The sequence below is a fragment of the Streptomyces sp. NBC_01717 genome, from assembly GCF_036248255.1.
Lineage (GTDB): Bacteria > Actinomycetota > Actinomycetes > Streptomycetales > Streptomycetaceae > Streptomyces.
The window spans coordinates 7,250,343-7,307,493 of the sequence record NZ_CP109178.1; the positions used below are offsets into that span (position 1 = coordinate 7,250,343).

The following is a 57,151-nucleotide window of genomic DNA, read 5'->3' on the forward strand; positions in this document are numbered from 1 at the left end:
AAACACGTCTCCAGCGGACTGCTCTTCGGCGACCCGAACGCCATCCCGGTGCCGGACATCGACCGCACCGACCATCTGCTGCTCCTCGGCGCCAACCCGCTCGAATCCAACGGCAGTCTCTGCACGGCCCCCGACTTCCCCGGCAGGCTCAAGGCGCTGCGTCGTCGCGGCGGCACCCTCACCGTCGTCGACCCCCGCCGCACCCGGACCGCCCGCCTCGCCGACCGGCATGTCGCCATCCGCCCCGGCGCCGACGCACTCCTGCTCGCCGCGCTCACCCACGTACTCCTCGAGGAGAAGCTCACCGATCCCGGTACGCTCGCCGACCATCTCGAAGGACTCGACGAAGTAGCCGACGCCGTACGGGAGTTCACCCCAGAGGCGGTCGCCGAGGCGTGCGACGTGGACGCCTCGACCATCCGTACGATCGCCCGGGAGCTGGCCGCCGCCCCCACCGCCGCCGTCTACGGGCGCATCGGCAGCTGCACCGTGGCGCACGGCACCCTCGCCAGCTGGCTCGTCGACGTCCTCAACATCCTCACCGGCAACCTCGACCGCCCCGGTGGTGCCCTCTTCCCGCTCTCCGCCACCGCCCGCGCCCCCCGGCCCGCCGCCCCCGGCAAGGGCTTCGCCCTGGGACGCTGGGCGAGCCGGGTCTCCGGGCACCCCGAGGCCAAGGGCGAACTGCCCGTCGCCGCACTAGCCGAGGAGATCGAGACCCCCGGGGACGACCGGATCCGCGCCCTGATCGTCCTCGCCGCCAACCCCGTGCTCTCCGCACCCGACGGCGACCGCCTGGACCGGGCGCTGGCCGGGCTGGACTTCATGGTCAGTGTCGACCCGTACCTCAACGAGACCTCGCGCCACGCCCATGTGGTGCTGCCCCCGCCGCCGCCGTCGCAGAGCGCCCACTTCGACTTCGCGTTCAACGCACTCGCCGTACGCAACCAGGTCCGCTACACCCGACCCGCCGTCCCGCTCGACGACGGCCTCCTCGACGAGAGCGAGATCCTCGCCCGGCTCGTCCTCGCCGTCTCAGGGATGCGCGGAGCCGACCGGTCCGCCGTGGCCGCCGTGGACGCCATGATCATCGACCGGGTGCTGACCAAGGCCGTCGCCGATCCTCTCTCGCCCGTGCACGGCCGCACCCCCGCCGAACTGGCCGCCGCGCTCACCGGCCGCACCGGGCCGGAACGCCGCCTCGACCTGATGCTCCGCCTCGGCCCGTACGGCGAAGGCTTCGGCGCCGACCCCGACGGCCTCACCCTGGACCGGCTCCTCGCCCATCCGCACGGCATCGATCTCGGCCCGCTCCGGCCCCGCGTCCCGCAGGTCCTGACCACCCGCAGCGGACGCATCGAGCTCCTCCCCGCGGCGATCGCCGCCGACCTGCCGAGGCTCCGCAGCGCACTCGCCGACCGGCCGGGAGCCGACTCGCTCGTCCTCGTCGGCCGACGCCATCTGCGCTCCAACAACAGCTGGATGCACAACGTCGCCTCGCTCGGTGGCGGCTCGAATGTCTGCACCCTCCAGATGCACCCGGCCGACGCGGCCCGGCTCGGACTGGCGGACGGCACCCCCGCCACGATCACCGCGGCCGGCGGCGCACTGACCGCACCCGTGGAGATCACCGAGGGCATCCGGGCCGGAGTGGTGAGCCTCCCGCACGGATGGGGACACGACCGGCCCGGCACCCGGACGTCCGTCGCGTCCGTCGCCCCCGGAGTCAACGTCAACCAGCTCCTCGACGGCACCCTGCTCGACCCGCTGTCCGGCACCGCCGTCCTCAACGGCATCCCCGTCGCGGTGGCGCCCAGCACCTCACCTGGCCATTGACCTGGGGTTTTGCTCGTATTGCTCACATGTCAACGTCTTGTTAACGCACCAAGACGCGCCCTAACGTCATCCGGACCGCCGACTCCGGTGGGAGTTCAAGGGTGAACGATAGGTATCCCACATGCTGACAATCCTCGGCTTTGCCATGATTGCGACCTTCTTGGTCCTGATCATGATGAAGAAGATGTCGCCGATCGCGGCGCTGGTCCTGATCCCCGCACTGTTCTGTGTCGCCGTCGGGCAGGGCGCCAAGCTCGGTGACTACGTGATCGACGGCGTGGGCAACCTGGCCCCGACCGCCGCGATGCTGATGTTCGCCATCGTCTACTTCGGTGTGATGATCGATGTCGGCCTCTTCGACCCGATCGTCCGGGGCATCCTGCGCTTCTGCAAGGCCGACCCGATGCGGATCGTCGTCGGTACGGCGGTGCTCGCCGCGATCGTGTCGCTGGACGGCGACGGCTCCACCACCTTCATGATCACCGTCTCGGCGATGTATCCGCTCTACAAGCGCCTCAAGATGAGCCTCGTCGTGATGACCGGTGTCGCCGCGACGGCCAACGGTGTCATGAACACCCTGCCCTGGGGCGGCCCCACCGCCCGCGCCGCCACCGCGCTCAAGCTGGACGCGGGCGACATCTTCGTCCCGATGATCCCGGCGCTCGGCGTCGGACTGCTCGCGGTCATCGTTCTGGCGGTCGTCCTCGGCCGGCGCGAGCGCAAGCGGCTGGGCTTCCTCACCCTCGACGAGGCCGTGGTCCAGGAGCCCGAGACGGTCCTCGTCGGTGCGGGCGGCGGCAGCGACCGTACCCGCAAGACGTCCGGCGGAGCCGGTACGGGCACGGACGCCGAGCCCGAGGAGGCGGCCCACCCCGACGCGGACGACGACGAGGGCTTCAAGGGTCTCGACCCGAACCGGGCCACCCTGCGGCCCAAGCTCTACTGGTTCAACGCCGGGCTCACCGTCGCCCTCCTCACCGCGATGATCATGGAACTGATGCCGATCCCGGTGCTCTTCCTGCTCGGCGCGGCCCTCGCCCTCACCGTCAACTTCCCCCACATGCCCGACCAGCGGGCCCGCATCGCGGCCCACGCGGACAACGTCCTCAACGTGTCCGGCATGGTCTTCGCCGCCGCCGTGTTCACCGGCGTGCTCTCCGGCACCGGCATGGTCGAGCACATGGCGGACTGGCTCGTCGGCGCGATCCCGGACGGCATGGGCCCGCACATGGCGATCATCACCGGCATCCTGAGCGTCCCGCTCACCTACTTCATGTCCAACGACGGCTTCTACTTCGGCGTCGTCCCCGTGCTCGCCGAGGCCGGCGCCGCCCACGGTGTCTCCCCGCTGGAGATCGCCCGCGCCTCCCTGGTCGGCCAGCCGCTCCACATGTCGTCCCCGCTGGTCCCCGCCGTCTATGTCCTCGTCGGCATGGCGAAGGTCGAATTCGGCGACCACACCAGGTTTACCGTCAAATGGGCCGCGCTCACCTCACTGGTGGTGCTCTGCGCCGGCCTCCTCTTCGGCATCATCTGATCCATGGCCGACACGGAAGAGCCCGGCAGGAGCTGGCTGCTGCGCCTCGTCATCACCTTCGCCTTCGCGCAGGGGGCGGTGTCGATGGCGCGGCCCGCCGTCTCCTACCGGGCTCTCTCGCTCGGTGCGGACGAGCGCGCCATCGGTGTGATCACCGGGGTGTACGCACTCCTCCCGCTCTTCGCCGCCGTCCCGCTCGGCCGTCGGACGGACCACGGCCGGTGCGCACCCCTGCTGCCTCTCGGTGTCGTCCTGATCGCCGGCGGCTGCGCCCTCAGCGGTACGGCGGGCTCCCTCCCGGCGATGGCGGCGTGGAGCGGTGTGATGGGGCTCGGCCATCTCTGCTTCGTGATCGGCGCCCAGTCGATCGTCGCCCGTCAGTCCGCCCCCGCCGAACAGGACCGAAATTTCGGCCACTTCACCATCGGCGCCTCGCTCGGCCAGCTCATCGGGCCGATCGCCGCGGGGTACGTGATCTCCGAGCGGGACGGCGCCCTGGCCCGTACGAGCGCACTCGCCCTGGTCGTCTCGGCGGCCGTCGCCGCCGCGTCCTTCGTCTCGCTCTGGCGCATCGAACACCGCACGGCGCCGGACGCCCGCGCGGCTGCCCGGGCCGACAAGGTGCCCGTCGGCCGCATCCTGCGTACCCGCGGTGTTCCGGCCGGCATCTTCATCAGCCTCGCCGTGCTCTCCGCGACCGACATCCTCACCGCCTATCTGCCCGTCGTCGGCGAGCACCGCTCCATCGCCCCCGCCACCATCGGGCTGCTGCTCAGCCTGCGGGCCGCCGCCACCATCGCCTGCCGCCTGGTGATGACGCCGATGCTGCGTCTCCTGGGCCGTACGGCGCTGCTCACCACGACCTGTCTGCTGGCCGGCCTGCTCTGCGCGGGCATCGCCCTGCCGGTCCCCGTCTGGGCGCTGGCCGTAATGCTCGCCGTGCTCGGCTTCTGTCTCGGGGTCGGCCAGCCTCTGTCGATGACCACCGTCGTCCAGGCGGCCCCGGCGGAGGCCCGCTCCACCGCGCTCGCACTCCGGCTGACCGGCAACCGGCTCGGCCAGGTCGCGGCCCCCGCGTCCGCCGGCGTGATCGCCGGAGTGGCGGGCACCGCCGCGCCGTTCGTGATGCTGGGTGCGCTTCTGCTCGCCGGGGCGGGGCTGGGGATGCGCGGAGGGCGATCCCGGACCGCCGAGGCGACCCCGGCCGTTCCGGCACCCGCACCCGTTCCCAGGTCCGAACTGCCCGCCGTGAACCGGAATCGCACCTGACGTCTCCGGCTCACCCGTCCCAGTACTGCGCAACCTTTGCACGAGTCATTCCCAGCACCCCGGGTAGTGGGCTAACTTCAGCGCGTTGCAGCCGCTCCCCACCGCTCCACCTCACCATCCTCCCGGGCGGACCCACACATGACTCGCGCCATCTCCCTGCACAACGTCAGCAAGGCGTACGGACGGACCCAGCGTGCCGTCGACCGCTTCTCGCTCTCCATCGACCCGGGCGAGTTCGTAGTCCTGCTCGGACCCTCGGGATGCGGCAAGTCGACCGTGCTCCGCATGATCGCCGGCCTGGAGGAGATCACCGAGGGCGAGCTGCTGCTCGACGGCGAACCGGCCAACTACCTGGCGCCCCGCGAACGCGGCATGGCCATGGTGTTCCAGAACTTCGCGCTCTACCCGACCATGACCAACCGGGCGAACATCGGCTTCCCGCTGAAGCTGGAGAACCCTGGCCGGGACCACACCGCTCGCGTCGAGAACACGGCCAGGATGCTCGGCATCGAAAGCGTCCTCGACCGCTACCCGGGTCAGCTCTCCGGCGGTGAGCGCCAGCGCGTCGCCATGGGCCGGGCCATCTCGCGTCGGCCCTCCGTGTTCCTGATGGACGAGCCGCTCTCCAACCTCGACGCGAAGCTGCGCAACCATCTGCGGGCCGAAATATCGCAGCTGACCCGGGAGCTGGGCGTCACCACCGTCTATGTGACGCATGATCAGGCCGAGGCGATGTCTCTCGGCGACCGGGTCGCCGTGATGCGCGGCGGACGGCTCCAGCAGGTCAGCCCGCCGCGCGAGGTCTACGCCCTGCCGGAGAACGTCTTCGTCGCCGCGTTCATCGGCACCCCGCGCATCAACCTTCTCCAGGCCGTCGTCCACGCACCCCTCGAAGGGCGCATGTCGATCGACCTCGGCCGCCAGCGGCTGCCCCTGCCCGAACCGCTCAGCCCCGACCACCAGTTGCTCCGTATCCAGCAGGGCCGCCAGATCATTGTCGGACTGCGCTCGGAAGCGGCCAGGATCGCCGCGCCCAGCCAGGCCCGCCCCGGCGAGGTCGCGCTGAGCGGCATCGTCGAACACGTCGAGTACCAGGGGCACGAGGCACTGGTCCACCTCAACACGGGGTCGCAGCCCGCCGTGGTGCCCGACCTCGAATCGGCCCGTCCCGACAGGGCGGCCCAGCGCCGCCGCCGCGCCGCCGGCAGCGGAATCGGCGGTGCTTCCGGTGGTGGGGTGGGCGTACTGGAACGGCTGAGGGAGCGCGCCACCGGTCACATCAGCGGCCCCGTCGTCGCCCTCGACGAACCGGAACCCGACCGTGGGCAGCCCGCCACCCGCACCCCCGACCGCCCCGCGATCACGGCCGGCGACCTGGTCGTCCGTACCGGCCCCGACATGCGGCTGCGCACCGGTGGACAGGTCCCGCTCCTGGTCGACCTCGCGCATCTGTACGTCTTCGACCACTACGGCCGCCGGATCTGCCCCCTGCCGAAGGACATCCCCGGACTCGACGTCTAGGGCCTCTCATGTGGAACATGCCGGCAGAGTCCTGCCGTGCGACCGGAAGTGTGGCGGGCCGGACGGGACCGTGCGGGCACCCTCCAGGGGTGCCGGGCGGCGGTCGAGCTCGGTCGTTGACCTCAAGTCCGGTGGAGGTCGTACGGTCTTTCCATGAGCATGGAAGCCACCGCGTGGACGCAGCTCCACAACGTCATGAACGCGCAGCAGGACCGACGCCCCTTCGACCGGAACACCCTGCGGCGCATCGCCGCGTTCGCCCGCCCGCACCGGCGCCGGGTCGCCCTGTTCCTGGTACTGAGTGTGGCGACGGCGCTGCTCGCCGTCGCCACCCCCGTGCTCGCCGGCCGCGTCGTGAACGCGATCGTGACCGGCAAGGAGGCGGGCACCGTCACGCGGCTGGCCGTACTCATCGCCGTGATCGCCGTCGCGGAGGCCGGACTCGGGCTGGTCGGCCGCTGGCTCTCGGCCAACCTCGGTGAGGGGCTCATCCTCGATCTGCGGACCGCGGTCTTCGACCATGTGCAGCGCATGCCGATCGCGTTCTTCACCCGCACCCGCACCGGCGCGCTCGTCAGCCGCCTCAACAACGACGTCATCGGCGCCCAGCGCGCCTTCAGCAACACCCTGTCGGGCGTCGTCAGCAACGTCGTCACCCTCCTTCTCACCCTCGGCGTGATGCTCAGCATCTCCTGGCAGATCACCGCACTCGCGCTGGTCCTGCTGCCGGTGTTCGTGCTGCCCGCACGCCGGATGGGTACGCGGATGGCGAGACTCCAGCGGGAGGCCGCCGCCCACAACGCGGCGATGGGAACCCGGATGACCGAGCGCTTCTCGGCGCCCGGCGCCACCTTGATCAAACTCTTCGGCAGGCCCGCCGACGAATCCGCGGAATTCGCCGCCAGGGCGGGCCGAGTGCGTGACATCGGCGTCCGGACGGCCATGGCCCAGTCCGCGTTCATCACGGCGCTCACCCTCGTATCGGCGCTGGCGCTCGCCCTCGTCTACGGGCTCGGCGGGTACTACACACTGCGCGGCCAACTGGATGCCGGAGCGGTGGTCGCTCTCGCCCTGCTGCTGACCCGGCTGTACGCGCCGCTGACCGCCCTCGCCGGGGCGCGCGTCGAGGTGATGAGCGCGCTCGTCAGCTTCGAGCGGGTCTTCGAGGTCCTCGACCTCAAGCCGCTCATCGAGGAGAAGCCGGACGCACGGGCGGTCCCGGAGGGGCCGGTGTCCGTGGAATTCGACGACGTACGCTTCGGCTACCCGTCCGCCGACAAGGTCTCCCTCGCCTCGCTCGAAGACGTAGCCACCCTGGACACCCGCGGTGGCGCCGAAGTGCTGCGCGGCGTCTCCTTCCGCGCCGAACCCGGCCGGACCGTGGCACTCGTCGGATCGTCCGGCGCGGGCAAATCGACCATCGCGCAGCTGCTGCCCCGGCTGTACGACACGGACGAGGGTTCCGTACGCATCGGGGGCATCGACGTACGCGACCTGTCCGCCGACACCCTGCGCGACACGCTCGGCATGGTCACCCAGGACGGCCACCTCTTCCACGAGTCGGTCCGCGCCAACCTCCTGCTCGCCCGGCCCGACGCCACCGAGGAAGACCTCTGGGACGCTCTGCGCCGCTCACGCCTGGACGGCCTGGTCGCCTCACTCCCCGACGGGCTCGACACCGTCGTCGGCGAACGCGGATACCGGCTCTCCGGCGGCGAACGCCAGCGGCTGACCATCGCCCGGCTGCTGCTTGCCCGCCAGCGCGTCGTCATCCTCGACGAGGCCACCGCCCATCTGGACAACACCTCGGAAGCGGCCGTCCAGGAGGCACTGGCCGAAGCCCTCCAGGGACGCACCGCGGTGGTGATCGCCCACCGGCTCTCCACCGTACGGACGGCGGATCTCATCCTCGTCGTGGAGAACGGGCAGATCGTGGAGCGGGGCACCCACGAGGAACTCCTCGCGGCCGGCGGCCGGTACGAGGAGCTGTACCGCACCCAGTTCGAGCGTCCGGGCGCCGAGCCCGCGGAACTCGGCTGACCGGCGAAGCCGCCGGTGCCGCAGGTCAGCCGGGGAATCCCGGACGGGTGGCCCAGTCCGCCCCGGCGGCCTGCTCCACCGCGAACGCCCCGGCCGGATACGGGAGTTCAGCCGCGAGGGCGGCGGCGCGGCCGAACTCCTCGTGCGCTTCCTGTGCCCGGCCCAGCGCCGCGAGCGCCGCCGCGTGAACCGTACGCGCGTCGGTCAACGACAGCTGTTCGCCGACGTTTTCGGCGCGTACGGCCTCATCCACCGCCCGTCGCACCGCGCGCTCCGGGCGTCCTGACAGCAGCTCCGACCACGCCAGCAATGCGGCCGAATCGGGACCGCTGTCGTCGGCCGGCAGTGCAAGGGCCTCCCGCGGGCGTCCGGTGCGCACCAGGAGCTCGGCCTGCGCCGTCCGCACCTCGTACACCGCCTGCCGGTCGCCCTGCGCCTCGGCCACCTCCGCGGCGCGGGTCAGGAGCTCCGCGGCGCCCGGTTCATCCGTCCTCATCCGGAACCGGGCCAGTGCGGCCAGCGCGTACGGGGTGCACCATGCGGGCTGCCCGTCGGTCTCCCGTGCCGCGGCCTCCGCGTGCTCCCGCGCCTCCTCGAACTCCCGTAGGAGCAAGTGGAGTTCGGCGAGGTTGGCCCGCTCGAAGGCGACCGCGGTCGGGTCGCCGGTGTGCTCGGCGAGCCGCTGGGCCCGCCGGCCGAAGGAGACCGCCTCGGCGAGCCGGCCCGATCGCCTGGCATGCTCGCGCAGTACGGAGACGACGGTGGCCAGCAACTCCTGGTCGCCGTACGCCTCGGCATGCGGCAGCGCCAGATCGGCTGCCTCGCGGGCCTGCGCGAACCGGCCCGCGAGGCCGAGCGAGGTCGCCTGCATCCCCAGGGCGCGGGCCAGCAGCCCCCGGCGTTCGCTGCCAGGTATTGCGTCCGCGGCGTCCTGTGCGGTACGGGCCGCGGTGTGCGCCGACTCGTACCGGCCGGTCACGAACCGCAGGACCGCCGCCGCCAGATGGTGGGTCGCGGCGGCCAGCGGCAGGGTGGGCGGACCGGGTGGGTAGGTGCGCAGCAGCTTCTCGCCCTCGTCGGTACCGCGGTACTTCACCAGCACCTCGGTCAGCCGGGCGGCGGCCAGCACCTGACCGTCCTCGTCGCCGCGCCGGACCATGTCGTCCAGCGCCTCGCGCAGCACTGCCGCCGCCTCCTGGTAGCGGGCCATCCGGCGCAGCACGACAGCGCGGTCGATCCGGGCCTGCGCCGCGTCGGAGGCCAACGCGTCCAGCCGGGCGGTCAGTTCGGCGTAGTAGCGGTCCGCGGTGTCATTGGCGCACAGGGCTGCCGCACGTTCGGCCGCCTGGCGCAGATAGTGGGTGGCCCGGGGGTCATCGGCGCGGGCGAGATGTGAGGCCAGGGTGTCCACGGCGTCCGGCCTGCGCCGCAGCACCGCCTCCGCGTACGCCGAGTGCAGCTGCCGGCGACGGGCCGTGGACAGCCCGTCGTAGCAGGTCAGCCGGACCAGCGGATGCCGGAACGCGAGACCGGGCAGTGGCCGCCCGCCGACCACCACGGTCCGCTCAGCCACCACCGAAGCCGCGATCGCCGCGTCCACGGCATCCGTCGCTTCGGCGGACGACAGCGGCGGATGCAGCCCGTGCTCGGTCATGTCTAGCACCTCGGACAGCGCGGCGCCGCCGCCTGCGACGGAGACGGCCTCCACGACCCGTCGCGCCGCCGGCCCCAGCCGTGCCAGGCGCGCCGCCACCAGCTGTCGTACGCCCTCCGGCGCACTGAGCGCGGCGGGATTCGTGCCCTCGTGGACGGTCCGGGCCAGTTCCAGGGCGAAGAGGGGGTTGCCCAGCGACAGTTCCCAGACCCGGTCGAGCCCGGTCCTGGCGCCCGCGTCCGCCGCGATCGCCAGACACTCCGCACGGTCGAGCCGCCCCAGCTCCAGGGTGCGGGCCAGCCCTTGACGCATCAGACCGTCCAACGCGGTGCGCCTGGGGTCCGCCGCCGCGAACTCCTCGGCCCGGTACGTCACGGCGAACCGCCAGTCGGCGCCGGTGGCCACCGCCCGCCGGGCCAGATGGCTGAGCAGCTGGTACGTCCCCGAGTCGGCGGCGTGCAGATCGTCCAGCACGAGCAGCACCGGCGCGGTGGCCGCCAGGTCGCCCAGCAACCCGGCCGTCGCCCGGAACAGCCGGTCGCGCTGTTCCTCCGGGCTGCGTTCCGCGCCCGCGTCGATCTGGCCCAACGAGGGCAGCAGCGAGGCGAGTTCGGGGTACTCGCCACCGATTCCGGCCCGTTCGGCGGACGGCCTGTCGGCCATCCAGGCGTCCAGTGCCTCGACGAAGGCGCCGTACGGCGTGTGGCCCTCGGCGTCGTGGCCCGCGCCCCACAGCACGGTCGTCCCGGCCTCGGCCGCCCGCCGGGCCGCCTCCGCCGTCAGCCGGGTCTTGCCCACCCCGGCCTCGCCCTCGATGAGCCGTACCGGCGGACCGTCGTCGGACAGCAGCACATCGAGCTCGTCGGTGCGGCCGCGCAGCGGCGGACCGGGCGGGGTGCGTATCGCGGCCGGAAGCACGGGAGCGGAGACGGCGGGCAGCACCGCCGTGGCCGCGTCCAGGGCAAGCAGATGCAGCTGCTCGGTGGCGGGCCCCGGGCGCACGCCCAGCTCCGCGTCGAGCGCTTCGCGGCACAGGTGGTACTGGCGCACGGCCTGGCGGCGCAGGCCCTGGCGCAGATAGGCGTCGATCAGCACCCGGTGGGCGCGCTCCTCGGCGGGCGCGGCGGCCACGGCACGCAGCGCCACCTCGGTGGCCAGTTCGGTTTCGCCGTCCGCGAGGTGGGCTTCGGCGAGGGCGATTCGTACCCGGTCGCACAGTGCGGACAGCTGCTCGCGCCGGGCCTCGGCCCAGAGGGCGTAACGGTCCTCGGGCAGCAGCTCGCCGGTGAACGCGGCGAGTGCGGTGGCCAGCGACTCGGCCGAACCCTCGGCCAGGGCCTCTTCGGCCAGGGTCTCGGCCTGATCGGCGTCGATCACCACGGTCTGTGGATCGAGCCGCAGCAGGGTGCCCTCGCCGGTCAGATAGGACGACGAGGCGCGGGCGGCCAGCTCCGGCTCGATGGCGCGGCGGGCGGCGTGCAGGGCGACCCGCAGACTGCCGAGTGCGGCCTGCGCGTCGGAGTCCGGCCAGCAGATCTCCATGGCCTGCTCGCGGTGGAGGCTGTGTCCGGGGGAGACGGCGAGGAGTTTCACGAGGGCGCGGGCGCTGGGGCGGGGCCACTTGTCGGCGAGCGGGGGCCCGCCGTCGCGAGTCACCCGGAACCCACCGAAAAGGTGCAGCCGCAGGAGCGGGGGGCCGGCCTGTGTGCCGTGTCCTGTGTGCTCCGCGTTCATGAGGGCGCCACTGTAACGCGCCTCGTCGCGCAGACCGCGGGCCCCCCGGACCGGAGTCCGGGGGGCCCGCGGCAGGACGAGGCCCGTCAGGAGAGCGTGGACACCGTCATCTGGGAGAGGGCGGTGAACTGGTTCAGATATCGACCGCCGAGCAGCTCGGTCATGCGGTCGAAGCCGGTCTCGTCGAAGCCGAGGTTCACGACCTCGTCGACACCGTCACCGTCGAGGTCGCCGGAGAAGTACTCCCGGGCTCCGATGAAGGTGGTGCCGCCCACGGCGGCGGGGTAGTCGTCGCCCGTCGTCAGCACGGACGGATCCCACAGCGTGAGTCCGCCCTGGATGCCGCCCACGAGGAGGCGTCGTCCGCCGGGACCGGTGAGGAACCCGCCGGTCTCCGTCGACGGCAGCGTGTAGATCCGGTGGTCCTGGCCGTCGGCCGCGTAGGTGCGGAAGGACGCCGTCCCCGCGAGGACGAGCCCCTCGGGTCCGGTGAAGTAGCTGCCTACGTTCCAGGGGCCTCCGGCGATGCCGTGGTGGAGGACCTCACCGGTGCGGCTGTCGCGGATCTCGACCACCGCGCGCAGGCCGGAACCGTCCGGCGTGCCCTCCGCCGTCGTCGAGGTCGCGGCGAGCCAGGTGTAGACGACCGCGTGACCGCCGGCGTACGGGATCTCCGGTGAGGTGAAGACGCCGTGGTTCAGGACGGCTCCGTACAGTTTGCCGTCCACGCTCTCGGCCGGGGCCTTGGGGCTCGCCGTCCAGCGCACGGTGCCCGTCCTGGCGTCGAGCGCGGCGCCGTCGGCCGCGGGTGACTCCTTCTCGAAGGCGTCGGTGCTCGTGTACTGCGCGTACACCCGCCCCTCGCCCACCGCGAGGTCACCGAAGACGACGCTGCCGGCACTGTCGGGCGCCGCGTACGTCCACAGCTTCGAGCCGTCACCGCGGTAGGCCCGCAGCTTGTCGGTCGGCACGACGATGTCGGCTCGCTTGTCGCCGTTGAGGTCGGCGACCGTGACCGAGCGGACGAACTGCCCGTTCCCGTCGATGCGCTCGATGACCTTGCCGGTGCGCCCGTCGAGAACCGCGACGGCCGTGTCCGCGGCCACCACGAAGTCGTCGTGGCCGTCGCCGTTGACGTCGCCCTTCTCGATCCGGTGCACCTGCCCGGGAACCGTGGCCTTCCACAGCAGCTCGGGCTTGCCCGCGGTCAGGGACGGACCCGAGTAGGCCCAGACACCGTTGGACGTGCCGCCGACGACCAGGTCCTTCTTCTTGTCGCCGTCGATGTCGGCCGACCGCGCGGACGACAGGTCGCCCTGGAGCGGCAGGACGCTCTGCTGCTTGCCGTTGCCGAACCCGTAGGTCCGGACGTTCTGGTCCTGGTCGACGGTGCGCACGTGCTGGCCGTCGGCGTCGCGGTAGACCTGGTTGAACATCGGCGAGGCGCCGACGCCCTTGACCTGCCATCGCACGTCGCCGCTGCCGGAGAACACGGTGAGCGAGGCGTACTGCCCGCCCCCGGGGTTCTCGGCGGTGTCCATGCCGGTGTCGTCCTGGGCGGCCGTCACGAGGCTCCCGTCGACGACGTCGAGGCTCCAGGCGCTCGGCCCGTCGTGGCCGTTGTCGGCGGCGCGCTTGACGGTGGAGGACCATAGGACGCTGCCGGGGTCTGTGCCGTCCACGACCCGCACGGTGTTGGCGTTGAGCCACAGCGTCGGGCTGAGGGTGGACTCGCTGACCACGTACTCGGTCTTCCGGTCGCCCCGCAGGTCGCCCGTCGTCATGTCGATGGGCACCGCGTTGATCCGGGTGTCGAGCGTGGTGCGCCTGCCGTCGGCCAGAGCGTAGGAGTCGATCTCGTACTTCACGCCGTCGGTGGGGTCGGACTGCTCCAGTGCGACGAGCCGTCCGCGCGCGGTGTCCAGGTGCAGCTGGCGCGAGTAGAGGGCGGTGTCCGTCTGCCACTTGACGGAGCCGTCCCCGGTGTCGAGCACCAGGGTGTGGCCGCGGCCTGCGGCGGTCGTGGTCTTGCGCTGGTTGTACGACGCGGCGACAAGGCCGCCACCGAGGTCCTCCAGGGCTCCCCACGCCGTACCGGCGCGCACGCCGGTGTCGTACGTCCAGGTGTCGGAGGGGGTCAGCGCCCCGTCGGCGTACGAGAAGCGGATGCCGGACACGGTGGCGGTCGCGGCGGCGGGGGAGTTGAGGTTGTAGTACGGCGCGTCCGTGACGACCAGCGTCTTGCCGACGAGCTTCACGTTGTAGGCGTACGCGTACAGCTTCGACCACAGCGTCTTGCCGGTCCTGCCGTCGAGAACTGTGACGAAGGTGCCGTTGGGCAGCGTGGAGCCGGGAGAGGTGAAGGGGCGGTACGGGGACACGCCCACGCTCGCCGAGAACACCACGTCGTCCACGCCGTCGCCGGTCAGGTCGCCGGTCACGTACCCCTGGTCGGACGCGGGCGTGAACGGGCTCACCGCGTTGTAGCCCATGACGATGCGCGCCGGGTAGGGCTCGGTCTGCCAGGGCCGGGAGTTCTTGACCCCCCAGTCCGCGTACAGCGAGGCGTTGTCGCGCCGCCACAGGGCGGTGCCGTCGGCCTTGCTGCGCTGGACGCTGCCGAGGCTGTGCAGGGTGAAGTAGTCGCCGCCCTTGCCGGCCGGGAGGGTGGCGGCCAGGCCGCGTACGCCTTCCAGCGTGGACTTGGGGGAGACGGTCACGGCGGCGCCGGCGTCCGTGCCGGTGCCTTCGTCGAGGTGGGAGCCCGAGCCCTGGTCCGTGCCCTGGTCCGCGCCGGAGGTGCCGGATCCGGTGGTCGCGCCCTGCGGGTCGACGCTCTCGCGATCGGCTTCCGCGTAGGCGTTCAGCTGGGCGTGGTCCGCCAGCTTCTCGGCCTGGCTGTCCGTGAGGGTGAGCAGGCTGCTGCCGTCGTCGGCGGCCAGCGCGGGCGGCGCGGCGCTCAGCGCCAGACCGGCCGCGACCAGCGCGGAGGCGAGCCGCAGCGCCCGCCGGGAGTTGGTTCTCATCACTTGGTCCCCTGCGCGATGCGGATGGCGGACCGGTCCTTGAGGACCGGCTCGTTGAAGGAGTACTGGAGGGCGTCGGTGCCGGCCTGGTTCTCGATGCCGACGGTGGCGCTCGCGCCGTTCTCGGGCGAGGCGGTGGACAGGCCCTGGTACTGGAGGGTGACGGAGCCGGTGGCCTCCTCGAAGACGGCCTCGAAGGAGACGCGGGCCGAGGTGTTGCCGACGAAGGCGGCGTCGTTCCAGACGACCGCGAACTTGCGGCTGCCGGCTGTACCCGTGGTCGCCGTCTGCACGGTGGACTTCTTGTCGAGGACCAGGTCGTCCCAGAAGGCGGCGACGGTGCCGTTGGGCTTCTCGGCCGACGGCAGCGCGACGTTGTCGTAGTCGCCGAGCCGCGGCTCGAGGAAGTTGATCAGGCCGTTGGTGGTGACGCTCGCGCTGGAGTAGGAGACGCCGTACAGCTTCACCGGGAAGGGCAGTGTGATCGTCTTTGCGTCCTCGTCACCGCTGAGCGCGACCTTGCCGCTGCCGCCGATCCACGAGTACGTCGCCGGGGCGCAGCTGTTGCCGGCCGCGTCGGAGCGCGCCGGAACGCGGGCGGTCAGGGTCTCGTCGCCGTCGACGGCGAGGGAGCCGCTGTAGACGCCGTTGCACAGCACCGGCGCGGTGGGCGCAGCGGTCAGCGTGTACGAACCCTCGGCGACCTTCGGCAGGCTGAAGTGGCCGGAGGCGTCCGTGGTGACGGAGGCGACCGGAGTGCCCGCGACCCGGACGGTGGCCTTGGCGAGAGGCTTGCCGGTGACGTCCAGGACGGTGCCGGACACCGCGTGGGAGGCGACCGCGCCGAGCGTGAAGTCCTTGGAGAGCTGCTCACCGGTGGCGACCGTGACACCGGACGCGGAACCGTCCGCGTATCCGTAGCCGCTGAGGGCGAAGTCGTACGTGCCCACCGGCAGCGTGAGCCGGTAGGAGCCGTCCGCCGACGTGGTCACGGTGCGGGTCGAGGCGGAGCCCGAGGCCTTCACCGTGACGCCGGCGAGCGCGGAGCCGGTCGCCTTGTCGGTGACCTTGCCGGTGACGACCGCCGCGGTGTGCGGGGCCTTGTCGACGGACGCGAAGATGTCGAGCTTACCCTCGCCCCAGACGTTGTTCATGCCGGCGGTGCCGCCGCAGTGCGTGTCGTCGACATCGCGCGCACCCTGGTTGAGCAGCGCGCGGGTCTCGTCGATGTTGCCGATGAGAGAGGGGGCGGACGACCACAGCAGGGCGACCGCGCCCGCGACATGCGGCGTCGCCATCGACGTACCGTTGATGGACTTGTAGGTGTTGCCCGGCCAGGTGGAGCGGATGTTGACGCCGGGAGCCGAGATGTTCGGCTTGGCCGAGCCGTCGACGAGGGACGGGCCGAAGCCGGAGAAGCCCGCTATCTTCCCGGCCGAGTCATAGGCGCCCACGCCGTACGCGGGAGCCTGGGAACCCGGCGCGTGCGTGGTCGAACAGGTTGTGCCGTTTCCGTCGTTGCCCGCGGCGAACGCCTCGAAGATCCCGGCCGCGTTCCACGCCTCGACGATGTCCTGGTAGAAGGTCGTGTCACCGCCGCCCCAGGAGTTGTTGACGATGTCGGGGGCGAGGTCGGGACGCGGGTTCTGACCGGTGTGGTCGGTCGGCGCGAGGATCCACTGGCCTGCCGCGAGCAGTGAGGAGTCCGAACAGGAGCTGGACTCGCAGCCCTTGGCGGCGATCCACTTGGCGCCGGGCGCGACACCGACGCCGCCGGCGCCGACCATGGTGCCCATGGTGTGCGTGCCGTGGCCGTTGTTGTCGCAGGGCGCCGACGTCGTGCACTGACCGGTCGGGTCGTACCAGTTGTAGTCGTGCGTGAAGGAGCCGTCGCCGTTGTTGCCGCGGTAGTTGCCCTTCAGCGCCGGGTGGTCGTACTGGACGCCCGAGTCGACGTTGGCGATGACGATGCCCTCGCCGCGGTCGTCGTACTGGTCCCAGACCTGGTCGGCCTTGATGTCCTGGACGCCCCACTCGGCAGCGGTGGGGTCCGCGTCGGTGGCGGCGTCGGTCGACTTCGACTCGGTCCGGTCGAGCTTGTAGGTGTGCTCCTTGACGATGCTCGCCACATCAGGGCGCTTCGCCAGGGCGTCGACGAGGTTCTCGCCGCCGGTCACCTCGACCGCGTTGGCGATCCAGAAGGACCGGTAGCCGACCTTCTCCTTGTCCAGGAAGGCCTGGAGAGGCTGCTGACTGCTCTTCGCTTCGGCGCGCAGTGCCGAGAACGCCGACTTCGCCTTCGCGGCGTGGCTGCGCTTGCCCTTGGCAGCGGACAGGTCCGCCTGCTTCTTGAGGACGACGAAGAAGGTCGACTCCTTGCCCTTCGCGACGGTGTCGAGAACGGCGGAGTCGACCTTCGCGGTGACGGGGCTCGGGTCCGCCGCAGACTGCGCGAACGCGGGTGCGGGGCCGGACAGTGCGGCTGTGGCCGTGATCGCGGCCGCAGCCCACACGGCGGTTCTGCGCCGCGGGGATCGGGGCAGATGCATCGGAGTGCTCCTCCATGGCTGGTACGGGGAGCCCGCCGCGGTTCCGGGACCAGGGGGTGGGTACGGGAGGAGGCGGGCTGATCCGGGACGCTAGGAGGAGGCCGTTACTGGTGAATTACTGAGCCGCGCGGCGAAGTCCGGGTGAACGGCCCGGCCGCACGTGACGGGCGTCTCTGGCGCCCAAAAACTAACGCCGCTAGTTTGGGGTGCTGACGACATCGGCCGTATCCATGTCCGGGAGGAAATGCCATGAAGGCCCACGACGGTATGTACATCGGCGGGGAGTGGCGCCCCTCATCGGGCGCGGACACGATCGCGGTCGTGAACCCGGCGGACGAGCAGGTCATCGCCCATGTCCCGGCCGGAACCGCCGAGGACATCGACGCCGCGGTACGGGCCGCCCGAGCCGCGTTCCCCGGCTGGTCCGCCACCCCGCCCGCCGAACGGGCCGCGCGGATCGCCGCCCTGCGCGATGTCCTGGTGGCCCGCAAGGACGAGATCGCCGCCACCGTCACCGCCGAACTCGGCGCGCCGCTCGCGCTGTCGCAGGCGGTGCACGCGGGTGTGCCGGTCCTGGTCGCCGGTTCGTACGCGGAACTTGCCGCGTCGTACCCCTTCGAGGAGAAGCACGGCAACTCCACCGTCCTGCTGGAGCCCGTCGGTGTCGTCGGGGCGATCACCCCGTGGAACTACCCGCTGCACCAGATCGTCGCCAAGGTGGCTCCGGCACTTGCGGCAGGCTGCACGATCGTCCTCAAGCCCGCCGAGGACACCCCGCTGACCGCACAGCTCTTCGCCGAGGCGACCGAGGAGGCCGGCCTGCCCGCCGGTGTCTTCAACCTGGTCACCGGCCTCGGCCCGGTCGCCGGACAGGCCCTCGCCGCGCACGAGGACGTCGACCTGGTCTCGTTCACCGGCTCCACCGCCGTCGGGAAGCAGATCGGCGCCACCGCGGGCGGCGCGGTCAAGCGCGTCGCGCTGGAGCTCGGCGGCAAGTCCGCCAACGTCATCCTGCCCTCGGCCGATCTGGCCAAGGCCGTCAACGTCGGCGTCGCCAACGTGATGTCCAACTCCGGCCAGACGTGCAGCGCCTGGACCCGGATGCTCGTCGACGGCGAGCGGTACGAGGAAGCCGTCGCTCTCGCTGCTGCGGCCGTCGCCAAGTACGTACCGGGGGAGCGGGTCGGCCCCGTCGTCAACGCCAAGCAGCAGGCCCGGGTACGCGGTTACATCGAGAAGGGCATCGAGGAGGGCGCCCGGCTCGTCGCCGGTGGCCCAGCGGCCCCGCACCCGACCGGTTACTACGTCAGCCCCACCGTGTTCGCCGATGTCACCCCGGAGATGACGATCGCCCAGGAGGAGATCTTCGGCCCGGTCATTTCGATCCTGAAGTACGAGGACGAGGACGACGCGCTCCGGATCGCCAACGGCACGGTGTACGGGCTCGCGGGCGCCGTCTGGGCCGCCGACGATGCTGAAGCCGTCGCCTTCGCCCGCCGGATGGACACCGGGCAGGTCGACATCAACGGCGGCCGGTTCAACCCGATCGCCCCGTTCGGCGGCTACAAGCAGTCCGGCGTCGGCCGTGAGCTCGGTCAGCACGGCCTCGGTGAATATCTCCAGACCAAGTCCCTCCAGTTCTGAACCGTCCCCGCACACCCCGATCAGCAAGGAGCCGGTCCGTGGTCCGCGCCGCCGTACTGCCCGCCGTCGGAGCTCCCCTGGAGGTCACCGACATCGAACTCCCGGAGCCCGGACCCGGCCAGGTGAGGATCCGTCTCGCTGCCGCCGGGGTCTGCCACTCCGACCTGTCCCTGTCCGACGGCACCATGCGGGTGCCCGTCCCCGCCGTCCTCGGCCATGAGGGAGCAGGCACCGTCCTCTCCGTCGGCGAGGGCGTCACCCACGTGGCGCCGGGCGACGGCGTCGTACTCAACTGGGCGCCTTCCTGCGGCAGCTGCCACCACTGCGGGATCGGTGAGGTCTGGCTGTGCGCCGACGCGCTGACGGGTGCGGGCAACGTCCACGCCCGTACGGCCGACGGCACGGAACTCCACCCCGGCCTGAACGTCGCGGCGTTCGCCCAGGAGACGGTCGTCGCGGCGAACTGCGCACTGCCCGCCCCGGCCGGCATCCCGCTGACCGACGCCGCCCTGCTCGGCTGCGCGGTCCTCACCGGATACGGCGCCGTCCACCACAGCGCCCGGGTCCGGTCCGGCGAGACGGTCGTCGTCTTCGGCATCGGCGGCGTCGGCCTGGCCGTGCTCCAGTCCGCCCGCATCGCCGGAGCCTCGAAGATCATCGCCGTCGATGTCTCCCCGGAGAAGGAGGAACTCGCCCGCCGGGCCGGCGCCACCGACTACGTCATCGCCTCCGACGCCACGCCGCGCGCGATCCGCAGGCTCACCGGTGGACAGGGCGCGGACGTCGCCGTCGAGTGCGTCGGCCGGCCCGCGACCATCCGCGGTGCGTGGGACTCCACCCGGCGCGGCGGCCGCACCACCGTCGTCGGCATCGGCGGCAAGGACCAGCAGGTGACCTTCAATGCCCTGGAGATCTTCCACTGGGGCCGTTCGCTGTCCGGCTGCGTCTACGGGAACAGCGACCCCGCCCGCGATCTGCCCGTGCTCGCCGAGCACATCCGGGCCGGCAGGTTCGACCTCTCCATGATGGTCACCGAACGGATCGCGCTGGACGGGATCCCGGCAGCCTTCGACAACATGATCGCGGGCAAGGGCGGACGGGCCCTGGTGGTCTTCTAGCCGTTGCCCGGAAGGGACCCCGGCCGCCCTCGGTGGCGGCCGGGGATTTCGCCGTGTCCGGCCCTTCCTCGTCGCGGCCGTCTGAGTGTCATGTGAAGGTAAAAACTGCTGCTGCACGACCCGTTGACCGGCATACCGTCCGGTCAGTACGGTCCCGGGACCGACGGATCAGCCCCGTCGGGACCCCGTCCCCCGCACCCACCGGAGTGTGCACGCATGGACACGTCACCATCCGCCAGCCCGGGCACCACCGAGACCGTCCCGACCCCCACCGAGACGCGGGCCCGCCGCAAGGTGGCCACCGCCGCAGCGCTCGCATCCGCGGTGGAGTGGTACGACTACTTCGTTTTCGGCATCGCCGCCGCCCTGGTCCTCGGAGACCTCTACTTCCCCGCGGGCAGTGGCTCCGCCGGTGTCCTCGCCGCGTTCGCGACCTTCGCCGTGGGCTTCCTGGCCCGTCCGCTCGGCGGCATCATCGCGGGCCAGCTCGGCGACAAGCGCGGTCGCAAACCCATGCTGGTCCTCGCGCTCACCCTGATGGGCGTGGCCACCACGGGCATCGGCCTGCTTCCCACGTACGAGACGATCGGCATCGCCGCTCCGGTGCTGCTCGTCACCCTGCGCGTCGTCCAGGGCATCGCAGTCGGCGCCCAGTGGGGCGGCGCCATGCTGATGGCCACCGAATACGCCCCCGAGGGCAAGCGCGGCGTCTACGGAAGCCTCGTCCAACTCGGCGTCCCCATCGGTGTGGTGACCGCCAACACCGTCTTCCTCGCCGCAGGAGCCCTCACCAGTGACAGCGAGTTCGCCGCCTGGGGCTGGCGGGTGCCGTTCCTGGTCGGCCTGCTGGTCCTGGTCCTCGCCTGGTACATCCACACGCGCGTCGAGGAGACCCCCGAGTTCCGCGAGGCCGAGAAGGAACTGGCCGAGCAGGAGGCGAGCCGCTCCGCGCGCTCCCCGCTGCGCACCATCGTGCGGGAGCACCTCGGCACGGTCTTCCTCGCGGGCGGCTCGTTCGCCGTGAACACCGCGACCTTCTACATCATCATCACCGGCGTCCTGGACTACACGACCCGTGAGCTCGGCATGAAGCGCGAGGCCGTCCTCACGGTCTCGCTCTGCATCAGCCTCACCCAGCTCGTCCTGATACCGGCGTCGGCGGCGTTGTCCGACCGCATCGGGCGGCTTCGGATCTACGCGCTCGGGGCGGCCGGGCTCGCCGTGTGGGCGGTGCCGATGTTCCTGCTCATCGACACCAAGTCGCTGCTCTGGATGGCCGTCGGCACCTTTGTCACCAGCTGTTTCCTCAGCATCATGTACGGGCCGCAGGCGGCGTTGTTCGCCGAGCTGTTCACGGCCGAGATGCGCTACACCGGCGCCTCGCTCGGCTACCAGATCGCGGCGGTGTTCGGCGGCGGCCTGGCCCCGTTCGTGATGGTGCTGCTGCTGGAGGCGACGGGCACGTCGATGGCGGTGGCTGCCTACATCATAGGCTTGGCGGTCATCGCACTGGTCTCCATCAAGGTCCTTGCGGGGCGGGCGAGTTCACGCTGATCACGGCTCCCGGACCCGGTCCGGCTCCGGCACCGGTGGCTCCCCGCACCGGTCCCGGAGCCGCCGCGAGCCGGACGGGAGGTGATCGCTGTGGACCCCCGCAGCACCTTGCGGCGACGGGACGCCGACCGGCGCAACGGGTCGCGGACAGGGGCTGCCGGGCCCTCGTGGTGTTCCGACCCGGGCTCACATCGTCGGCCCGGCCACCGACCGGTGCGTGGTGAGCAGCCGGGCATCCATCTCGCCCTGCTCGAAGAGCCGGGAGGCCGGACCCACGATCAGCGGGTCCGGCTCGCGGACCACCGTCGTGTCCTTGTCCGGGTAGTCGAAGCGGTGCAGCACGTGCCGGATCGCCTCCAGCCTGGCCCGCTTCTTGTCGTTGCTCTTCACCACGGTCCAGGGCGCGTCCGCCGTGTCCGTGTGGAACAGCATCAGTTCCTTGGCCTCCGTGTACGCGTCCCACTTGTCCAGCGAGGCGAGGTCGACCGGGCTCAGTTTCCACTGCCGTACCGGGTCTATCTGGCGGATCATGAACCGGTTGCGCTGCTCGTTGCGGGAGACGGAGAACCAGAACTTCACCAGCTGGATGCCGTCCCGGGCGAGCATCCGCTCGAAGCCCGGTGCCTGGTGCATGAATTCGAGGTACTCGCGGGTCGTGCAGAACCCCATCACCCGCTCCACGCCTGCCCGGTTGTACCAGGAACGGTCGAAGAGCACGATCTCCCCGGCGCTCGGCAGATGTGCCGTGTACCGCTGGAAGTACCACTGGGTGCGTTCGCGTTCGGTGGGCTTCTCCAGCGCCACGACCCGCGCGCCACGGGGGTTGAGGTGCTCGGTGAACCGGTTGATCGTGCCGCCCTTGCCGGCCGCGTCGCGCCCCTCGAAGAGAATGACGAGCCGCTCGTTGCGCTCCTTCACCCAGTGCTGGAACTTGAGCAGCTCGATCTGCAGCGCGCGCTTGTCCTTCTCGTATGCCTTCCGGCCGAGCTTGTAGTTGTACGGATAGTCCTCGCGCCAGGCGTCGCGCGCCCGCCCGTCGGGCATCACCAGGACCGGATCGTCGTCCCCGCTGTCGGTCACGCCGAAGGCTTCGAGCTCGGCGCCACCGTGCCGGGCCGCCCAGGCGAGGGCGGCCTCCCTGTGGTCAGCGTCGTCGGCAGCCTTGTTCCTCTTCTTCCGTTTCCTGCGGCTGCTCGGATCCTTGGCGCTCCGGGTCATGACGGCGTCCCTCCACCGGCTGTGCCCGACCATTTCGGGTGCGTCCAGTCTGCGGACGCTTCCGGGAGACCGCCACCCCGGCCAGACAGAGCAGGCCACCGCCGACCGTGAGCAGCGCGGGCACCTCGCCGAGCAGCAGCCACGACATCAGCACCACCAGCGCGGGGACCGCATATGTGGTGGCGCCCATCCGTCCCGCAGTGGTGCGGGCGAGCGCATAGGCCCAGGTGGTGAAGGCCAGGGCGGTCGGGAAGACGCCCAGATAGACCATGTTCAGCGTCGCGGACACCGGGGCGTCGGCCGCCTCGGAGATCAGCACACCGGAGAACGGCAGACAGGCGACGGTACCGACCACACAGCCGAACGCGGTGATCTGCAGCGCCGAGCCGTGCCGCAGCGCCGGCTTCTGGGCGACCACCCCGCCCGCGTACGCCGCCGCCGCCAGCAGGCAGAGCGCCACCCCGAGCACCGACGAACTCCCGTCTCCCGACATGGAGAGACCGACCACCGCGGCGCCCGCGAACGACACGGCCATGCCCGTCAGCAGCCTGCGCGGCAGCCCCTCGCCCAGCAGCCGGGCGCCGAGCAGTGCGATCAGGATCGGGCCGATGTTCACGACCATGGCGGCCGTGCCCGCGTCGACCTGCTGCTCGCCCCAGTTCAGTACCACCATGTAGAGCCCGAACCAGAGCAGCCCGGACGTGACGATGCCCGGCCACGCCGCCCTGGACGGCAGCCCCTCGCGGCGTACGAGAAGGATCGCGCCGAGCGTCAGCGAACCCGCGAGCAGCCGGCCGAGCGCGAGTGCACCGGGCGAGTAGGACTCACCGGCACTGCGGATGGAGACGAAGGCGGAGGCCCACAGCACCACGGTGGTGCCGGCCGCGGCGATCGCCCGCCGGTCGCGGACCGCGGGTCCGGTGGCGGGCGCGGCGGAGGCGGGTATGGGTGTCGTCATGAGCCCGACTCTAAACGGGGAACGGTTCGGCCCTCACCGAATGTTTTCCGGCTCGATTCCGAGCAGCTCGTGCAGCACCCGCTCCCCGTCCCCGGTCGCCTTCACCGCCCGCCCGGACCCGATCCTGACGCACCAGCCGGCATCCAGGGCGTGCCTGCACAACGCGGCGCCCGCCGCCCCTGCCAGATGAGGCCTGCGCTCCGTCCAGTCCAGACAGCTGCGTACGAGAGGACGCCGCGTCCCCGTGTCCAGACCGATGCCCAGCTCCGCGAACCAGCCGAGACCCATGTCGGTGAGCGCGAAGCCGGTGTCCTGCCGCAGCAGTCCCCGAGCGGTCATCGCGTCCGCGATCGCGATGCCGATCCGGCCCGCGAGGTGGTCGTAACAGGTGCGTCCGCGGGCCAGTGCGCTGCTCGTGCTTGCCGCCCGCAGGGTCTGTGGCCGCTCCCCGTCACCGGGTGCGGCCCGGGCGGCGAGGTCCTCGACGAGATGGGCGGTCCGTTCGTCGGCGAGCCGCACATAGCGGTGGCGGCCCTGCCGCTCCTCGGTCAGCAGCCCCCCGGCGATCAGCTTCCCCAGATGTTCGCTGGCGGTCGACGGCGCCACCGACGCGTACCGCGCCAGCTCCCCAGCCGTCCAGGCGCGGCCGTCGAGCAGGGCCAGACAGAAGGAGGCGCGGGTCTCGTCGGCGAGGAGTGCGGCCAGGGCGGCGAGGCGGGGCGCGGCCGGGTCGTGGGGTGCCATGCGTGCCATGCACCCAGGATGCGTCAGGAACGCTTCGGCGCCGGCCGAACCGTGTGCGCGGCAGAGCCCTGCTCGTACTGCAGGGCGAGGCCGTCGAGCAACGCCCGCAGCCCGGTCTCGAACGCGCCTTCGTCGACCTGCTGACGGCGGTCGGCCAGCAGATGGGCCTGGCCGAGGTGCGGATAGTCGGCGGGGTCGTACGCAGTCTCGTCGTCGACGAAGCCGCGCGCGAACGAGCCCAGCGCCGAGCCGGTGATGAAGTACCGCATCAGTGCGCCGATGTACGTGGCCTGGGCGGGCGGCCAGCCCGCGCGGACCATCGCACCGAACGCCGCGTCGGCGACCCGCAGCCCGGCCGGACGGCGGCCGGGGCCCTGGGCCAGCACCGGGACGATGTGCGGGTGCTCGGCGAGCGCCGCCCGATAGGAGACCGCCCAGTCGTGCAGGGCCGCTTGCCAGTCGCGGCCGTCGGACTCGTCGAACATCGACAGATCGACCTGCGCGGACACGGCGTCCGCGACCGCGTCCAGGATCTCGTCCTTGTTGCGGAAGTGGTTGTAGAGCGAGGGTCCGCTGACCCCGAGTTCGGCCGCGAGCCGGCGGGTGGAGACGGCGTCGAGCCCCTCGGCGTCCACGAGCGCGCTCGCCGTCTCGACGATGCGGTCTCTGCTGAGGAGGGGCTTGCGCGGTCGGGCCATGCGGCACATAGTAGGGCCTGCGAACGTAAAACTAGCAGTGCTAATTAAAAGTGGGAGAACCGAAGGATGAACCTGGAGCTCAGCGAGGAGCAGGATGCCGTCCGGCAGCTCGCCAAGGACTTCGTCGCCCGCGAGATCACCCCGCATGTCGTCGAGTGGGACCGCGCCGAGAATGTCGACAGGCCGATCGTCAAGAAGCTGGGTTCCCTCGGCTTCCTCGGGCTGACCGTCCCGGAGGAGTACGGCGGCTCGGGCGGTGATCACCTGGCGTACTGCCTGGTCACCGAGGAACTCGGCCGCGGCGACTCCTCGGTCCGCGGTATCGTCTCGGTCTCCCTGGGGCTGGTCGCCAAGACCATCGCCACCTGGGGCGACGAGGAGCAGAAGCGGCAGTGGCTGCCCCCGCTCACCGCGGGCGAGGCGATCGGCTGCTTCGGCCTCACCGAGCCCGGCACCGGCTCGGACGCCGGCAACCTGACGACGAAGGCCGTCCGCGACGGCGACTCGTACGTCATCAACGGCACCAAGATGTTCATCACCAACGGCACCTGGGCCGACGTCGTACTGCTCTTCGCCCGCACCGGCGACGCCCCCGGCCACAAGGGCATATCCGCATTCCTGGTGCCCACCGACACTCCCGGTCTCACCCGCCGCACCATCCACGGCAAGCTCGGTCTGCGCGGCCAGGCCACTGCCGAAGTGGTCCTGGAGGACGTCCGCGTCCCCGCCACCACGCTCCTGGGCCCCGAGGGCAAGGGCTTCTCCATCGCCATGTCCGCCCTCGCCAAGGGCCGGATGTCGGTCGCGGCCGGCTGTGTCGGCATCGCACAGGCCGCCCTCGACGCCGCCGTCGGCTACGCGGGCGAACGTGAGCAGTTCGGCAAGTCCATCGCGAGCTACCAGCTCGTCCAGGAACTGATCAGCGATATCGCGGTGGACGTGGACGCCGCCCGGCTGCTGACCTGGCGGGTCGCCGACCTGATCGACCGCGGCGAGGACTTCGCCACCGCGGCGTCCAAGGCGAAGCTCTTCGCCTCCGAGGCCGCCGTCCGTGCAGCCAACAACGCCCTCCAGGTCTTCGGCGGTTACGGCTACATCGACGAGTACCCGGTCGGCAAGCTGCTGCGCGACGCCCGGGTGATGACGCTCTACGAAGGCACCAGCCAGATCCAGAAGCTGATCATCGGCCGTGCCCTGACGGGGGTCTCCGCCTTCTGAGCCGTCGCACCCGAACGGGCGTCTGAGTACGGGGCTGAGTACGGGGGCGGATGTGCCGGGCACCGCAGCGGTCGATGCTGTCCACCATGAGTGAGACGACATCGGTCAAGCAGCAGAGCACCGCGGCCTTCTACGGACAGGCCGTCGCATCCTTCGGGGTGGCGATGGGTGCGGTGACCCTCGGCATCTACTTCCTCGACGCGAACGCCTGGGTGCGGGGCTTCCTCGCCATCGGCGTCCTCTACCTTGTCACGTCCTGCTTCACCCTCGCCAAGGTCATCCGGGACCGCCAGGAGGCGGGGCAGCTCATCAGCCGGGTCGACCAGGCCCGGCTGGAGAAGATCCTCGCCGAGCACGACCCCTTCCAGAAGCTCTGACGACCTCCACCCCCCGACCCCTAAGCGCTTGCTCAGGTTCGGGGTATGGTGTGCGTCCTGGTGAACGGAAGGGGTCTGTGACGATGAGCACGGCGGATGATACCGGCGGCGACGGTACGCCGTGGGGCGAGGTGACGCCCGAGGCGGCCAGACGGCTCCTCGTCGCGGCCGTCGACGCCTTCGCCGAGCGCGGGTACCACGCGACCACCACCCGGGACATCGCGGGCCGCGCCGGGATGAGCCCTGCCGCGCTCTACATCCACTACAAGACGAAGGAAGAGCTGCTCCACCGGATCAGCAGGATCGGTCACGACCGGGCCCTGCTCCTCCTGGAGACGGCCGCGGACAGCGAAGGCACGGCGTCCGAGCGGCTCGCCCACGCCGTGCGGTCCTTCGTCCGCTGGCACGCGGAAGGGCACACCACCGCCCGCGTGGTCCAGTACGAACTCGACGCCCTCGGCCCGGAGCACCGCACCGAGATCGTCGCGCTGCGGCGCAGGAGCGACGCGGTGATCCGACGGATCATCAGTGAAGGCGTGGAGGCGGGGGAGTTCGACGTCCCCGACATCCCGGGCACCACGCTGGCCGTGCTCTCGCTCTGCATCGATGTGGCGCGCTGGTTCAGCGCGCAGGGGAGCCGGACGCCCGACGAGGTCGGCGCGCTCTACGCCGACCTCGTCCTGCGGATGGTCGCGGCCCAGCGGTAGGGCGACTCGGCGCCGTTCCGCTGGGCTCAGAAGTAGTAGCGCGACACCGACTCGGCGACGCAGACCGGCTTGTCGCCGCCCTCGCGCTCGACCGTGACGACGGCGGTGACCTGGACGCCGCCGCCCGCCTCCTCGACGCTCTTGAGGGCGGCTGTCGCCCGCAGTCGCGAGCCCACCGGCACGGTGGCCGGGAAACGGACCTTGTTGGTGCCGTAGTTGATGCCCATCTTCATGCCTTCGACCCGCATGATCTGCGGGACCAGCGCCGGAAGCAGCGAGAGCGTGAGATAGCCGTGCGCGATCGTCGTGCCGAACGGGCCGGCCGCGGCACGCTCCGGGTCCACATGGATCCACTGGTGGTCCCCGGTGGCATCGGCGAAGAGATCGACCCGCTTCTGGTCGATCTCCAACCAGTCGCTGTGCCCCAGCTGCTCGCCCACCCCGTCGCGCAGCTCCTGCGCGGACGTGAAGATCCTCGGCTCTGCCATGTCCCTGGTCCTGCCTTCCCGCTCTCGACCGTGCATCGTCGTGCATGCGTCGTTCATCGCTACTGTCTAAGCGCTTGCTCAGCATGGTTGGGTGTGGCGTTCCTGTCAACGACGGACCGGCCGGGGGGAGTGCACGTAGGGTTCGAGGGGTGCCCCAGATCCCACAGACACTCCATGAACTCTCGGTCGGCCAGCTCTCCGCGCGCAGCGGTGCCGCCGTTTCGGCCCTGCACTTCTACGAGGCCAAGGGCCTGATCAGCAGCCGCCGCACCAGCGGCAACCAGCGCCGCTACAGCAGGGACGCGCTGCGCCGGGTCGCCTTCGTCCGTGCGGCGCAGCGGGTCGGCATACCGCTGGCCACGATCCGCGAGGCGCTGGCCGAGCTCCCGGAGGAGCGCACCCCGAACCGCGACGACTGGGCGCGGCTGTCCGAGGCGTGGCGCTCCGAACTCGACGAGCGGATCAAGCAGCTGGGCCGGCTGCGCGACCACCTCACCGACTGCATCGGCTGCGGCTGCCTGTCACTGGAGACATGCGTGCTCTCCAACCCGAACGACATCTCCGGGGACTCGATCAGCGGCTCCCGGCTGATGCCGGAGCGCCGGTCGGCGGACTGCCGGTAAGCGAGTCGCGGGCCGGGGCGGAGCGGGCACTCCTCATGCCGCGGACGTCAGGTCCCTGGTCCGTATGCGCCGCGCCCTCGCCAGCGCCCTCGGCGTGAGCACCGGCTGCGGCACCACGATCCCGCAGTCGGTGCAGACCGGCCCCGACCACGGCTCGTGGTCGAGGTCCTGGCGCCAGACGATCCCGGTCCTCGCGCACACCGGGCAGGTCGTGCCCGGCTCCGACTCCAGCGCGGCGATCAGCCGGCCCAGCACCTCGCCCAGCGGTGCGGACGGATGGACCGCCGGATCGTCGCAGCGCGCCACCCCGTTCCCGCCCCACGTGCGCCGGTGCCAGTCGTCGAACGCGCCCGGCCGGCGCAGCCCTTCGTGCTTCTCCCGCCTGCGGCGCTGGGCGAACCCCGCCTCGTACCCCAGCCAGACGGCCCGGGCCTCCTCCAGCTCCTCCAGCGCGCGCACCAGCCGCACCGGATCGGGGGCCCGGTCCTCGGGCTCGATCCGGTGCCGGGCACACAGATGGTGCCAGGTCGCCCGGTGACCGTAGGGGGCGAACCTCTCCAGGCACTTGCGCAGCGAGTACCGCCGTAGCGCCAGGTCACACCGCGGATCGCGGACCTGTCTCGCAAGACTGCGGAAACCGGCCATCGAACTGCCACCTCCGTCGCTCGTACTTCGGCGTCAAGGGATGGACGTACGACTGCCCGATTCGGCTCCATCGAAAGGTGATTCGCGTCCATTGGCCGAGACAGTGCTCGTCGGACGCAGCTCAAACGGGTCGGACCCGGATCGAATCCGGCTCGGACGCGGCGGCATGTGGCGATTCGGAAAAGGTGACCGATGCTCACCTTACCGACGGGTCATACCGCCAGTAACCTCCGGCGCATCGGCCTCCCGGAGGAGCACGCATGCCCCCACGCACCGTCAAGTTCAGAGCCGCCACCGTTGCGGCGGTTCTCACCCTCGGTACCACCCTCCTCGCAGCCTCGCCGCAGTCCGGCGCCGCGGCGCCGGAACCCGTCCCCGTCGCCGACTACTGCCAGGGGCAGTGCGACGACATCCTGCCGCCCGGCGAGAACGGCAACGCCACCCTCGTCGAGATCCTCGGCAACCAGGCGTTCGGCACGCACCCCGCGCACAGCGACGACCAACTCGACCGCTACAACGGCCTGGTGGCCGGGTACACCGGACTCACCGACCAGAAGCTGACCGACTTCTTCAACGACGCTTCGTTCGGCGTACCGAAGGACCAGGTCGAGTCCGTCACCTCGCCGCGCGACGACGTCACCATCACCCGTGACAGGGCGTCAGGCGTCCCGCACATCAAGGGCACCACCCGTTACGGCACCGAGTTCGGCGCCGGGTACGCGGCCGGGCAGGACCGGCTCTGGCTGATGGACCTCTTCCGGCACATCGGGCGCGGCGAACTGACCTCGTTCGCCGGCGGCGCACTCGCCAACCAGGGTCTCGAGCAGCAGTTCTGGCCGCAGGCCCCGTACACCGAGGCCGATCTCGAAGCCCAGGTCGCGTACATCAGGACCCATGAGGGCGCGCGCGGTGAGCAGGCCATGGCCGACGCGCAGGCGTATGTCGACGGCATCAACGCGTACCGCGACAAGTCCAAGAAGGGCCGCTACTTCCCCGGCGAGTACGTCCTCACCGGCAAGATCGACGCGATCACCAACATCGGTGAGATCCAGCCGTTCAAGCTGACCGACCTGATCTCCATCGCCTCGGTCGTCGGCGGTCAGTTCGGTGGCGGCGGTGGCGGCGAAGTGCAGGCGGCACTCTCGCTGCTGTCCGCCCAGCAGAAGTACGGGGTCGCCGAAGGCACCAAGGTCTGGGAGTCGTTCCGGCAGCGGAACGACCCCGAGGCCGTGCTGACCGTCCACGACGGCACGTCCTTCCCCTACGCCGGCAAGCCCGCCCAGGCGCGCGGTACCGCCCTTCCCGACCCGGGCTCGGTCACCCCCGAGCCGCTCGTCCACGACCGCACCGGCTCCGCGGGCACCGACCGGAAGGCCCCGGTCAAGGCCCCGGCCGCGCTCAGGAAGGCCCAGGGCATCTACGACGACGGCGTCATCCCGGAAGGCTCGCTGCCCGGCTCCGGCTCCGGCGCCCAGAAGCGCGGCATGTCCAACGCCCTGCTGGTCTCCGGCAAGCACACCGCGAGCGGAAACCCGATCGCCGTCTTCGGGCCGCAGACCGGCTACTTCGCGCCGCAGCTGATGATGCTCCAGGAGCTCCAGGGCCCCGGCATCAGCGCCCGCGGGGTCGCCTTCGCCGGTGTCGGCATGTACGTCCAGATGGGCCGCGGTCAGGACTACGCGTGGAGCGCAACCTCGGCCGGCCAGGACATCACCGACACGTACGCCATCGAACTGTGCGAGCCGGACGGTTCCGCGCCCACCAAGGACTCCACGCACTACCTCCACCACGGCACCTGCACCGCGATGGAGAAGCTGGAGCGCACCAACTCCTGGACACCGACCGTCGCCGACTCCACGGCGAAGGGCTCCTACCGGATGCAGGTGTGGCGGACCGCGTACGGCATCGTCACCCACCGCGCCACAGTGGGCGGCAAGCCCGTCGCGTACACGTCGCTGCGCACCACCTACCGCCACGAGGCCGACTCGATCATCGGCTTCCAGATGCTCAACGACCCGGCGTACGTGAAGGACGCCGCCTCCTTCCAGCAGGCGGCGAGCAACATCGACTACGCCTTCAACTGGTTCTACGCCGACTCCCGCACCGCCGCCTACTACAACAGCGGCATGAACCCGGTGCGTGCGGCCGGCGTCGACCCGGCCCTGCCCGTCAAGGCCGAGAAGGCGTACGAATGGCAGGGCTACGACCCGGTCGCCAACACCGCCGCCTACACCCCGTTCGCCGAGCACCCGCACTCCAGCGGCCAGGACTACTACGTCTCCTGGAACAACAAGCAGGCCGAGGGGTACGCCTCCGCGGGCTTCGGCCTCAGCGCGGTGCACCGGGCGGATCTGCTCGACGACCGGGTGGCGAAGCTGGTGGAGCAGGGCGGTGTCACCCGCGCCTCGCTCACCCGGGCGATGGCGGAAGCCGCACTCACCGACCTGCGCGGCGAGCAGCTGCTGCCCGAACTGCTGCAGGTACTCCGGTCCCGGCCGGTCGCCGACCCGGAACTGAACGCGGTCATCCAGCAGTTGGAGTCCTGGCGGGCTTCGGGGTCGCAGCGCCGGGAGAGCAGCCCCGGCTCGCACACGTACACCGACGCGGACGCGGTACGGATCATGGACGCGTGGTGGCCGAAGCTGGTCGAGGCCGAGTTCGAGCCGGGTCTCGGCGACAGCCTGTACGGGGCGCTGACCGCCGCTCTCGCCACCGACGAGTCACCGGCGGCCAGCCACGGCCCGAGCGGGGCACACAGCGGATCGGCGTTCCAGTACGGCTGGTGGGGTTTCGTGGACAAGGACCTGCGCCAGGTCCTCGGCCGGCCGGTCAAGGGGCCGCTCGCCAGGACGTACTGCGGAAACGGAGACCTGAGCAGCTGCCGGGACACCCTCCTCGCCTCGCTGAAACAGGCGGCGTCCGAACCGGCCGGCGAGGTCTACCCCGGTGACGACAACTGCGGCGCCGGCGAGCAGTGGTGCACGGACTCGATCATCCACCGCGCGCTGGGCGGGATCAGCCAGAAGGCGATCCACTGGCAGAACCGCCCGACGTACCAGCAGGTGGTGGAGTTCCCCACCCACCGGTAGGCATTCGTTCCACTCCGTCCGGTGCCCGGGGACGGAACCGGTCCGCCGGGCGGGTCCGAACCCTCGGACCCGCCCGGTCCGCCTCACCGGTACTGCAAGTACCTCTTGCGTACCGCCCGGAACGCGGTGAGATCCGCCGCCCAGGCCCCCACCACCTCATCCGTGTCCGCGCCCGCGTCGATCATCGTGCGGACCCGCGTGTTGCCGGTGAGCTTGTCGATCCAGTTGTCCGAGCGCCACGCGAACCCGCTCCACGTCTGCTTCGCCGTCACCAGGAGAGCGATCCCGGTGCGTACCGGGTCGAAGACCTCCCGGTCCTGCACATGCAGTTGCACGCCGCCGACCGTCTTCCCCTGGAACTTGGAGAACGTCGGCGCGAAGTACGCCTCGCGGAACGCGACTCCGGGCAGGTCTAGCGCGTTCGCGGCCGCCGCCCACCGGTGGTCGATGCCTTCCGCGCCGAGCAGTTCGAACGGCCGCGTGGTGCCGCGCCCCTCGGACAGGTTCGTACCCTCGAAGAGGCAGGTCCCGGAGTACACCAGCGCGGTGTCCGGCGTCGGCATGTTGGGGCTCGGCGGCACCCACGGCAGTCCGGTCTCGTCGAAGAAGTCCGAGCGCCGCCATCCCGACATCTTCACGATGTCCAGTTCGACCGGCTGCTCGGCCAGGAACTCCGCGTTGAAGAGCAGCGCGAGCTCCGTGACCGTCATGCCGTGCGCCTGCGCGATCTCCCGGCGCCCCACGAAGGTCGAGAACGCCGGGTCGAGGACCGGCCCGAGCGCCGCCCGCCCGGTCACCGGGTTCGGCCGGTCCAGCACGACGAACCGCTTGCCCGCGAGCGCCGCCGCCTCCATGCAGTCGTAGAGCGTCCAGATGTACGTGTAGAAGCGTGCGCCCGCGTCCTGGATGTCGAAGACGATCGTGTCCACGCCGGACGCGGTGAAGACATCGGCGAGTGGCTGCCCGCTCTTCAAGTACGTGTCGTAGACGGGGAGTCCGGTGGCCGGATCGTCGTAGCGCCCCTCGGAGCCGCCCGCCTGCGCGGTGCCGCGGAAGCCGTGCTCGGGTCCGAAGACCGCGACCAGGTCCACCCGCTCGTCCGGGTGCATCACGTCGACGATGTGGCGCACGTCGGACGTGATCCCGGTCGGGTTGGTGACGACCCCGACCTTCTGCCCCTTCAGCAGTGCGTAGCCGTCCGCGGCCAGCCGGTCGAAGCCGGTGAGGAGCCGGTTCCGCCCCGCGCCGTGCCCCTTCCCGGCCACGGGTCCCGCTGCGGCGGTCCCGGTTCCCGCAGTGGTCGCCGCGAGGGCTCCCACCGCACTGCCGGCGGCCAGCAAACCACGTCTGGACAGGCTCATTCGGCTACCTCCATGATCGCTCCGACTGTCATGGTCACGCACGCTAGCGCGCGCAAGCCCTCCGCGGAACGAGCCGGACGCGACTGCTGTGACAGGAGTGGCGACAACCAGGGCCAACCCCCTTCCCCGACGACATACCGACTGGTTAGTCTGCTGGGGAAGTCGGCTGAGAGAGGCGGGACCCGATGAGTACGGTGCAGGGCGCGGGCGTAGTGGTCACCGGAGCCGGAGGCGGCATCGGCGCCGCTCTGGCCCGCAGATTCGCCGCGGAAGGCGCCAGGGTCGTCGTCAACGACCTCGACGAGGCCCGGATCAAGACGCTTGCCGAGGAGATCGGCGGCACCGCCGTCGCCGGTGACGCCTCACGGATCGTGGATGCCGCCCGGGACGCTCTGGACGGCACCGTCGACATCTACTGCGCCAACGCGGGCCTTGCCTCGCCCGGCGACGTCTTCGCCGACGAGGAGGTCTGGGCGGCGGCCTGGGACGTCAATGTGATGGCCCACGTCCGCGCGGCCCGGGCGCTGCTGCCGGACTGGCTGGAGCGCGGCAGCGGCCGGTTCGTCTCCACCGCGTCCGCCGCCGGTCTGCTGACGATGATCGGCGCGGCGCCGTACAGCGTCACCAAGCACGGGGTCGTCGCCTTCGCCGAATGGCTCTCGCTCACCTACCGCCACCGCGGCGTCAAGGTCCACGCGATCTGCCCGCAGGGCGTACGTACGGACATGCTCACCGCCGCGGGTTCGGCTGGTGAGCTCGTGCTCGCCCCCAGCGCCATCGAGCCGGAGGCCGTCGCCGACGCGCTCTTCGACGCCATGGCCGAGGACCGCTTCCTCGTCCTGCCGCACCCCGAGGTCGCCGGGTACTACCGGGCGCGCACCAAGGACACCGACCACTGGCTCACCAACATGAACCACCTTCAGCAGAAGTGGGAGGAGACCGGCGCATGACCCAGTCCGACACCGACGCCGCCACCGGGTCCATCTACGCGGCAAAGCCCTGGATCTCCCTGCTCAGCGAGGCCCAGCGGGCTCCCGTCAGCCCCGCCGAGACCTTGGTGCACGCCTTTCGCGCCTCCGTCGCCCGCACCCCCGAGCACCCGGCGCTCGCCTACTTCGACGGGCGCCTCAGCTACCGCGAGACCGATGCGCTCTCCGACTCGGTGGCCGGTCATCTCGCCGCGAAGGGCCTGGAGCGCGGCGACCGGGTCGCGATCATGCTGCAGAACTCCCCGCAGTTCGTACTCGCGCTGCTCGGCGCCTGGAAGGCGGGGGCGACCGTCGTCCCGCTCAACCCGATGTACAAGTCCGGAGAGGTCGGCCATGTACTGAAGGACGCCGAGGTCACCGTGCTGATCTGCGCGGACCGGGCATGGGAGTCGTATCTGCGGGACACCGCGGCCGCCGCCCCGACCGTACGGATCGCCGTCACCGCCTGCGAGCTCGACCTCCAGAGCCAGAACGACGACCGGGTCCTGAACTTCGAGCGGCTGCCGGCCCCCGAGGACGCCGACGACCTGATGGCCGTCGCCCGCCGCGGGCTCGCCGCCCCCGAAGGCCGCGAGCTCACCGCCGCCGACGTGGCGCTGATCAGCTACACCTCCGGGACCAGCGGCACCCCCAAGGGCGCCATGAACTCCCACGGCAACATCATGGTCAACGCCGAGCGCCAGCGGACCGGACACCCGGTCGCCGAGGGCTCCTCGTACTTCGCGCTCGCCCCGCTCTTCCACATCACCGGCATGGTGTGCCAGCTGGCCGCCTGTCTCACCAACGCGGGCACCCTCGTCCTCGCGTACCGCTTCCACCCCGGTGTCGTCCTCGACGCGTTCGCCGAGCACCGCCCCGCGTACACCGTCGGCCCGTCGACCGCCTTCATGGCGCTCGCCGCCCACCCCGATGTGACCCGTGAGCACTTCGCCTCGTTCCAGGTGATCTCCTCCGGCGGTGCACCGCTGCCGCCCGCGCTCGTGGAGAAATTCCGTGCGGGCTTCGGCCCGTACATCCGCAACGGCTACGGCCTCACCGAGTGCACGGCGCCCTGCGCCGCCGTACCGCCCGAGCGGGAGGCCCCCGTCGACCCGGTCTCCGGGACGCTCTCCGTCGGCGTTCCCGGCCCGGACACAATCGTCCGGATCCTCGACGAGAACGGCGACGAGGTGCCGTTCGGCGAACAGGGCGAGATCGCCGTCCGCGGCCCCCAGGTCGTCTCCGGCTACTGGCGGCTGCCCGACGCCACCGCCGCCGCCTTCCCGGACGGTGAGCTGCGGACGGGCGACATCGGCTTCATGGACCGCGACGGCTGGCTGTACGTCGTCGACCGCAAGAAGGACATGATCAACGCCTCCGGCTTCAAGGTCTGGCCGCGCGAGGTGGAAGATGTCCTGTACACCCACCCGGCGGTACGGGAGGCGGCCGTCGTCGGCGTCCCCGACGCCTACCGCGGCGAGACCGTCCGGGCGTACGTCAGCCTGCGGCCCGGTGCGGTGGTCGAGCCCGGAGAGCTGGGCGCGTACTGCAAGGAGCGGCTCGCCGCCTACAAGTACCCGCGCGAGGTCGAGATCCTGGCTGAACTCCCGAAGACGGCAAGTGGGAAGATCCTCAGGCGGGAACTGCGTTCAGCGCAGTAGAGCAGCGGAATCATCGTACGGAAGGCAGGTGGCGGCAATGGCCAGAACGACGGACGGGAACGATGCCCCGGTCCCGCAGCGGCTGCTGGCCGCCGCCACCCGGCTCTTCGCCGAGCACGGTTACGACCGCACGTCGGTCCAGGAGATCGTCGAGGCGGCGGGCGTCACCAAGGGGGCGCTGTACCACTACTTCGGGTCCAAGGAGGACCTCCTCCAGGAGGTCTACGCCCGGGTGCTGCGGCTCCAGCAGGAGCGGCTCGACGCCTTCGCCGACGCCGAGGCGCCGGTCGAGCAGCGGCTGCGGGACGCGGCTGCGGATGTCGTCGTCACGACGATCGAGAACCTCGACGACGCGTCGATCTTCTTCCGGTCCATGCACCATCTGAGCCCGGAGAAGAACAAGCAGGTGCGGGTGGAGCGGCGCCGCTACCACGAGCGGTTCCGGGCGCTGGTCGAAGAGGGGCAGCAGAGCGGGGTGTTCTCGACGGCGACGCCGGCGGATCTGGTGGTGGACTACCACTTCGGTTCGGTGCACCACCTGTCGACGTGGTACCGACCGGACGGCCCGCTCAGCCAGCAGGAAGTCGCCGACCATCTGGCCGACCTGCTGCTGCGTGCGCTGCGACCGTAGGCACCGGGGTGCGGTAGTTGCCGCTCCGTCCTCGACCGCCGGGCGGCCTTGATCCTCCCCGCCCGTGACCAGCCCGTTCGTCCTCCATCGCCGGACGGGCTCGTGATGCCCGCACGACAGCGTCGAGCCCGTCCCGCGTTCGAGGACGGAGGCGGCGACCGGACGCACCCGGTCACCGCCCGTCCCGGCCACCGCCTACAGGTACCGCTTGATCTCGCGCCGCGCCAGCGACCTCTGGTGCACCTCGTCGGGCCCGTCCGCCAGCCGCAGCGTCCGCGCCGCCGCCCACAGCTCCGCCAGCGGGAAGTCCTGGCTGACGCCGCCCGCACCGTGCAGTTGCACCGCCTGGTCGAGGATGTCGACCACCGCGCGCGGGGTGGCGATCTTGATGGCCTGGATCTCCGTGTGGGCACCCCGGTTGCCGACCGTGTCCATCAGCCACGCCGTCTTCAGCACCAGCAGCCGCAGCTGCTCCACCGTGACCCGCGCGTCCGCGATCCAGTTCTGCACGACGCCCTGCTGGGCGAGCGGCTTGCCGAAGGCCGTACGGGACACCGCCCGCCTGCACATCAGCTCGATGGCCCGCTCGGCCATCCCGATCAGCCGCATGCAGTGGTGGATCCGGCCCGGACCGAGACGCGCCTGGGCGATGGCGAAGCCGCCGCCCTCCTCGCCGATCAGGTTCGCGGCGGGCACCCGCACATCGGTGAACACGACTTCCGCGTGACCGCCGTGGTAGTGGTCCTCGTACCCGTACACCTGCATCGCGCGCCGCACTTCGAGGCCGGGCGTGTCGCGCGGGACCAGGATCATCGACTGCTGGCGGCGGATGTCGGGTCCGTCCGGGTCGGTCTTGCCCATCACGATGAAGATCCGGCAGTCCGGGTTCATCGCCCCGGAGATGTACCACTTGCGGCCGTTGATGACGTAGTCGTCACCGTCCCGCACGATCCGGGTCTCGATGTTGGTCGCGTCCGACGACGCCACCTCGGGCTCGGTCATGGCGAACGCCGACCGGATCTCACCGGCGAGCAGCGGCTCCAGCCACTGCTTCTTCTGCTCCTCCGTGCCGAACTGGAAGAGCACCTCCATGTTGCCGGTGTCCGGCGCCGCGCAGTTCAGCGCGGTCGGCGCCAACTGCGGGGAGCGGCCGGTGATTTCGGCGAGCGGAGCGTACTGGAGGTTGGACAGCCCGGCACCGTACTCCGCGTCGGGCAGGAAAAGGTTCCACAGGCCCTGCTTGCGCGCCTCCGCCTTCAGGTCCTCGACGACCTGCGGGGTGTCCCACGGGGAGGCGAGCAGTGCGCGCTGCTCGTCCGCGATCTTCTCGGCCGGGAGGACATGCTCGTCCATGAAGGCGAGCAGCTTGGTGCGCAGCTCTTCCGTGCGGGCGTCGAATGCGAAATCCATGGGCTGATCAGCCTTCCTGAAGGGTGGTGAGGCCGTGCTCGATGAAGACGGGGACGAGATCGCCGATCCGGTCGAAGCCGGCGCCGACCGTCTGGCCGAGGGTGTAGCGGTAGTGGATGCCCTCCAGGATCACGGCGAGCTTGAACCACGCGAACGCCGTGTACCAGGAGATGGCGGAGGTGTCCCGGCCGGAGCGGGCGGCGTAGCGCTCGATCAGTTCGGCGGGGGCGGGGTGGCCGGCCGCGCCGCTGGTGGTGGAGACCGGGGACTTGGGCAGACCGAGATCGGAGCTGTACATCACCAGGAGGCCGAGGTCGGTCAGCGGGTCGCCGAGTGTCGACATCTCCCAGTCGAGGACGGCCTTGATCTCGTCGTTTGAGCCGATCAGCACGTTGTCCAGGCGGTAGTCGCCGTGGATGACGGTGGGCGCGGGGGAGACGGGCAGCTCGCGCCCGAGCGCGGCGTGGAGCTCGTCGATGCCGGGCAGCTCGCGGTTGCGGGAGGCGTCCAGCTGCTTGCCCCAGCGGCGCAGCTGCCGGTCGAGGAAGCCCTCGGGGCGTCCGAAGTCGGCGAGCCCCACCGACTCGGGGTCCACCGCGTGCAGTTCCACCAGCGTGTCGACCAGCCCGAGGACGGCGGCCCGGGTGCGCTCGGGGCCGAGCGGGGCGAGCTGCTCGGCGGTGCGGTACGGGGTCCCCTCGACGTACTCCATGAGGTAGAACTGCGACCCGATGACCGAGTCGTCCTCGCAGAGCAGCACCGGCTCGGGCACCGGCACGGCGGTCGGATGCAGTGCGCTGATCACCCGGTGCTCGCGCTTCATGTCGTGCGCGGTGGCGAGGACATGGCCGAGCGGCGGCCGGCGCACGACCCAGTGGCCGGTGCCGTCCGTGACGATGTACGTCAGGTTGGAGCGACCGCCCTCGATGAGGCGGGCTTCGAGCGGTCCGTTCACCAGACCCGGCCGCTCGCGGTCGAGATATCCGCGGAGCCGGTCCAGGTCGAGACCTGGCGGGTGGACTGAGCTCATCGTGCGCACCTCCGGGGTGAAAAAGACGTCGAAGGTCATGATGCCGACCAGTCGGTATGTCGTCCAGTGAACTCCTGGATTCCCCTTGTGCGGACTCAGGCCCCAGCGGTCCCGGACTCTGGCGCTCGGTCCTGTCTCTGAATAAGGTTCACGTATGGATACTGCGTTGCTGATCGACGAAGTCCGGCTGACCCCGATCCTCATAGCCGACCCGCCGCTGCTCAACACCCAGGGCGTCCACCAGCCGTACACCCCACGGCTCGTCGTGGAGGTCATCACGCGCGGTGGGACGACCGGCGTCGGGGAGACCTACGGGGACGGCAAGTACCTCGAACTCGCCGAGCCGCTCGCCCAGGCCCTGGTCGGCCGCTCGGTCAGCGATCTGAACGGCCTCTTCGCCCTCGCGGAGGAGGTGTGCGGTGATTCACGCGCCGCCGACGAGCGCGTGGAGGCCGGCGGGCTGCGCGGCGTCCAGACCGCCGACAAGCTCCGGCTCTCCGTCGTCTCCGGCTTCGAGGTCGCCTGCCTGGACGCCCTGGGTAAATCCCTCGGCCTGCCCGTGCACGCGCTGCTCGGCGGCAAGGTCCGCGACAGCGTCGAGTACAGCGCGTACCTCTTCTACCGCTGGGCCACCCACCCCGAGGGCGGCGAACAGGACGACTGGGGTGCCGCCGTCGACCCGGCCGGAGTCGTCGCCCAGGCACGTCGGTTCGCCGGCGAGTACGGCTTCTCCTCCTTCAAGCTCAAGGGTGGTGTCTTCGAACCCGACCAGGAGATCGCCGCGATCCGCGCTCTCGCCGAGGCGTTCCCCGGGCAGCCGCTGCGGCTGGACCCGAACGGCGCCTGGTCCGTCGAGACCTCGCTCCACGTCGCCGAGCAGCTGAAGGACGTACTCGAATATCTGGAGGACCCGGCGACCGGCACGGACCTGATGGCCGCCGTCGCCGCGGGCACCGACGTACCGCTCGCCACGAACATGTGCGTCACGACCCTCGCCGAGGTCCCGGAGGCCTTCGCCCGCGGCGCCGTCCAGGTCGTGCTCTCCGACCACCACTACTGGGGCGGCCTGCACCGCACCCGTGAGCTGGCCGGGATCTGCCGCACCTTCGGAGTCGGACTCTCCATGCACTCCAACACCCACCTGGGGATCAGCCTCGCCGCGATGACCCATGTCGCGGCCACCGTCCCCAACCTCGACTACGCCTGCGACAGCCACTACCCCTGGCAGACCGAGGACGTCATCACCACCCGTCATGTGTTCAAGGACGGCCGGCTGACCGTCTCCGACGCCCCGGGGCTCGGCGTCGAACTCGACCGGGGGCGCCTGGCCGTACTGCACCGGCGGTGGCTCGCCGACGACGGCACGATGCGCGAGCGCGACGACGCGGCGGCCATGCGCAAGGCCGAGCCGGAGTGGGTGACGCCGGCCATCCCGCGCTGGTGAGCGCGGGGCGGGCCAGGTGTCGGGAGGCGGCCACCGCGGCCTCGATCCGGGGGCGGGCGTCCGGCCCCGGCCCGCCCACGCCGTGGCCGCCGTCCGAGGCCGCCACCGTCTGAGTTGCGTCCGGCCTGAGCAGCCCGGATGGTCGGATGATGAAGGCGATCAGCTACAGCAGGTACGGCGGGGCCGAGGTCCTCGAGTACGGCGAGCGGCCCGACCCGAAGGTCGGCCCGGACAGTGTGCTGGTGAAAGTGCGGGCAGCGGCCGTCAACCCGGTCGACTGGAAGGCCAGGGAGGGCCATCTCCAGTCGGGACTGGAGGCCGTCTTTCCGGTGATCCCCGGCTGGGACGTCTCCGGAGTCGTCGTACAGCCCGGTATCGCCGTCGACGAATTCGCTGTCGGCGACGAGGTCATCGGCTATGTGCGGGAGGACTTCCTGTCCCGCGGCACCTTCGCCGAGTACGTCGCCGCCCCCGTGCGCACCCTCGCCCGCAAGCCGCTGAGCCTGAGCTTCGAGGCGGCGGCGGGCCTGCCGCTGGCCGGGCTCACCGCCTACCAGGTGCTGCACCGCTCGCTGCGGATCCGGGAGGGCGACACCGTGCTGGTCCACGCGGCCGCGGGCGGGGTGGGCTCACTGGCCGTCCAGCTCGCCCGGCACGCGGGCGCCCGCGTCATCGGCACCGCCAGCGACCACAACCACGACCATGTGCGAGGGCTCGGCGGCGAACCGGTGGCGTACGGCGAAGGGCTCGCCGACCGGATCCGGGCCCTGGCTCCCGACGGGGTCGACGCCGCCTTCGACACCGTCGGCGGCGAGGCCCTGCGCGTCTCCGCGGAGGTGCTGAAGCCCGGGGGCCGGCTGGTGTCCATCGCGGACGGCGAGGTCTTCTCGTACGGCGGCCGCTATGCCTTCGTACGGCCCGACACCGACGACCTCGCCGAGCTGAGCGCCCTGGCCGAGGAGGGCGTCATCTCGGTCCATGTCGACCGGACCTTCCCGCTGGAACAGGCCGCGGACGCCTACCGGCTGAACGAGGAGGGGCGCACCCGGGGGAAGATCGTCGTCACCGTCCCCTGGGACAGCTGACGGCCCCGGCACGGCCCCTCAGAAGATCATCGCCGCTGCGAACACCGCGAGCGCCACCGTGCACACCGCCGCTGTCAGGGCGCCGCGCGGCGACAGGGGCCGCGGCTGAGCGGTCCCCATCACCCGGACCCGCCGGTGCGCCACCTGCAGAAAGCCCAGCCAGGCCAGCACGCTCAGTGACAGGGCGACGAGCCCGGCCGGGGTCACACCGTCGTGCAGGGCCTGCTTGCCCGCCAGCAGAGCCACCACCGTGCAGGACAGGGTGGTACGCCGCCACGCCAGCCGGGTCCGCTCGGGCTGCAGCCCGGGGTCCCGGACGGCGGCCGTCAACGGGCCTCCCAGCCGAAGACGACGACCACCACCATCGCGACGGCGACGACGGCGACCGCAAGGCCGAGCAGCGCCGGGAAGCGGGAGACCGGCAGGTCCTCGCCGCGCCGCATCGCCCGCTCGCACCGCACCCAGTGGTTGACCGCCCGCAGCGCACACAGCACACCGGCCGCGAGCAGGGCGAGCGCCAGCCCCGTTCTGACCCCCCAGGCCAGGTCGGGCAGGAACTGGTCGACGGCGAAGCCGCCCCCGATGAGTGCCAGAGCCGTCCGGATCCAGGCGAGGAAGGTGCGCTCGTTGGCGAGCGAGAAGCGGTAGTCGGGGGTGTCGCCCTCGTCACGGATCCGCTCCGGCGCGAACCACAGCCTCAGACCTTGTACGAAGTCGTTCACGACCGAACCCTAACCAGCGCTCCGCCGGTCGCCTGCCGGGACCCGGCCCGCCCGGAACTCCCGCAGCCGGCGATACGTCTCCAGTCCGTCCGGCACCCACTCCCAGTCGCCGAGCCGCTCCGTCAGCTCGTCATCGGTGAGGAAGGTGTGCCAGGCGACCTCCTCCACCTGCGGGTTCACCGGCAGCTCGCACCGCACCTGGTAGACGTGCGACCACCAGGTGTGCTCCGCGCTCTGGTAGAGGAACTTGAAGAGCGGTTCGGGGCGGGGGAGCCCCGTGACACCGAGCTCCTCCTCGGCCTCGCGCAGCGCCGCGTCGTCGTACGACTCGCCCGCGCCGACCACCCCGCCGACGAACATGTCGTAGTGCGAGGGGAAGACCAGCTTGGTCGGGGTCCTGCGGTGCACGAAGAGCCGGCCGTCGGCGTCCCTGGCCTCGATGAAGACACAGCGATGGCGCAGGCCCCGCGCGGTCGCCTCACCGCGCGGGGCCTGACCGACGACCTCGTCGTTCTCGTCGACGATGTCCAGAATTTCGTCAGCAGCAGTCATGAGGCCCATCCAACCCCAGCTACCGGGCCGGGGATCGCCGACCGGGCAGCACCGGGCGGGTGGACGCATGATCCGCCCGCCCGGGCGAGCCGCCCGTCAGTGCGGCTGCAGGCTGCGCTTCCGGCGGTGGTGGTCGTGGCCCGTCGGCATCGCCGGATGCAGCCCCAGCAGCACGATCCCGACGACGATCGCCACCAGCCCGGCCGCCTGCCAGGCCAGCGCACCCGTGTCGGTGCGCACCTGGTCGCCGAGGAAACCGATCCCGCAGGCGATCCCGGCCAGCGGCTGGGCGGCGGTCAGCGCGGGCAGCGACATCCGCAGCGGCGCCGTCTCGAACGCGCTCTGCACCAGGATCAGCCCCGTCACGCCCAGCACCACCACCGCGTACGGCTGCCAGCTCGTCACCAGTGCCGTCCACCCCGCGTCCGACAGCAGCTGCCCGCTCATCCGGGTCAGTGCGTCCTGGAGGCCGTACAGCAGCCCGGCGGCCACCGCGAGCAGCGCCGCGGCCGCTCCGTGCTGCGAGCGCTTGGCGAAGGTGGTGAGCAGCAGGGCTATACCCACGACCACGCCGACCACCAGCCAGTGCCGCAGTGCGTTCGTGATCGTCTCGCCGCCCTGAGGCCGGCCCCCCAGCAGGAAGGCGGTGACGCCGCCTGCCAGCAGCCAGAGCCCGGCCCAGCCCTGCCGGCCGAGCCGCTGGCCGGTGCGATGGCGCGACAGGGCCATGGCGAAGAGCAGATTGGTCGCCAGGAGAGGCTCGACGACGGACACCTCGCCCTTGCCGAGGGCCAGCGCCCCAAGCGCCATGCCGCTGACCATCAGGCCGATCCCGGCCAGCCAGCTCCGTACCCGCATCAGGTCGAGCAGCAGCCGGGGGGAGAGATAGTCCCTCCTCGGGGCGTGCCGGGCGGCAGCCTGCTGCAGGACGAAGCCGAATCCCAGACAGCAGGCGGCGCTCACGGCGAGTACGAGCACCAGCACCGACACGCTTCTCTACCTCAAGTCCGGCCAGGAGAGGGTGATTTGTTTCGACGATAGCGCCTTCGAGGTGACAGTGCGGCCGGAGCGCGTCCGACCGGGCGGTTGACGCCGCAGCGGCCGGTGCCGAAGATCTGACGCACGAGTAACTTCCGGTGCTCCCTCCGGACCCCGTCCCACCCCGCTCGCCCCGACTCGCCCGACAAGGATGGAACCCATGGCGTACGACGCTGATGTGATCGTGATCGGGGCAGGGCTCGCGGGTCTGGTGGCCACCGCCGAGCTCGTCGACGCGGGCCGCACGGTGATCCTGCTCGACCAGGAGCCCGAGCAGTCGATCGGCGGCCAGGCACACTGGTCCTTCGGCGGCCTCTTCCTCGTCGACTCACCCGAGCAGCGCCGCATGCGGATCAAGGACAGCCACGAGCTGGCCCTCCAGGACTGGCTCGGTACGGCCGGTTTCGACCGCAAGGAGGACCACTGGCCACGGAAGTGGGCCGAGGCGTACGTCGACTTCGCGGCCGGTGAGAAGCGGTCCTGGCTGCACGCCCAGGGGCTGCGGATCTTCCCCGTCGTCGGCTGGGCCGAACGTGGCGGCTACGACGCGAACGGCCACGGCAACTCCGTACCCCGCTTCCACATCACCTGGGGCACCGGCCCCGGTGTCGTGGCCCCCTTCGAGCGCCGGGTCCGCGAGGGCGTCGCCAAGGGGCTCGTCCAGCTGAGGTTCCGCCACCGGGTCACCGGCCTCGGCCGCACCGCGGGCGCGATCGACACCGTGACCGGTGAACTCCTCGAACCGAGCGGCGCCCAGCGCGGCACCGCGAGCAGCCGCGAGGCGACCGGCGCCTTCGAGCTGAAGGCCCAGGCGGTGATCGTCACCTCCGGCGGCATCGGCGGCAACCACGACCTCGTACGCAAGCAGTGGCCCGAACGGCTCGGCACCCCGCCCGCGAAGATGCTCTCCGGGGTCCCCGCCCACGTCGACGGGCTGATGCTCGGCATCACCGAGGAAGCGGGCGCCCACCACATCAACCGCGACCGGATGTGGCACTACACCGAGGGCATCGAGAACTGGAACCCGATCTGGGCCAAGCACGGCATCCGGATCCTGCCGGGACCGTCCTCGCTCTGGCTGGACGCCCGGGGCAAGCGGCTGCCGGTCCCGCTCTTCCCCGGCTTCGACACGCTCGGCACTCTCGAGCACATCACGAAGTCCGGCTACGACTACACCTGGTTCGTTCTCGACCAGAAGATCATCGGCAAGGAGTTCGCGCTCTCCGGCTCGGAGCAGAATCCCGACCTGACCGGTAAGTCGATCCGCGGCGTGATCGGCCGAGCGCGTGCGGACGTGCCGGGTCCGGTGAAGGCGTTCATGGACAACGGCGTGGACTTCGTCGTGGAGAAGGACCTCGAATCGCTGGTCCGTGGCATGAACGCGCTCACCGACGAACCGCTGATCGACGCGGCTGAGCTGCGCCGCGAGATCACCGCCCGGGACCGCGAGACGGCCAACCCGTTCACCAAGGACCTGCAGATCACGGCGATCCGCGGCGCCCGCACCTATCTCGGCGACAAGCTGATCCGTACGGCGGCCCCGCACCGCATCCTGGACCCCGCGGCCGGTCCGCTGATCGCCGTACGACTCAACATCCTGACCCGGAAGTCGCTCGGCGGCCTGGAGACGGACCTGTCGTCACGGGTGCTCAGGGAGGACGGCACGCCCCTGTCCGGCGTGTACGCGGCGGGGGAGGCGGCAGGCTTCGGCGGCGGCGGGGTGCACGGCTACCGCTCGCTCGAAGGAACGTTCCTCGGCGGCTGCATCTTCTCCGGGCGGGCTGCGGGCCGGGCCGCGGCGGAGGCGGTCGGCTGACGCCGAGCCGTTCGGCGGGCCGTCCGGGGAGGTTTCGGCCGGCCACGTGGTCACCGGTCTCGGTGCCCGCGCTATTGAAATGTCATGGGCATGTAAATTTTCTCCTTGGGGTCTACCCGCATAGACCTCGGGGCGTCATCCTGATCGCGTACCTCGACCGGCGCCCGCTCGTACGAGGGTCGAGCGCCACGCTCCACTGTCCACGCACGGAACGAAGCCCCGTTCGCAGATCGGATCTCCCACGTGACAGGAGAGGATGAGCAATGAGGATCGTGACCAAGGTGCTGGTCGCCACGGCCTCCGCCGCCGTGTTGGCCATGGGGGCGCCGGCGCAGGCGGTGGTGCCGCCCGAGCACGCGGTGATCGTGTGTCAGAGCGCGAGCTTCTACGCCAACTACGACAGTTCCTCCGGGCCCACCGGACTGATCCGTGTCCTCGGCTACGGCAACAAGGTCGGCCACACCCGCGGCGCCCACCCCGTCTACAACGGCTGGGCCGCCACCTTCGACTTCGGCAAGGGCGACTGGGGCTACGTCCGCAACGAATGCCTCGGCGGCTACGGCTCCTGGTAACGCAGTCGCTCCTGGTCACGCAGTCCCGAACGTCATACCGCACGCCGATCTCCGGAAGGACTCGTCATGCCCGCACCCCGCACCGTCCGAGCAGTCGCAGCCGTGGGAGCCCTGACCGCGGGCCTGCTCATGGCCGCCGGCCCGGCCCAGGCCGCGAACGGCACCATCGGTCAGCGTGAAACTGTGTGCGCCCAGGACCTGTATGTGCGTACGGACCCCGGCGGGGCCTGGACCGGGACCCTCTACAAGGGACAGACCTTCACGGTGGAGAGCAAGCAGAGCGGCTGGGCCTACGGGTTCGCCTACGGCGACATCAACCGTCACGGCTGGGTGCAGGACGGCTGGTTCTGCTGATCCTCTGCACAGCGGCACGCCAGGTCCATGCGCAGCTCGACGGCGGCCGGGCGGAGGTCAGTCCTGCGTACCGCCGGTCGGCCGGTCCTCCGCCCCGACGACCGGAACGAGCTGCTCGACGACCCGGAACCGTTCGGCGACGACCAGTGTGTCGTCGTCGACCGTGAACTCCGGGTCGCCGAGCGCCTCCCGCATCTCCTCGCCCTGCCAGAACCGCTCATGGCTCGCGCGCCATTCGGCCACCGAGGTGTCGCCCTCGCCCTCGTCGACCGCGTGCTGGAGATCGATGTCGCCGAGCCGCAGGATCCGTACCTCGGTGACCTCCACCACCGCGACCTCCCGGCCGGCCGAGTCGATCACCGCCGATCGCTCGCCCACCGGAGGCAGCTCCTCCTTCTCCGCCTCGTACTCCGCCAGCAGCCCTGTCGTCGACACCTTCGCGCCCGAGAGCACCGCCCTCACCAGCTGATCGCGCAGCGGCCCGGGAAAGGCGAGAAGAAAGGGCTTGAGAGGCTCACGGTTCGACATGGCGCAAGTCTGGCATGGCCCGTCAGGTACGTGACGAGGGCTGACGAATGCCGGGTTCCGGCCAACTCTTCTGCAAATGACTGCAGTTGATCAAGGTCAACTCTTGACGCGGAGCCTTGCCTACCGCTTGGCTGTGCGCGATCAGGAATGCCCGCGCACCACCACTCTCGCCCCAGCTCCCACCGCCGACCTTTTCCAGCCCGTACCTGCGCGTACCCGTTTCGCAAAGGAAGCCAGCGGTGTCCCCGCCCCCGCCTCCCCTGGGCCGCTCCCGAAGACGGGGCGGACGCTCCGGCCATCCCTTCGATCCGGCGCTCGACGACACCGAACTCATCGAGGTACGAGGGCAGTTCACCCAGGGGCGGTGGACCCGAGCCCGCTCCCTGCTGGTCGCCACCGGCAGCGACTGGGACCGTCGCGGCCATCGCGTCGTCGCCCTCGCCGAGACTCCGTCCTCCGCCGGCTGGGCCCGCGACTGGCTGCTCGCCGAACCCGACAGCGCCGACGCCGCCACCCTGCTGGCCTGCGCCACCGTGGTCCGCGCCCTGCATGGCAAGGACACGCCTCAGGCGGCCCGCGAGGCCTGTGTGCGCGCGGCGCGACTGGCCCCCGACGACCCCACGCCCTGGCTGGGACAGCTGATGCTGGCCCGTACGTACGGCACCCAGGAAGAGGCGGGGAAGCTCTTCGACGCGGTACGCATCCGCCACCCCGACCACCACCACGCGCATCATCTGATGACGGCCCGGCTCGCCGAGAACCACCCCGACAGCGGCCAGGACCCGCTGCACGAGGTCTACGACTTCGCGGCCTGGGCCGCCGAACAGGCGCCCGCCGATTCGCCGCTCGCCGTCCTCCCCGTCGTCGCCCACGCCGAGCGCTACCGCGTCCTGGTCGCGGCGGGCAGCGAGTCCGACGACCCGGTGCGCTCCGGGCACTGGTCGGGGCGGCGGGCCCGGCAGGTGATGAAGGCCGCGTTCGACTGGTGGCTGGAATGGGAGCGCGAGGACCACCCGCGCAACCGCGCCGACCTCAACTTCCTCGCCCACGCCAAGGTCTGCGAGGGCAGGCCGGCCGAGGCCGCCGCCCTCTTCCTCCGCATCGGGCCCCACGCGACGGCCGCACCCTGGTCGTACTCGGGCCGGGACCCGTACCAGGCCTTCCTCACGGCGCGCGGCACCGCGCTCGGTACGCCTTGAGGAGCCACCCGCCGCAGATCAACCCGCCTCAGATCCACCCGCTGCTGTGCAGCAACTCCCAGTGTTTCTCCCCTGTTTCTCCTCAACGAAGGGACCACCCCCGCCATGTCGACGGGCAGTTCGAGAACGAGTGAGGCCGGCGTGACCGGCGATACGGGCGGTATCAGCACCTACAAGGGTGAGGAGCGGGCCCTGCGTGCGGACCGGCTCGGCACCGCGGGGCTGCTGCTCTCGGTGCTCGCCGCAAGCGCCCCCCTGATGGTCGTCGCCGGGGTGATGCCCACCGTCTTCGGCGTGATGGGCATCGTGGGCCAGCCCCTGCTGTACGTCATCCTCGGCGTCGTCCTGATGCTGTTCAGCGTCGGCTACGCGGAGATGAGCCGGCACGTCCACAACGCCGGAGCCTTCTACGCCTACATCGCCCGTGGGCTCGGCCCGACCGCGGGCGCCGGTGCCTCGCTCGTCGCCCTCGTCGCGTACAGCGCCATGCAGGTCGGCATCTACGGCATCCTCGGCTTCGAGGTCTCCGGACTCTTCTCCACCTACCTGGAGATGGACGTCGCCTGGTGGATACCGGCCGCCGTCGCCGTACTGGTCGTCGGTGTCCTCGGCTGGCTGAAGATCGACCTCAACGCCAAGGTCCTCGGCGTGCTGCTGGTCGTCGAATGCGCGCTCGTCGTGATCTTCGACATCGCGGCCGTCTCCAAGCCGGGACCTGAGGGCCTGTCCCTGCACGCCTTCAACCCCGACACCCTCACCGGCGCCGGACTCGGCACCGCGCTCTGCTTCTGCATCGCCGCGTTCGTCGGCTTCGAGCAGGCCCCGGTGTACGCGGAGGAGACCAGCCGCCCGCAGATCGTCGTCTCCCGGGTGATGTTCCTCGCCGTCGGTTACGCCGCGCTGTTCCTCGCGCTCAGCTCCTGGGCGCTGACCGTCGCCGCGGGCCCCGGGTTCATCGCGGACAGCTCGCTCAAGGAGGGGCCGGCGCTGCTGTTCGGTCTCACCGAGGACCGGCTCGGCACGACCTTCACCGATGTGCTGCACGTGCTCTTCGTCACCGGCATGTTCGCCGCGCTGCTCAGCTTCCACAACGTCGTCGCCCGCTACGCGTTCGCGATGGGGCGCGAGAGCCTGCTGCCCGCCGCCTTCGGCCGTACCAACAAGTCCAGCGGCGCCCCCGCCACCGGCTCAGTCCTGCAGTCCGTCGTCTCCCTGGTCATCGTCCTGGCCTTCGCGTTCACCGACGACAACCCGGTCGGTGACCCGACCGCCCCCGTGCTGCACCTGTTCACCTGGATGGGCAACGTCGGCGCGCTCGGCGTCATCCTGCTGATGGCGGCGGCCTCCTTCGCCGTGATCGCCTTCTTCGTGAAGCGCGGCGCGGGCCGGGCGCAGCTGCCGCGGCTGATCGCCTCCGGCCTGGCCGGGGTGGCGTTGCTGGCGATCGCCGTCTTCACGGTCCGGGACTTCGACGTACTGGTCGGCTCGGGCCCGGGCTCGGTGCTCAACTGGGTGCTGCCCGGCGTTGTCGTCGCCTCGCTCGTCATCGGCCTGGTCTACGGCGCGGTCCTGCGATCCGCGAAGCCGGAGGTGCACGCCAGGATCGGCCTGGGCAACGAGGCGTTCCAGTTGGAGAAGGCGGCCGAGAGCGGTGCGGTCCACCACTGAGCCCGGTCGTCTTACCGAAGTGTGACGGACACCCGCAGCCCCTGGTGACGGGCGGCTGCGGGTGTTCGAATGGTCGGGTGAACAGTCGCCCTCCCGATGCCGAAGGCACACCCGTCGGCCGCCGCCTGGTCCTGACCATGCTCGGGGTCGGCGCCGCCGCAGTCGTGGCGGCGCCCGCCCTTCAGCGGGTGATGGAATCCGGGCTCGGCGCGGTCGCCGACAAGGACCCCACCGGCCTGACCGGGCTGCTGCCCAATGGCGGCGGCTTCCGCTACTACTCCGTCGCCTCGTCCGTACCGAGGAAGAGCGCCGCCGACTACCGGCTGAAGATCGACGGCCTCGTCGACCGGCCCGCCACGTACACCCTGGACGGGCTCCGCGCCCTGCCGCAGACCAGGCTGGTCCGCGACGTCCAGTGCGTCACCGGCTGGCGGGTCCCCGAGACCCCGTTCGAGGGCGTCCGGCTCTCCGCGCTGCTGGAAGCGGCCGGGGTGCGGCCCGGAGCGAAGGCGATCCGCTTCACCTGCTTCGACGGCACGTACAGCGAGAGCCTCACCCTCGACCAGGCACGGCGCCCCGATGTGCTGGTCGCCCTGCGCATGCAGGACAAGCCGGTGGCCCACTCGCACGGCGGTCCGGTCCGCCTCTATGTCGCCCCGATGTACTTCTACAAGTCGGCGAAATGGCTCTCCGGGATCACCGTCACCGACTCCGTGAAGCCCGGCTACTGGGAGGAACTCGGATATGACGTCGATGCCTGGGTCGGGCGGTCCAACGGCCGCGACGACGACCCCACCGGCTGACCCCGCCGGACGGATGCGCCGCTTCAGCGGTGCGGAGCGCTGGGTGCACCGCACCACGGCCTGGCTGATGCTGGTGTGCGTGGCGACCGCGGCCTGCCTGTACGTACCCCAGCTCGCCGAACTGGTCGGCCGCCGCCATCTCGTGGTCACTGTCCACCAATGGTCCGGGCTGCTGATCCCCGTCCCGCTGCTGGCCGGTCTCGTCTCCCGGGCGCTGCGCGCCGACCTGTCCCGGCTCAACCGGTTCGGGCCGCACGACCGGGTGTGGCTACGGGCGGTGCGCCACCGTGACCACCGGCCCGGGTCCCGCCCGGCCGGAAAGTTCAACGCGGGCCAGAAGCTGTACGCGGCCTGGATCGCGGGCGCCGTGCTGGTCATGATCGGCACCGGGCTGCTGATGTGGTTCACCGGTCTCGCCCCGCTGATGTGGCGTACCGGCGCCACCTTCGTACACGACTGGCTCGCGCTCGCGATCGGGATCGTGCTGGCCGGACACATGGCGATGGCGCTCGCCGACCCGGAGGCACGCCGTGGCATGCGCACCGGGTCGGTCGAGCGCCATTGGGCGCGGACCGAACACCCCCTGTGGGGGAAATCCGCCGACGCGCCGGACGATGATCCGACGCGTCGCCAGGAGCTGTCCGGCTAGAGGATCAGCGACAGCAGCAGGATGAAGGCCAGCGAGACCACGGAGATGATGGTCTCCATCACCGACCAGGTCTTCACCGTCTGGCCGACGCTCATCCCGAAGTACTCCTTCACCAGCCAGAAACCGGCGTCGTTGACGTGGCTGAAGAAGAGCGAGCCCGCACCGACGGCGAGGACCAGCAGCGCAGCGTGCGACGTCGACATGTCGGCGGCGAGCGGGGCGACCAGACCAGCCGCCGAGATCGTGGCCACGGTCGCCGAGCCGGTCGCGAGCCGGATCGTGACGGCGATCAGCCAGCCCAGCAGGAGCGCCGGGATCGACCAGTCCTTGGAGAAGTCCAGGATCATCTGGCCCACACCGGCGTCGATGAGGGTCTGCTTGAAGCCACCGCCCGCACCGACGATCAGCAGCACACCCGCGATCGGGGCGAGGGACTTCTCGACGGTGGTGGAGAGCCGCGCCTTGGTGAAACCGGCGGCCCGGCCCAGCGTGAACATGCCGACTATGACGGCCGCGAGGAGAGCGATCAGCGGCGAGCCGATCACATCGGTGACCCGCTGGACGTGGTTCTCCGGGTTGTCCACGACGATGTCGACGAGGGCCTTGGCCAGCATCAGCACGACGGGCAGCAGGATGGTCGCCAGCGTGGCACCGAAGCTGGGACGGTGCTCCAGCTCCTCGGACGGGCGCAGCGGGATCATCTTCTCCGGCGCCTTGATGTCCACCCAGCGGGCGGCGTACCGGGAGAAGACCGGGCCCGCGATGATCACTGTCGGGATGGCGACCAGCACACCGAGCGCCAGCGTGACACCGAGGTTGGCACCGAGGGCGTCGATCGCGACCAGCGGGCCGGGGTGCGGCGGGATCAACCCGTGCATCACGGAGAGACCGGCGAGCGCCGGGATGCCGATGCGCATCAGGGAGTAGTTGCCGCGCTTGGCGACGAGCAGCACCACCGGGATCAGCAGCACGATGCCGACTTCGAAGAAGAGCGGCAGACCGATGATCGAGGCGATCAGCACCATGGCCCACGGCATGGCTCGCCCGCTCGCCTTCGCGAGGATCGTGTCGACGATCTGGTCCGCGCCGCCGGAGTCGGCGAGCAGCTTGCCCAGAATGGCGCCGAGGGCGATCAGGACACCGACGCCCGCGACCGTGGAGCCGAGGCCGGCGGTGAAGCTGGCGATCGTCTTGGCGGGAGCGGCGCCGGCGAAGGAGCCGAGCGCGAGCGATCCGATGGTCAGCGCCAGGAAGGCATGCAACTTGAACTTGGTGATGAGCAGAACGATGACGGCGATGCCCGCCAGAACGGCGATGCCCAGCTGCGCGTTACCGGCCGAAGTTATGGGTTCGACGGCGTCCGCTGCCAGCATCTCGACGCTGAGACTGGTCACGGTGATGATCCTTAGACTTCGAGCCGGCGCAACGCGGCGACGGCTCGCTGAGTGATTTCTTCGGGGGTGCCGGACACGTCGACGGAGACGCCGGCCTCGTCGTCCTGCAGCGGCTGCAGGGTGGCGAACTGCGAATCGAGCAGGGCGGTCGGCATGAAGTGGCCCTTCCGCTCCGCCATCCGCTCCTCGATGAGGGCGCGGTCGCCGGTCAGATGGAGGAAGACGGCCCCGGGGGCCTCGGCCCGCAGCCGGTCGCGGTAGACCCGCTTCAGCGCCGAACTGCTGACGACGCCACCGAGTCCGGCCCGGCCGTGCGCCCACTGCCCGATCGCATCGAGCCAGGGCCACCGGTCGGAGTCGTCCAGCGGGGTGCCGGCCGACATCTTGGCGATGTTCGCCGCGGGATGGAAGTCGTCGCCCTCGGCGTACGGAACGCCGAGTTCGGCTGCGAGCAGGGGGCCGATCGTGGTCTTGCCGGTCCCTGCTACGCCCATCACCACGACGACGTGGGGGGTGCTCATTGGTGGTGCCTCGCTGTCTCCGTCGACGTCTTCCTCGACATCGGTCCGTCGCGCTACTGAAACCTATACGTACGACTTATTCAAGATGCTGTGACATAAACGTCGTACTTTTTGTTCCCGAAGGGTGCCCCGTAGGCTTTGTCCATGACCACACAGGGCCCCGGCCTGCATACACACGTGCTGGACACCCTGGGCCTGGAGATCGCCGCGGGGGACTGCCCGCCGGGCCAGGTGCTGCGCACCGACGAGCTCGCCCAGCGTTTCGACGTCTCCCGCACGGTCGTACGCGAAGTGGTCCGAGTCCTGGAGTCCATGCACCTGGTCGAGTCCAGGCGCCGGGTCGGTGTGACCGTGCGGCCGACCGAGGCCTGGAACGTCTACGATCCGCAGGTCATCCGGTGGCGACTGGCGGGCGCCGACCGGCCGCGCCAGCTGCGCTCCCTGACCGTGCTGCGCTCGGCGATCGAACCGGTCGCGGCGGGGCTCGCGGCCCGGCATGCCACGCCGGACCAGTGCGTGGCCCTCACCGAATGCGCGCTCGGGATGGTCGCGACCTCACGCGGTCAGCAGCTGGAGCGGTATCTGGAACACGACATCGCGTTCCACCGGATCGTGCTCAACGCCTCCGGGAACGAGATGTTCGCGCGCCTCGGGGACGTCGTCGCCGAGGTCCTGGCAGGGCGTACCCACCACCAGGTGATGTTCGAGGACCCCGATCCGGCGGCGGTCACACTCCACGTACGGCTCGCGGAGGCGGTGCGGGAGGGCGACGCGGTGGAGTCCGAGCGGCTGACGAAGGAGATCGCCGTGGGTGCCCTGCACGAGCTGGACGTCCTCGCGCCCTGAGGCCGTTCCTCGAGGCGCCGTGCACGAGCCGTTCGTCCACCGGGACCTGAGGTCCGGCGGGTCCGGCCTCAGGCGCCGGACGAGTTCGCCGTGACATGCTGCAGCCGCGCCGCGGCCGCCGCGAGCATCATCTCCAGTGCCGCCGGATAGCCGCTGCGGCCCATCTCCGCCACCAGCACCGGCGCGGTCGCCGCGATGTGCGGATGCGTGGTCCGCTCCAGTCGTGCGTACGTCTGCGGCCACGTCTGCACCTCCAGCGCGCGGGCCCGCTCCGACAGCACCAGCGTCGAGGCGTCCAGCGCTGCGAACGACAGCGTCTGGTCGACGAACACGTGGTAGATCCGCACCGCCTCGCCGTCCGGGAAGCCCGCCCCGCGCAGAATCCCGAGGATGGTCTCCACCGCCTGGATCTCGTGCGTACGGCCGGTGACCCGGGCACACGTCAGCAGGGCCGCCTGCGGATGGGCCAGATAGTCGGCATGCATGCGCAACCCCAGGTCACGCAGGTCGGCCCGCCAGTCCCCGGTCGCCCGCCAGCCGGACAGCGTACGGCCGATCAGCTCGTCGGCCACCGCGAGCAGCAGCTCGTCCGTGTCCCGGAAGTACCGGTAGATCGCGCTCGGATCGCATCCCAGGGCGGCGCCGAGCCGGCGCACGGTGAGCGCCGCCGCCCCGTGCTCGCCGATCAGCCGCAGCGCCGTCTCCACGATCAGCTGTTCCGACAGCACCGTGCCCTGCTTGGTGGGACGCCTGCGGCGCCGCGCCCCCTCCGCCACCACCCGCTCGCTCGCACTCATGCGGCGCACCTTATGACAACAGCGTTGACGTGCGGAACCCCCGAGGAGTTCGATGTGCCGCCATCGGGGCCGAAGAGCGCCCCTCGGCGAAGGAGCCACCGTGACGGACTCACCCACCCCCTACGGCAGCGACCCACCAGGAGCCGCGTCCCTCAGGAAGAGCCTCGGCGTCGTCGACGGCTTCGCCATCGCCGCGTCCTCCACCGCCGCAACCACGAGCATCGGCATCGGTCTCGGCGTCACCGCGGGCGCCGTCGGCCTCCATCTGCCGATCATCATGCTGCTCGGCTTCCTGCCCATCCTGGGCATCGCGAGCGCCTACTCCCGGCTCAACCGGGTCGAGCCGAACATGGGCAGCGGCTACGTCTGGGTCGGCCGCTCCCTCAGCCCTTGGCTCGGCTTCCTCGTCGGCTGGATCGGCATCGTCTCCACGGTCGTCTTCCTCTCGTACACCACGACGGTCACCGGATCCGCCCTGCTCCAACTCGCGGGCGAGGGCGGGCTGCACACCCTCGCCGGGCTCCACCTCGACCCGGACTCCACCGCCCAGTCGACCGCCCTCGGCATCGCCGTCCTGATCGCCGTCACCTTCACCGCGATCACCGGCATACGGTCCGCCGCCAACCTGCAGAAGTACCTGCTCGTCTTCGAGTACGTCGTGCTGCTCGGGTTCTGCGGGTACGGACTGGTCGTCGGCCCGCACCCGTTCAGCCTGGACTGGATCAACCCGTTCACCATCCCCTCCGGGCAGCAACTCGCCCAGGGGCTTCTCCTCTCGGTCTTCTGTTACTGGGGATTCGAGTCCTCGTTCAGCGTCAACGAGGAGGTCCGCGACCCGCAGGACGCCTCCAGGGCCGGGCTCATCACCCTCTTCACCATGCTCGGCCTCTTCCTCCTCGGCTCCTTCGCCTTCCAGCGCGTGCTCTCGCTGGACGAGCTGACCGGTCACGGCGCCCAGGGGCTCACCTACTTCGGTGACCGGCTCGCCGGCCAGCCGCTCGCCGCGCTCCCGCTGATCGCCCTCACCTTCTCCGCCGTGGCCTCCCTCCAGTCCGGTGTGATCCCGACCGTGCGCGGCATGTTCGCGATGAGCCGGGACCGTACGCTCGGCCCGCTCTGGACCAAGGTCAGCCCGCGGTTCGGCACACCGGCGGCCGGAACGGTCGCGATCGGCTGTGTCGCCGCCGCCGTCGCGGTGCTGTCCCTCGTCATCCCGAAGGTCGGCGACCTGATCCTGGCCTCCGTCAACGCGATCGGCGTCGTCGTCTCGGTCTACTACGCGCTCACCGCACTGGCCGCCGCCGCACGCTTCCGCGGCCTGCTGCGCGAAAGCCCTTCCGAGGCGCTGCGTGCCGTCGTACTCCCGGTGCTCAGCGCCGTCGCACTGCTCGGCCTCGGCGGCTATCTCTGCTGGTCCTTCTACACCTCCGCCGACCACTTCGCGATCAGCCCGGACAACGGCTGGTTCATGCTCTTCTGCCCGGCGGCCATGCTGTTGACCGGCGTGGGCGCGGCGGCCTGGGCCAAGTGGGTAAGGAAGTCCCCGTATTTCGTCACGGGCCGCTCCCTCGCCCCTGTCGAACCCGCGGTCACCGAATCGGCCTGATCCCGAGCGCGCCACCCCACGACTCCCACGGAAACGGAATCACCCATGCACCACGCCCCCGCCGATCTCGTCCTCACCGGCGGCCCCGTCCTCACCATGGACCCGGCCCGCAGCCGCGCCACCACGGTGGCCGTCACCGGCGACCGCATCACCGCCGTCGGCCACGACGAGGTGCGTGAACTGATCGGTCCGAGGACCGAAGTCGTCGACCTCTCCGGCCGACTGCTCGTTCCCGGCTTCCAGGACGCG

Annotated in this window: 48 protein-coding genes (2 of these 48 only partly in view); 28 read left to right on the top strand and 20 right to left on the bottom strand. The window is 70.9% G+C overall.

Going from position 1 to position 57,151, the window contains the following annotated elements; genetic code table 11:
• From OHB49_RS32835 to OHB49_RS32855, 5 genes are all read left to right on the top strand, one after another.
• Nucleotides 1-1,836 carry the 3' portion of a molybdopterin oxidoreductase family protein gene (locus tag OHB49_RS32835; protein WP_329164577.1) on the top strand. The gene continues 444 nt to the left of window position 1, outside the view, so 1,836 of the gene's 2,280 nt are visible here — the last part of the coding sequence; the start codon falls outside the window, past its left edge; its stop codon occupies nt 1,834-1,836.
• Nucleotides 1,837-1,957: 121 nt separating this feature from the next.
• Complete coding sequence (locus OHB49_RS32840) at nt 1,958-3,373, top strand: CitMHS family transporter (protein WP_329164578.1); 1,416 nt, start codon at nt 1,958-1,960, stop codon at nt 3,371-3,373.
• Nucleotides 3,374-3,376: 3 nt separating this feature from the next.
• On the top strand, nt 3,377-4,642 hold the full coding sequence (locus OHB49_RS32845; protein WP_329164579.1) for an MFS transporter: 1,266 nt from the start codon (nt 3,377-3,379) through the stop codon (nt 4,640-4,642).
• A 138-nt stretch (nt 4,643-4,780) separates the two neighbouring features.
• Entirely contained in the window at nt 4,781-6,163 is a 1,383-nt protein-coding gene (locus OHB49_RS32850; protein ID WP_329164581.1) for an ABC transporter ATP-binding protein, read from the top strand.
• A gap of 153 nt (nt 6,164-6,316) precedes the next feature.
• On the top strand, nt 6,317-8,203 hold the full coding sequence (locus OHB49_RS32855; protein ID WP_329164583.1) for an ABC transporter ATP-binding protein: 1,887 nt from the start codon (nt 6,317-6,319) through the stop codon (nt 8,201-8,203).
• 25 nt (nt 8,204-8,228) lie between these two features.
• Here the strand turns inward: OHB49_RS32855 and OHB49_RS32860 are convergent, their stop codons facing one another.
• The 3 genes from OHB49_RS32860 to OHB49_RS32870 form a co-directional block, all read right to left on the bottom strand.
• Complete coding sequence (locus tag OHB49_RS32860) at nt 8,229-11,591, bottom strand: ATP-binding protein (protein ID WP_329164585.1); 3,363 nt, start codon at nt 11,589-11,591, stop codon at nt 8,229-8,231.
• An 86-nt stretch (nt 11,592-11,677) separates the two neighbouring features.
• The gene (locus tag OHB49_RS32865) at nt 11,678-14,617 is read right to left on the bottom strand and encodes a VCBS repeat-containing protein (protein ID WP_329164586.1); all 2,940 of its coding nucleotides are present in this window, start codon (nt 14,615-14,617) and stop codon (nt 11,678-11,680) included.
• Nucleotides 14,617-17,166, bottom strand: a complete 2,550-nt coding sequence (locus OHB49_RS32870) for a S8 family serine peptidase (protein ID WP_329164587.1) — start codon at nt 17,164-17,166, stop codon at nt 14,617-14,619. Before OHB49_RS32870 ends, OHB49_RS32865 begins: the two co-directional genes overlap by 1 nt.
• A 249-nt stretch (nt 17,167-17,415) precedes the next feature.
• Between OHB49_RS32870 and OHB49_RS32875 the strand changes: the two genes are divergently transcribed.
• The 3 genes from OHB49_RS32875 (at nt 17,416) to OHB49_RS32885 (ending at nt 21,482) form a co-directional block, all read left to right on the top strand.
• Nucleotides 17,416-18,810 (top strand): aldehyde dehydrogenase family protein, encoded by a 1,395-nt coding sequence (locus tag OHB49_RS32875; protein ID WP_329164588.1) that lies wholly within the window; start codon nt 17,416-17,418, stop codon nt 18,808-18,810.
• Between the two features lie 38 nt (nt 18,811-18,848).
• Complete coding sequence (locus tag OHB49_RS32880; RefSeq protein WP_313936513.1) at nt 18,849-19,928, top strand: Zn-dependent alcohol dehydrogenase; 1,080 nt, start codon at nt 18,849-18,851, stop codon at nt 19,926-19,928.
• A 216-nt stretch (nt 19,929-20,144) separates the two neighbouring features.
• Complete coding sequence (locus OHB49_RS32885; RefSeq protein WP_329164590.1) at nt 20,145-21,482, top strand: MFS transporter; 1,338 nt, start codon at nt 20,145-20,147, stop codon at nt 21,480-21,482.
• Between the two features lie 186 nt (nt 21,483-21,668).
• Here the strand turns inward: OHB49_RS32885 and ppk2 are convergent, their stop codons facing one another.
• From ppk2 to OHB49_RS32905, 4 genes are read right to left on the bottom strand one after another with little or no spacing between them, the layout of a single operon-like run.
• The gene (gene ppk2, locus OHB49_RS32890; RefSeq protein WP_234432760.1) at nt 21,669-22,700 is read right to left on the bottom strand and encodes a polyphosphate kinase 2; all 1,032 of its coding nucleotides are present in this window, start codon (nt 22,698-22,700) and stop codon (nt 21,669-21,671) included.
• Nucleotides 22,627-23,658 (bottom strand): DMT family transporter, encoded by a 1,032-nt coding sequence (locus tag OHB49_RS32895; RefSeq protein ID WP_329164592.1) that lies wholly within the window; start codon nt 23,656-23,658, stop codon nt 22,627-22,629. Before OHB49_RS32895 ends, ppk2 begins: the two co-directional genes overlap by 74 nt.
• 33 nt (nt 23,659-23,691) lie before the next feature.
• On the bottom strand, nt 23,692-24,411 hold the full coding sequence (locus OHB49_RS32900) for an ArsR/SmtB family transcription factor (protein ID WP_329164593.1): 720 nt from the start codon (nt 24,409-24,411) through the stop codon (nt 23,692-23,694).
• Between the two features lie 14 nt (nt 24,412-24,425).
• Nucleotides 24,426-25,100 carry a TetR/AcrR family transcriptional regulator gene (locus OHB49_RS32905; protein ID WP_030968334.1) on the bottom strand — a complete coding sequence of 225 codons (675 nt, stop codon included), beginning with the start codon at nt 25,098-25,100 and terminating at the stop codon, nt 24,426-24,428.
• Between the two features lie 66 nt (nt 25,101-25,166).
• Between OHB49_RS32905 and OHB49_RS32910 the strand changes: the two genes are divergently transcribed.
• From OHB49_RS32910 to OHB49_RS32920, 3 genes are all read left to right on the top strand, one after another.
• Nucleotides 25,167-26,318 (top strand): acyl-CoA dehydrogenase family protein, encoded by a 1,152-nt coding sequence (locus OHB49_RS32910; protein ID WP_329164595.1) that lies wholly within the window; start codon nt 25,167-25,169, stop codon nt 26,316-26,318.
• Between the two features lie 86 nt (nt 26,319-26,404).
• The gene (locus tag OHB49_RS32915) at nt 26,405-26,695 is read left to right on the top strand and encodes a YiaA/YiaB family inner membrane protein (protein ID WP_030968339.1); all 291 of its coding nucleotides are present in this window, start codon (nt 26,405-26,407) and stop codon (nt 26,693-26,695) included.
• 83 nt (nt 26,696-26,778) lie between these two features.
• Complete coding sequence (locus OHB49_RS32920) at nt 26,779-27,402, top strand: TetR/AcrR family transcriptional regulator (RefSeq protein ID WP_329164596.1); 624 nt, start codon at nt 26,779-26,781, stop codon at nt 27,400-27,402.
• Nucleotides 27,403-27,428: 26 nt separating this feature from the next.
• Here OHB49_RS32920 and OHB49_RS32925 read toward each other — a convergent pair whose 3' ends face one another.
• A complete protein-coding gene (locus OHB49_RS32925) occupies nt 27,429-27,890 on the bottom strand; it encodes a MaoC family dehydratase (protein WP_030968343.1) in 462 nt (153 codons plus the stop codon).
• 149 nt (nt 27,891-28,039) lie between these two features.
• Here OHB49_RS32925 and soxR point away from each other — a divergent pair, with 149 nt between their 5' ends.
• Nucleotides 28,040-28,513 (top strand): redox-sensitive transcriptional activator SoxR, encoded by a 474-nt coding sequence (soxR, locus tag OHB49_RS32930; RefSeq protein WP_030968345.1) that lies wholly within the window; start codon nt 28,040-28,042, stop codon nt 28,511-28,513.
• A gap of 33 nt (nt 28,514-28,546) precedes the next feature.
• On the opposite strand, the gene OHB49_RS32935 is transcribed toward soxR, so the two are convergent.
• On the bottom strand, nt 28,547-29,158 hold the full coding sequence (locus OHB49_RS32935) for a hypothetical protein (protein WP_329164597.1): 612 nt from the start codon (nt 29,156-29,158) through the stop codon (nt 28,547-28,549).
• 260 nt (nt 29,159-29,418) lie between these two features.
• Between OHB49_RS32935 and OHB49_RS32940 the strand changes: the two genes are divergently transcribed.
• A complete protein-coding gene (locus OHB49_RS32940) occupies nt 29,419-32,247 on the top strand; it encodes a penicillin acylase family protein (protein WP_329164598.1) in 2,829 nt (942 codons plus the stop codon).
• A gap of 83 nt (nt 32,248-32,330) precedes the next feature.
• On the opposite strand, the gene OHB49_RS32945 is transcribed toward OHB49_RS32940, so the two are convergent.
• Complete coding sequence (locus OHB49_RS32945) at nt 32,331-33,608, bottom strand: exo-beta-N-acetylmuramidase NamZ family protein (RefSeq protein ID WP_329164599.1); 1,278 nt, start codon at nt 33,606-33,608, stop codon at nt 32,331-32,333.
• 185 nt (nt 33,609-33,793) lie between these two features.
• Here OHB49_RS32945 and OHB49_RS32950 point away from each other — a divergent pair, with 185 nt between their 5' ends.
• From OHB49_RS32950 to OHB49_RS32960, 3 genes are read left to right on the top strand one after another with little or no spacing between them, the layout of a single operon-like run.
• A complete protein-coding gene (locus OHB49_RS32950) occupies nt 33,794-34,558 on the top strand; it encodes an SDR family oxidoreductase (RefSeq protein WP_030968354.1) in 765 nt (254 codons plus the stop codon).
• Nucleotides 34,555-36,237, top strand: coding sequence for an AMP-binding protein (locus tag OHB49_RS32955; protein WP_329164600.1), 1,683 nt, complete (start codon nt 34,555-34,557; stop codon nt 36,235-36,237). The genes OHB49_RS32950 and OHB49_RS32955 overlap by 4 nt, the downstream gene beginning before the upstream one ends.
• Before the next feature lie 37 nt (nt 36,238-36,274).
• Nucleotides 36,275-36,868 (top strand): TetR/AcrR family transcriptional regulator, encoded by a 594-nt coding sequence (locus OHB49_RS32960; protein ID WP_329164602.1) that lies wholly within the window; start codon nt 36,275-36,277, stop codon nt 36,866-36,868.
• A 195-nt stretch (nt 36,869-37,063) separates the two neighbouring features.
• On the opposite strand, the gene OHB49_RS32965 is transcribed toward OHB49_RS32960, so the two are convergent.
• Nucleotides 37,064-38,278: an acyl-CoA dehydrogenase family protein gene (locus OHB49_RS32965; RefSeq protein ID WP_329164603.1), complete on the bottom strand. Its 1,215-nt coding sequence runs from the start codon at nt 38,276-38,278 to the stop codon at nt 37,064-37,066.
• A gap of 7 nt (nt 38,279-38,285) precedes the next feature.
• The gene (locus tag OHB49_RS32970) at nt 38,286-39,308 is read right to left on the bottom strand and encodes a phosphotransferase family protein (RefSeq protein ID WP_030968361.1); all 1,023 of its coding nucleotides are present in this window, start codon (nt 39,306-39,308) and stop codon (nt 38,286-38,288) included.
• 154 nt (nt 39,309-39,462) lie between these two features.
• Here OHB49_RS32970 and OHB49_RS32975 point away from each other — a divergent pair, with 154 nt between their 5' ends.
• Nucleotides 39,463-40,752, top strand: a complete 1,290-nt coding sequence (locus tag OHB49_RS32975) for a glucarate dehydratase family protein (RefSeq protein ID WP_329164605.1) — start codon at nt 39,463-39,465, stop codon at nt 40,750-40,752.
• A gap of 149 nt (nt 40,753-40,901) precedes the next feature.
• Nucleotides 40,902-41,837, top strand: coding sequence for an NADP-dependent oxidoreductase (locus OHB49_RS32980; protein WP_329164606.1), 936 nt, complete (start codon nt 40,902-40,904; stop codon nt 41,835-41,837).
• Between the two features lie 18 nt (nt 41,838-41,855).
• Here OHB49_RS32980 and OHB49_RS32985 read toward each other — a convergent pair whose 3' ends face one another.
• From OHB49_RS32985 to OHB49_RS33000, 4 genes are all read right to left on the bottom strand, one after another.
• Nucleotides 41,856-42,167 carry a DUF202 domain-containing protein gene (locus OHB49_RS32985; protein ID WP_030968367.1) on the bottom strand — a complete coding sequence of 104 codons (312 nt, stop codon included), beginning with the start codon at nt 42,165-42,167 and terminating at the stop codon, nt 41,856-41,858.
• Entirely contained in the window at nt 42,164-42,559 is a 396-nt protein-coding gene (locus tag OHB49_RS32990) for a YidH family protein (protein ID WP_329164608.1), read from the bottom strand. Before OHB49_RS32990 ends, OHB49_RS32985 begins: the two co-directional genes overlap by 4 nt.
• A 9-nt stretch (nt 42,560-42,568) precedes the next feature.
• Nucleotides 42,569-43,111, bottom strand: coding sequence for an NUDIX hydrolase (locus OHB49_RS32995; RefSeq protein ID WP_037851630.1), 543 nt, complete (start codon nt 43,109-43,111; stop codon nt 42,569-42,571).
• A gap of 96 nt (nt 43,112-43,207) precedes the next feature.
• Nucleotides 43,208-44,101: a DMT family transporter gene (locus tag OHB49_RS33000; protein WP_329164610.1), complete on the bottom strand. Its 894-nt coding sequence runs from the start codon at nt 44,099-44,101 to the stop codon at nt 43,208-43,210.
• A 208-nt stretch (nt 44,102-44,309) separates the two neighbouring features.
• Here OHB49_RS33000 and OHB49_RS33005 point away from each other — a divergent pair, with 208 nt between their 5' ends.
• From OHB49_RS33005 to OHB49_RS33015, 3 genes are all read left to right on the top strand, one after another.
• Nucleotides 44,310-45,965 (top strand): FAD-binding dehydrogenase, encoded by a 1,656-nt coding sequence (locus OHB49_RS33005; protein ID WP_329164611.1) that lies wholly within the window; start codon nt 44,310-44,312, stop codon nt 45,963-45,965.
• A gap of 263 nt (nt 45,966-46,228) precedes the next feature.
• Entirely contained in the window at nt 46,229-46,537 is a 309-nt protein-coding gene (locus OHB49_RS33010; RefSeq protein ID WP_313936494.1) for a hypothetical protein, read from the top strand.
• Between the two features lie 66 nt (nt 46,538-46,603).
• A complete protein-coding gene (locus OHB49_RS33015) occupies nt 46,604-46,891 on the top strand; it encodes a hypothetical protein (protein WP_313936493.1) in 288 nt (95 codons plus the stop codon).
• Nucleotides 46,892-46,948: 57 nt separating this feature from the next.
• On the opposite strand, the gene OHB49_RS33020 is transcribed toward OHB49_RS33015, so the two are convergent.
• Nucleotides 46,949-47,419, bottom strand: a complete 471-nt coding sequence (locus tag OHB49_RS33020; protein WP_329164613.1) for an ASCH domain-containing protein — start codon at nt 47,417-47,419, stop codon at nt 46,949-46,951.
• A 239-nt stretch (nt 47,420-47,658) separates the two neighbouring features.
• On the opposite strand from OHB49_RS33020, the gene OHB49_RS33025 reads away from it, so the two are divergent.
• The 4 genes from OHB49_RS33025 (at nt 47,659) to OHB49_RS33040 (ending at nt 51,738) form a co-directional block, all read left to right on the top strand.
• On the top strand, nt 47,659-48,618 hold the full coding sequence (locus OHB49_RS33025) for a hypothetical protein (protein ID WP_329164614.1): 960 nt from the start codon (nt 47,659-47,661) through the stop codon (nt 48,616-48,618).
• Between the two features lie 105 nt (nt 48,619-48,723).
• Nucleotides 48,724-50,286 carry an APC family permease gene (locus OHB49_RS33030; protein ID WP_329164615.1) on the top strand — a complete coding sequence of 521 codons (1,563 nt, stop codon included), beginning with the start codon at nt 48,724-48,726 and terminating at the stop codon, nt 50,284-50,286.
• A 137-nt stretch (nt 50,287-50,423) separates the two neighbouring features.
• The gene (locus tag OHB49_RS33035) at nt 50,424-51,089 is read left to right on the top strand and encodes a molybdopterin-dependent oxidoreductase (protein ID WP_329166698.1); all 666 of its coding nucleotides are present in this window, start codon (nt 50,424-50,426) and stop codon (nt 51,087-51,089) included.
• A gap of 13 nt (nt 51,090-51,102) precedes the next feature.
• Nucleotides 51,103-51,738, top strand: coding sequence for a cytochrome b/b6 domain-containing protein (locus OHB49_RS33040; protein ID WP_030968389.1), 636 nt, complete (start codon nt 51,103-51,105; stop codon nt 51,736-51,738).
• Here the strand turns inward: OHB49_RS33040 and OHB49_RS33045 are convergent.
• Together OHB49_RS33045 and OHB49_RS33050 are read right to left on the bottom strand one after the other, a co-directional pair.
• A complete protein-coding gene (locus OHB49_RS33045; RefSeq protein ID WP_329164617.1) occupies nt 51,735-53,132 on the bottom strand; it encodes a GntT/GntP/DsdX family permease in 1,398 nt (465 codons plus the stop codon). The genes OHB49_RS33040 and OHB49_RS33045 overlap by 4 nt on opposite strands.
• 11 nt (nt 53,133-53,143) lie before the next feature.
• Nucleotides 53,144-53,653, bottom strand: a complete 510-nt coding sequence (locus OHB49_RS33050; RefSeq protein ID WP_329164618.1) for a gluconokinase — start codon at nt 53,651-53,653, stop codon at nt 53,144-53,146.
• A gap of 144 nt (nt 53,654-53,797) precedes the next feature.
• On the opposite strand from OHB49_RS33050, the gene OHB49_RS33055 reads away from it, so the two are divergent.
• Nucleotides 53,798-54,499: a FadR/GntR family transcriptional regulator gene (locus OHB49_RS33055; protein WP_329164619.1), complete on the top strand. Its 702-nt coding sequence runs from the start codon at nt 53,798-53,800 to the stop codon at nt 54,497-54,499.
• Between the two features lie 68 nt (nt 54,500-54,567).
• Here OHB49_RS33055 and OHB49_RS33060 read toward each other — a convergent pair whose 3' ends face one another.
• Nucleotides 54,568-55,296 carry a TetR/AcrR family transcriptional regulator gene (locus OHB49_RS33060; protein ID WP_329164620.1) on the bottom strand — a complete coding sequence of 243 codons (729 nt, stop codon included), beginning with the start codon at nt 55,294-55,296 and terminating at the stop codon, nt 54,568-54,570.
• Nucleotides 55,297-55,348: 52 nt separating this feature from the next.
• Between OHB49_RS33060 and OHB49_RS33065 the strand changes: the two genes are divergently transcribed.
• Together OHB49_RS33065 and OHB49_RS33070 are read left to right on the top strand one after the other, a co-directional pair.
• Nucleotides 55,349-56,902 carry an APC family permease gene (locus OHB49_RS33065; RefSeq protein ID WP_443079587.1) on the top strand — a complete coding sequence of 518 codons (1,554 nt, stop codon included), beginning with the start codon at nt 55,349-55,351 and terminating at the stop codon, nt 56,900-56,902.
• A gap of 45 nt (nt 56,903-56,947) precedes the next feature.
• Nucleotides 56,948-57,151, top strand: partial view of an amidohydrolase gene (locus tag OHB49_RS33070; protein WP_329164623.1) — the start only. 1,440 nt of this gene lie beyond the right edge of the window; 204 of the gene's 1,644 nt are visible here — the first part of the coding sequence; its start codon is at nt 56,948-56,950; the stop codon falls past the right edge of the window.

Excerpts from the sequence above, each read along its gene's own strand:
- OHB49_RS32875 (WP_329164588.1), top strand. The coding sequence starts at position 17,416 with ATGAAGGCCCACGACGGTATGTACATCGGCGGGGAGTGGCGCCCCTCA.
- OHB49_RS33055 (WP_329164619.1), top strand. The coding sequence starts at position 53,798 with ATGACCACACAGGGCCCCGGCCTGCATACACACGTGCTGGACACCCTG.
- OHB49_RS33020 (WP_329164613.1), bottom strand. The coding sequence starts at position 47,419 with ATGTCGAACCGTGAGCCTCTCAAGCCCTTTCTTCTCGCCTTTCCCGGG.
- OHB49_RS32885 (WP_329164590.1), top strand. The coding sequence starts at position 20,145 with ATGGACACGTCACCATCCGCCAGCCCGGGCACCACCGAGACCGTCCCG.
- OHB49_RS32960 (WP_329164602.1), top strand. The coding sequence starts at position 36,275 with ATGGCCAGAACGACGGACGGGAACGATGCCCCGGTCCCGCAGCGGCTG.
- ppk2 (WP_234432760.1), bottom strand. The coding sequence starts at position 22,700 with ATGACCCGGAGCGCCAAGGATCCGAGCAGCCGCAGGAAACGGAAGAAG.
- OHB49_RS32900 (WP_329164593.1), bottom strand. The coding sequence starts at position 24,411 with ATGGCACGCATGGCACCCCACGACCCGGCCGCGCCCCGCCTCGCCGCC.
- OHB49_RS32945 (WP_329164599.1), bottom strand. The coding sequence starts at position 33,608 with ATGAGCCTGTCCAGACGTGGTTTGCTGGCCGCCGGCAGTGCGGTGGGA.
- OHB49_RS32940 (WP_329164598.1), top strand. The coding sequence starts at position 29,419 with ATGCCCCCACGCACCGTCAAGTTCAGAGCCGCCACCGTTGCGGCGGTT.
- OHB49_RS32995 (WP_037851630.1), bottom strand. The coding sequence starts at position 43,111 with ATGACTGCTGCTGACGAAATTCTGGACATCGTCGACGAGAACGACGAG.
- OHB49_RS32925 (WP_030968343.1), bottom strand. The coding sequence starts at position 27,890 with ATGGCAGAGCCGAGGATCTTCACGTCCGCGCAGGAGCTGCGCGACGGG.
- OHB49_RS32850 (WP_329164581.1), top strand. The coding sequence starts at position 4,781 with ATGACTCGCGCCATCTCCCTGCACAACGTCAGCAAGGCGTACGGACGG.
- OHB49_RS32975 (WP_329164605.1), top strand. The coding sequence starts at position 39,463 with ATGGATACTGCGTTGCTGATCGACGAAGTCCGGCTGACCCCGATCCTC.
- OHB49_RS32965 (WP_329164603.1), bottom strand. The coding sequence starts at position 38,278 with ATGGATTTCGCATTCGACGCCCGCACGGAAGAGCTGCGCACCAAGCTG.
- OHB49_RS33015 (WP_313936493.1), top strand. The coding sequence starts at position 46,604 with ATGCCCGCACCCCGCACCGTCCGAGCAGTCGCAGCCGTGGGAGCCCTG.
- OHB49_RS32870 (WP_329164587.1), bottom strand. The coding sequence starts at position 17,166 with ATGCATCTGCCCCGATCCCCGCGGCGCAGAACCGCCGTGTGGGCTGCG.
- OHB49_RS32955 (WP_329164600.1), top strand. The coding sequence starts at position 34,555 with ATGACCCAGTCCGACACCGACGCCGCCACCGGGTCCATCTACGCGGCA.
- OHB49_RS33030 (WP_329164615.1), top strand. The coding sequence starts at position 48,724 with ATGTCGACGGGCAGTTCGAGAACGAGTGAGGCCGGCGTGACCGGCGAT.
- OHB49_RS33050 (WP_329164618.1), bottom strand. The coding sequence starts at position 53,653 with ATGAGCACCCCCCACGTCGTCGTGGTGATGGGCGTAGCAGGGACCGGC.
- OHB49_RS33065 (WP_443079587.1), top strand. The coding sequence starts at position 55,349 with ATGTGCCGCCATCGGGGCCGAAGAGCGCCCCTCGGCGAAGGAGCCACC.
- OHB49_RS32845 (WP_329164579.1), top strand. The coding sequence starts at position 3,377 with ATGGCCGACACGGAAGAGCCCGGCAGGAGCTGGCTGCTGCGCCTCGTC.
- OHB49_RS32915 (WP_030968339.1), top strand. The coding sequence starts at position 26,405 with ATGAGTGAGACGACATCGGTCAAGCAGCAGAGCACCGCGGCCTTCTAC.
- OHB49_RS32905 (WP_030968334.1), bottom strand. The coding sequence starts at position 25,100 with ATGGCCCGACCGCGCAAGCCCCTCCTCAGCAGAGACCGCATCGTCGAG.
- OHB49_RS32920 (WP_329164596.1), top strand. The coding sequence starts at position 26,779 with ATGAGCACGGCGGATGATACCGGCGGCGACGGTACGCCGTGGGGCGAG.
- OHB49_RS33060 (WP_329164620.1), bottom strand. The coding sequence starts at position 55,296 with ATGAGTGCGAGCGAGCGGGTGGTGGCGGAGGGGGCGCGGCGCCGCAGG.
- OHB49_RS32950 (WP_030968354.1), top strand. The coding sequence starts at position 33,794 with ATGAGTACGGTGCAGGGCGCGGGCGTAGTGGTCACCGGAGCCGGAGGC.
- OHB49_RS32860 (WP_329164585.1), bottom strand. The coding sequence starts at position 11,591 with ATGAACGCGGAGCACACAGGACACGGCACACAGGCCGGCCCCCCGCTC.
- OHB49_RS32910 (WP_329164595.1), top strand. The coding sequence starts at position 25,167 with ATGAACCTGGAGCTCAGCGAGGAGCAGGATGCCGTCCGGCAGCTCGCC.
- OHB49_RS33010 (WP_313936494.1), top strand. The coding sequence starts at position 46,229 with ATGAGGATCGTGACCAAGGTGCTGGTCGCCACGGCCTCCGCCGCCGTG.
- OHB49_RS33035 (WP_329166698.1), top strand. The coding sequence starts at position 50,424 with ATGCTCGGGGTCGGCGCCGCCGCAGTCGTGGCGGCGCCCGCCCTTCAG.
- OHB49_RS32895 (WP_329164592.1), bottom strand. The coding sequence starts at position 23,658 with ATGACGACACCCATACCCGCCTCCGCCGCGCCCGCCACCGGACCCGCG.
- OHB49_RS32980 (WP_329164606.1), top strand. The coding sequence starts at position 40,902 with ATGAAGGCGATCAGCTACAGCAGGTACGGCGGGGCCGAGGTCCTCGAG.
- OHB49_RS32840 (WP_329164578.1), top strand. The coding sequence starts at position 1,958 with ATGCTGACAATCCTCGGCTTTGCCATGATTGCGACCTTCTTGGTCCTG.
- OHB49_RS32865 (WP_329164586.1), bottom strand. The coding sequence starts at position 14,617 with ATGAGAACCAACTCCCGGCGGGCGCTGCGGCTCGCCTCCGCGCTGGTC.
- OHB49_RS32855 (WP_329164583.1), top strand. The coding sequence starts at position 6,317 with ATGAGCATGGAAGCCACCGCGTGGACGCAGCTCCACAACGTCATGAAC.
- OHB49_RS33005 (WP_329164611.1), top strand. The coding sequence starts at position 44,310 with ATGGCGTACGACGCTGATGTGATCGTGATCGGGGCAGGGCTCGCGGGT.
- OHB49_RS32970 (WP_030968361.1), bottom strand. The coding sequence starts at position 39,308 with ATGAGCTCAGTCCACCCGCCAGGTCTCGACCTGGACCGGCTCCGCGGA.
- OHB49_RS33040 (WP_030968389.1), top strand. The coding sequence starts at position 51,103 with ATGCGCCGCTTCAGCGGTGCGGAGCGCTGGGTGCACCGCACCACGGCC.
- OHB49_RS32935 (WP_329164597.1), bottom strand. The coding sequence starts at position 29,158 with ATGGCCGGTTTCCGCAGTCTTGCGAGACAGGTCCGCGATCCGCGGTGT.